Source organism: Novosphingobium fuchskuhlense, assembly GCF_001519075.1.
Classification (GTDB): domain Bacteria; phylum Pseudomonadota; class Alphaproteobacteria; order Sphingomonadales; family Sphingomonadaceae; genus Novosphingobium; species Novosphingobium fuchskuhlense.
Map to the genome: position 1 here is coordinate 1,675,117 of NZ_KQ954244.1, position 43,344 is coordinate 1,718,460.

General features: G+C 65.6%; 30 protein-coding genes and 2 tRNA genes. 15 read left to right on the forward strand and 17 right to left on the reverse strand.

Annotated elements, in window-relative coordinates:
- Positions 1 to 845, reverse strand: an 845-nt coding sequence (locus AQZ52_RS07880) for a PhzF family phenazine biosynthesis protein (protein ID WP_082697623.1), incomplete at its 3' end; no start/stop codon positions are given.
- Between the two features lie 116 nt (positions 846 to 961).
- Positions 962 to 2,095 (reverse strand): carbohydrate porin, encoded by a 1,134-nt coding sequence (locus AQZ52_RS07885; protein WP_067908159.1) that lies wholly within the window; start codon positions 2,093 to 2,095, stop codon positions 962 to 964.
- Positions 2,096 to 2,643: 548 nt separating this feature from the next.
- Between AQZ52_RS07885 and katG the strand changes: the two genes are divergently transcribed.
- The gene (gene katG / locus AQZ52_RS07890) at positions 2,644 to 4,878 is read left to right on the forward strand and encodes a catalase/peroxidase HPI (RefSeq protein ID WP_067909677.1); all 2,235 of its coding nucleotides are present in this window, start codon (positions 2,644 to 2,646) and stop codon (positions 4,876 to 4,878) included.
- A gap of 54 nt (positions 4,879 to 4,932) precedes the next feature.
- Here the strand turns inward: katG and acs are convergent, their stop codons facing one another.
- The 3 genes from acs to AQZ52_RS07905 all read right to left on the reverse strand — a co-directional run bounded on the left by acs (position 4,933) and on the right by AQZ52_RS07905 (position 8,994).
- Complete coding sequence (acs, locus tag AQZ52_RS07895; RefSeq protein ID WP_067908162.1) at positions 4,933 to 6,873, reverse strand: acetate--CoA ligase; 1,941 nt, start codon at positions 6,871 to 6,873, stop codon at positions 4,933 to 4,935.
- Positions 6,874 to 7,012: 139 nt separating this feature from the next.
- A complete protein-coding gene (locus AQZ52_RS07900) occupies positions 7,013 to 8,296 on the reverse strand; it encodes an aminotransferase class III-fold pyridoxal phosphate-dependent enzyme (RefSeq protein ID WP_067908165.1) in 1,284 nt (427 codons plus the stop codon).
- Between the two features lie 20 nt (positions 8,297 to 8,316).
- On the reverse strand, positions 8,317 to 8,994 hold the full coding sequence (locus AQZ52_RS07905) for a TetR/AcrR family transcriptional regulator (protein ID WP_067908169.1): 678 nt from the start codon (positions 8,992 to 8,994) through the stop codon (positions 8,317 to 8,319).
- 199 nt (positions 8,995 to 9,193) lie between these two features.
- Here AQZ52_RS07905 and AQZ52_RS07910 point away from each other — a divergent pair, with 199 nt between their 5' ends.
- Complete coding sequence (locus AQZ52_RS07910; RefSeq protein ID WP_240481480.1) at positions 9,194 to 11,425, forward strand: TonB-dependent receptor; 2,232 nt, start codon at positions 9,194 to 9,196, stop codon at positions 11,423 to 11,425.
- Between the two features lie 36 nt (positions 11,426 to 11,461).
- Positions 11,462 to 13,201: a flavin-containing monooxygenase gene (locus AQZ52_RS07915; RefSeq protein WP_067908172.1), complete on the forward strand. Its 1,740-nt coding sequence runs from the start codon at positions 11,462 to 11,464 to the stop codon at positions 13,199 to 13,201.
- On the opposite strand, the gene AQZ52_RS07920 is transcribed toward AQZ52_RS07915, so the two are convergent.
- Positions 13,186 to 14,361 (reverse strand): hypothetical protein, encoded by a 1,176-nt coding sequence (locus tag AQZ52_RS07920; protein ID WP_067908175.1) that lies wholly within the window; start codon positions 14,359 to 14,361, stop codon positions 13,186 to 13,188. The two genes, AQZ52_RS07915 and AQZ52_RS07920, sit on opposite strands and share 16 nt — an antisense overlap.
- 402 nt (positions 14,362 to 14,763) lie before the next feature.
- Here AQZ52_RS07920 and AQZ52_RS07925 point away from each other — a divergent pair, with 402 nt between their 5' ends.
- Complete coding sequence (locus AQZ52_RS07925; RefSeq protein ID WP_067908178.1) at positions 14,764 to 16,161, forward strand: sigma-54-dependent transcriptional regulator; 1,398 nt, start codon at positions 14,764 to 14,766, stop codon at positions 16,159 to 16,161.
- 163 nt (positions 16,162 to 16,324) lie between these two features.
- Positions 16,325 to 17,074 carry a hypothetical protein gene (locus AQZ52_RS07930; protein WP_067908181.1) on the forward strand — a complete coding sequence of 250 codons (750 nt, stop codon included), beginning with the start codon at positions 16,325 to 16,327 and terminating at the stop codon, positions 17,072 to 17,074.
- A 181-nt stretch (positions 17,075 to 17,255) separates the two neighbouring features.
- Here the strand turns inward: AQZ52_RS07930 and AQZ52_RS07935 are convergent, their stop codons facing one another.
- Positions 17,256 to 18,389, reverse strand: a complete 1,134-nt coding sequence (locus tag AQZ52_RS07935; RefSeq protein WP_067908184.1) for a M48 family metalloprotease — start codon at positions 18,387 to 18,389, stop codon at positions 17,256 to 17,258.
- A 112-nt stretch (positions 18,390 to 18,501) separates the two neighbouring features.
- Positions 18,502 to 18,831, reverse strand: coding sequence for a hypothetical protein (locus AQZ52_RS18740; RefSeq protein ID WP_169793724.1), 330 nt, complete (start codon positions 18,829 to 18,831; stop codon positions 18,502 to 18,504).
- 86 nt (positions 18,832 to 18,917) lie between these two features.
- On the opposite strand from AQZ52_RS18740, the gene AQZ52_RS07940 reads away from it, so the two are divergent.
- Together AQZ52_RS07940 and AQZ52_RS07945 are read left to right on the forward strand one after the other, a co-directional pair.
- Positions 18,918 to 19,625 (forward strand): hypothetical protein, encoded by a 708-nt coding sequence (locus AQZ52_RS07940; RefSeq protein WP_067908187.1) that lies wholly within the window; start codon positions 18,918 to 18,920, stop codon positions 19,623 to 19,625.
- Positions 19,626 to 19,880: 255 nt separating this feature from the next.
- Positions 19,881 to 21,686 carry a calcium-binding protein gene (locus tag AQZ52_RS07945; RefSeq protein WP_067908190.1) on the forward strand — a complete coding sequence of 602 codons (1,806 nt, stop codon included), beginning with the start codon at positions 19,881 to 19,883 and terminating at the stop codon, positions 21,684 to 21,686.
- A gap of 422 nt (positions 21,687 to 22,108) precedes the next feature.
- Here the strand turns inward: AQZ52_RS07945 and AQZ52_RS07950 are convergent.
- A tRNA-Pro gene (locus tag AQZ52_RS07950) sits at positions 22,109 to 22,185 on the reverse strand.
- Positions 22,186 to 22,620: 435 nt separating this feature from the next.
- Here AQZ52_RS07950 and astD point away from each other — a divergent pair.
- Positions 22,621 to 24,024, forward strand: coding sequence for a succinylglutamate-semialdehyde dehydrogenase (astD, locus tag AQZ52_RS07960; protein WP_067908196.1), 1,404 nt, complete (start codon positions 22,621 to 22,623; stop codon positions 24,022 to 24,024).
- A gap of 55 nt (positions 24,025 to 24,079) precedes the next feature.
- Here the strand turns inward: astD and AQZ52_RS07965 are convergent.
- The 3 genes from AQZ52_RS07965 to AQZ52_RS07975 all read right to left on the reverse strand — a co-directional run bounded on the left by AQZ52_RS07965 (position 24,080) and on the right by AQZ52_RS07975 (position 26,993).
- Positions 24,080 to 24,155: transfer RNA gene (locus AQZ52_RS07965), tRNA-Ile, on the reverse strand.
- A 48-nt stretch (positions 24,156 to 24,203) separates the two neighbouring features.
- Positions 24,204 to 25,205: a polysaccharide deacetylase family protein gene (locus tag AQZ52_RS07970; protein WP_067908200.1), complete on the reverse strand. Its 1,002-nt coding sequence runs from the start codon at positions 25,203 to 25,205 to the stop codon at positions 24,204 to 24,206.
- Between the two features lie 18 nt (positions 25,206 to 25,223).
- Entirely contained in the window at positions 25,224 to 26,993 is a 1,770-nt protein-coding gene (locus tag AQZ52_RS07975; protein ID WP_067908202.1) for a sensor histidine kinase, read from the reverse strand.
- Positions 26,994 to 27,283: 290 nt separating this feature from the next.
- Between AQZ52_RS07975 and AQZ52_RS07980 the strand changes: the two genes are divergently transcribed.
- The 5 genes from AQZ52_RS07980 to AQZ52_RS19210 all read left to right on the forward strand — a co-directional run bounded on the left by AQZ52_RS07980 (position 27,284) and on the right by AQZ52_RS19210 (position 36,657).
- Positions 27,284 to 27,751: an Lrp/AsnC family transcriptional regulator gene (locus tag AQZ52_RS07980; RefSeq protein WP_054122293.1), complete on the forward strand. Its 468-nt coding sequence runs from the start codon at positions 27,284 to 27,286 to the stop codon at positions 27,749 to 27,751.
- A gap of 46 nt (positions 27,752 to 27,797) precedes the next feature.
- Positions 27,798 to 28,310, forward strand: coding sequence for an ECF-type sigma factor (locus AQZ52_RS07985; protein ID WP_067908205.1), 513 nt, complete (start codon positions 27,798 to 27,800; stop codon positions 28,308 to 28,310).
- Positions 28,307 to 30,595, forward strand: a complete 2,289-nt coding sequence (locus tag AQZ52_RS07990) for a serine/threonine protein kinase (protein WP_067908208.1) — start codon at positions 28,307 to 28,309, stop codon at positions 30,593 to 30,595. Before AQZ52_RS07985 ends, AQZ52_RS07990 begins: the two co-directional genes overlap by 4 nt.
- A 97-nt stretch (positions 30,596 to 30,692) precedes the next feature.
- A complete protein-coding gene (locus AQZ52_RS07995) occupies positions 30,693 to 32,330 on the forward strand; it encodes a calcium-binding protein (RefSeq protein ID WP_067908211.1) in 1,638 nt (545 codons plus the stop codon).
- Positions 32,331 to 32,553: 223 nt separating this feature from the next.
- Complete coding sequence (locus AQZ52_RS19210; protein ID WP_067908214.1) at positions 32,554 to 36,657, forward strand: beta strand repeat-containing protein; 4,104 nt, start codon at positions 32,554 to 32,556, stop codon at positions 36,655 to 36,657.
- Positions 36,658 to 36,720: 63 nt separating this feature from the next.
- On the opposite strand, the gene AQZ52_RS08005 is transcribed toward AQZ52_RS19210, so the two are convergent.
- Both AQZ52_RS08005 and AQZ52_RS08010 read right to left on the reverse strand, forming a co-directional pair.
- Complete coding sequence (locus AQZ52_RS08005) at positions 36,721 to 37,752, reverse strand: aromatic ring-hydroxylating dioxygenase subunit alpha (RefSeq protein WP_067908216.1); 1,032 nt, start codon at positions 37,750 to 37,752, stop codon at positions 36,721 to 36,723.
- 2 nt (positions 37,753 to 37,754) lie between these two features.
- Entirely contained in the window at positions 37,755 to 38,045 is a 291-nt protein-coding gene (locus AQZ52_RS08010) for a chorismate mutase (protein WP_067908219.1), read from the reverse strand.
- 102 nt (positions 38,046 to 38,147) lie between these two features.
- Between AQZ52_RS08010 and AQZ52_RS08015 the strand changes: the two genes are divergently transcribed.
- Entirely contained in the window at positions 38,148 to 39,161 is a 1,014-nt protein-coding gene (locus tag AQZ52_RS08015; protein WP_067908222.1) for a polyprenyl synthetase family protein, read from the forward strand.
- 12 nt (positions 39,162 to 39,173) lie between these two features.
- Here AQZ52_RS08015 and AQZ52_RS08020 read toward each other — a convergent pair whose 3' ends face one another.
- From AQZ52_RS08020 to AQZ52_RS18450, 3 genes are all read right to left on the reverse strand, one after another.
- Positions 39,174 to 39,557: a hypothetical protein gene (locus AQZ52_RS08020; RefSeq protein ID WP_067908225.1), complete on the reverse strand. Its 384-nt coding sequence runs from the start codon at positions 39,555 to 39,557 to the stop codon at positions 39,174 to 39,176.
- 19 nt (positions 39,558 to 39,576) lie between these two features.
- The gene (locus tag AQZ52_RS08025) at positions 39,577 to 40,593 is read right to left on the reverse strand and encodes an aldo/keto reductase (protein ID WP_067908228.1); all 1,017 of its coding nucleotides are present in this window, start codon (positions 40,591 to 40,593) and stop codon (positions 39,577 to 39,579) included.
- 92 nt (positions 40,594 to 40,685) lie between these two features.
- Positions 40,686 to 40,826 (reverse strand): hypothetical protein, encoded by a 141-nt coding sequence (locus AQZ52_RS18450; RefSeq protein WP_156424813.1) that lies wholly within the window; start codon positions 40,824 to 40,826, stop codon positions 40,686 to 40,688.
- A 70-nt stretch (positions 40,827 to 40,896) separates the two neighbouring features.
- Here AQZ52_RS18450 and hrpB point away from each other — a divergent pair.
- On the forward strand, positions 40,897 to 43,344 hold a 2,448-nt coding region (gene hrpB / locus AQZ52_RS08030), incomplete at its 3' end, for an ATP-dependent helicase HrpB (RefSeq protein ID WP_067909683.1).

Here is a 43,344-nt window from a genome sequence, read left to right on the forward strand (position 1 = left end):
GCCTCACCCGTCGTGCCCTCAAACAGCGTCGCGGTCTTGCCGCCAACCCAGATCGGGCCGCCCGCTGCGTGCTCGATGCGGATGCGGCCCGAACGGCCGAGCCGGGTGCCTTGCGTGGCGGTGTAGGGCGCATTGACCTGGCCTGTCCGCAGCATCCATTCAGCGACCGACGCATTGAGGCTGCCAGTGACGGGATCCTCGATCAGCCCGCCATAGGGATCACTGAATATCGCGCGCACTTCGTAGGCGAAGGGGCTGCTTTCGGGGTGCAGTCCGACAAGGCCGATATCGATGCGCGAGGCATGGGACCGCGCCGGTTCGACGGCTATGACCGCCGCCGCATCCTTGAGCTGGATTCCAAGCCAGCCGGGGCCGTTGTCGATCCATTCGGCGGCAACGACATCAATTGCCGCGATGCCGAGCACACCGCAGGCCTCGGCCAGCTTGTCCGCCTCGACCGGCCCGGCGCGGAGCAGCGGGGGTGCGGCAAAGGCGAGGCCCTCGGCGCTGCGACGGACGTCGATCAGGCCTGCCCCGCATTCCTGCACAACCTTGCCGGCATGGCGCGGGGTGCCGCCCGGGGTGAGCCAGGCGTGGGCCGAGCCGAGCGTGGGGTGGCCGGCGAAGGGCAGTTCCCGGTCGAGCGTGAAGATGCGCACGCGGTAATCTGCGTCCTCGTTCGTTGGCGGCAGCAGGAACGCGGTTTCGGAAAGATTGAGCCAGCGCGTGATCGCCTGAAGCTCGTCGGTCGCGCGGTCGGCTTCGAGCGCGATCACGGCCAGCGGATTGCCGGAAAACGGGGTCTCACCGAAGACGTCGACAAGCTGAAAGGGATAATGTGGCATGACTTCACGAACTCCGCGCCGGGCATGGCGCAACGGTGACAATCACGGCGCGGACGGTATTGGCAAGAATGAAAAGCCTTTGGCGCAGGAATGAGGAAGGCTTTCCATGCGGCGGATCAGCTATCCGGAATGGCGAAGCTGAAGCGCAGGCCGGCGACGAGTGTGTCGGGCGCGCCGGGGGCCCAGCCGGGATGGATCACGTATTGCAGATCGGGCTGGATATTGAGCCACGATGCGACCGGGCGCTGCGCCGTGAGTTCGAGCACGGTTTCCGCGCGATGGGCACGGTCGGGGGCTGCCAGCACCGTGCGCCCCGCGTGTCCGAGGCGGGCATGGGCGGCGGCAAGCCCTAGTCTCCATTCCCCAAGCGTGGCGACGGCGCCGCCGCCAAGATAGGCGGCAATGGGGTTGGCGCGCGCATCGGCCCCGCCGATGCGGACCCAGGCACTGACCTTCCGCGTCACCGCGCCTTCGAGCATGGCGTAGACCCCGCGCGAGAGGGCGGGCGGCCGGGCGGGATCGAGCGCGTCGAAGCGCGTGGTATAGTGCCAGCCGCCCAACTGGAGCAGCCAGGTGCCGACCGGCACGCGCGCTTCGGCGATGAGCAGCGCGCCGGTCGTGCCCGGAAAGCGCAGCGCGGCCTTGCGCGGATCATGCCGTGCGCCGGCGAGCGCATCGAACACGCCGAGCCCCAGCGCCTTGCGCCCGTGCTGGACGCGCACCACGAGCGCGGCGGCGGTCATCGGGAAGATCGAGGGGCCGGCGAGGCCGCTCTGCGAGATGTCGGGACCGATACCGAAGGCGCTGTTCACGAACAGGGCGCCGGTGTTCTGGATATCGAATTCGGCATTGAGATCGATCAGCCCGGCCTTGGCCGAGACAAGGGCGGACGGTTTCCACTGCGCCCAGGCTTCGTAGACATGGGGCAAGGTATCGGCTTCGAGGCTGCTGATTGTCTGGTACACGCCGATGCGGCGGCCAGAGAAATCGGGCCCATGCACGGCAATGAGATCGAGATGCGCGGCAAGCGAATCGAGCCCGGCGGCGGGACCCTTGAAATCGACCCAGGCATCGGCGCGGCCGACGAGGTCGGTGCCGCGGTCGGGGCTCCCATCCAGCGCCGAGAGGACGTCGGCCGTGTAGGTTCCGCCGAAGTCGAGTGCGGATTGTGCAGCGGCCGTGCCGGGTGCGGCAAGGCCGACCAGAGTGAGGGAGAGCGCGGCAAGGGCAAGGCGGAACGGGCGGTGCATCGAGTCACTATCTGGGGCAAGGCCGGATAACATCACGCTTCGCCGCTATCAGGGAAAAAGCGCAGCAATGTTGCAGCACTCAGACAGGGATTGCCGCCGCAGCCATGCGAGGAGGGGCTGCGGCTTCCGCAAAGCCGATTTCACGTGCTGCGCGATTTCATGATGACAGCGCCGCGCCGATACGATAAATCACTCCAACAATACAAAGTGTTCACCCGGCGCGGCCTTGGGAGAGGATGCGTAAAATTGCACCGCGCCGGGTGTCCAGCCTTGTGTCTTTTCAACAAGATTGATTTGTCTCGGTGCGGCCCATCTGCCACGCCTCACCTGCGCCTGCGTGCGGATGATCGAAAAGACCGATTATTGTAAGCGGACAAATCAACTGGTTTGATCAGGCTGCTTCGTGCCAAGCCCCGAATGCCGCTGGTTTCCCCTTGAAGCCCGGACACACGATCAACAACCCGAGCGGCATTTCGCCGGGCCTTTCGCGTCACGTTTGCGCGAAAGTGTGCCTGCGCGCATATGCCGCGACCTATGAGGAAACGCCCATGCGTGCTTCGCTTTCCACCCTTGCCATGGCCCTGCTCGCGGCGCTGCCGATGGCCGCCAACGCTGCCGATGCCGCCACGTCCGCGCCGGCTGCCGCCGCGCCCGAGAAGCCGACCACCAACAAGGATTGGTGGCCCGACCAGCTTGATCTGACGCCGCTACGCCAGAACGAGAACACCGCAGCGAGCCCCTATGGTGCCGATTTCGATTACTCCAAGGCCTTCCTCAGCGTCGACCTGAAGGCGGTGAAGGCGGATATCGCCAAGGTGCTGACGACCTCGCAGCCGTGGTGGCCGGCGGACTATGGCAATTACGGCCCGTTCTTCATCCGCATGGCCTGGCACAGCACCGGCACTTATCGGACGATCGACGGGCGCGGCGGCGGCGCGGGCGGCGAGCAGCGCTTCGAGCCGCTGAACTCGTGGCCGGACAACGCCAATCTCGACAAGGCACGGCGGCTGCTCTGGCCGATCAAGCAGAAGTATGGCCGGGGGCTCTCGTGGGGCGACCTCATGGTCCTCACCGGCAATGTCGCGCTGGAGCAAATGGGCTTCAAGACGCTGGGCTTCGGCGGCGGCCGGGCCGACACCTGGCAGCCGGACGCGGTCTATTGGGGCACCGAGAAGAAGTGGCTGGAAGCCAACAGTGACCGCTGGAATGAAAAGCGGCAGCTCAAGGGCCCGCTTGCCGCGGTGCAGATGGGGCTGATCTATGTGAACCCGGAAGGGCCCAATGCGAGTGGCGACCCGATTGCGGCGGCGCATGATATCCGCCAGTCGTTCGGCCGCATGGCGATGAACGACGAGGAAATCGTCGCGCTGATCGCGGGCGGGCACACCTTCGGCAAGGCACACGGCGCGCATCCGGCAACCTGCGTCGGCGCGGCGCCGGCGGGTGCGGGGATCGAGGCGCAGGGCACTGGCTGGAAGAACAGCTGCGGCACCGGCATGGGCAAGGACACGGTGACGAGCGGCCTCGAAGGCGCGTGGTCCGCCAGCCCGGTCCAGTGGACGACGCAGTACCTCGACAACCTCTTCGCGTTCGACTGGGTCAAGGTGAAGAGCCCGGCGGGGGCGACACAGTGGCAGCCGGTGAACGCGGCGGACGTGCAGATCGTGCCCGACGCGCATGAGGCGGGCAAGACCCATGCGCCGATCATGTTCACCACCGATATCGCGATCAAGCAGGACCCGGCGTTTCGCGCGATCGCGCTGCGCTTCAAGGACAAGCCCGAGCTTTATGCGGATGCTTTCGCCCGTGCATGGTTCAAGCTGACCCACCGCGACATGGGCCCGAAGACGCACTACATCGGCGCGGACGTGCCGGCGCAGACTTTCAGCTGGCAGGATCCGCTGCCGGTGGAAAGCCACCCGCTGATCGGCGCGGCGGAGATCGCCACGCTGAAGACCAAGGTCATGGCGGCCGGCATCGCTCCGGCGGCGCTGGTGCGCACGGCCTGGGCATCGGCCTCCACCTTCCGCAATTCGGACCTGCGCGGCGGTGCCAATGGCGCGCGCATCCGGCTCGCGCCGCAGAAGGACTGGGCGGTCAACGATCCGGCGGAATTGGGCAAGGTGTTGGCCGCGCTTGAAAAGCTGCGCGCCGATTACAACCGCACCGCGCCCGGTGGCCGCACGGTGAGCATGGCGGACCTGATCGTGCTCGGGGGCAATGCTGCGGTCGAGCAGGCGGCGGCCAAGGGCGGCGTTTCGCTCGAACTGCCGTTCACCCCGGGCCGGGTTGATGCCAGCGCCGAGCAGACCGATCCGGCGGCGTTCGCGCCGATGGAGCCCAAGTCCGACGGCTTCCGCAACTTCCAGGCAGCCGATGCCTGGCAATCGCCGGCCGAGGCGTTGGTCGACAAGGCGAGCCTGCTGGGGCTGACTGTGCCTGAAATGACCGTGCTGGTGGGCGGCCTGCGCGTGCTCGATGCCAATGCGGGCGGATCGAAGGCGGGTGAATTCACGGGCCGTCCGGGCACGCTCTCGAACGACTTCTTCGTGAACCTGCTCGGCATGGACACGGTGTGGAGCAAGGCGGGCGCAGCCTATGAAGGGCGCGACCGGGCCAGCGGCGCTGTGAAGTGGACCGCGACTCCGGTGGACCTCATCTTCGGTTCCAACTCGGAACTGCGCGCGGTTGCCGAAGCCTATGCCAGCGACGATGCCCGCGAGCAGTTCGTGCGCGATTTCGCCAAGGCCTGGACCAAGGTGATGAACGCCGACCGTTCGTAAAGCGTTGAAGCAGAAGAGGGCCGGGACGCTTGAGCGTCCCGGCCCTTTTTCGTGTCAGGCGTTCGGGCGGTTCGCCAGCAGGTTGTCCACCACGCTGGGATCGGCGAGCGTCGAGGTATCCCCGAGGTTGCTCACATCGTTCTCGCCGATCTTGCGCAGGATGCGGCGCATGATCTTGCCCGAGCGGGTCTTGGGCAGGCCCGGCGCGAACTGGATGACGTCGGGCGTCGCGATAGGGCCGATCTCGTGGCGGACCCACTGGATCAGCTCCTTGCGCAGGGCTTCATCGGGCTCGACATCGGCGTTGGTCGTGACGAACGCGTAGATGCCCTGGCCCTTGATTGCGTGCGGCATCCCGACGACCGCGGCTTCCGCCACCTTGGCGTGGGCGACAAGCGCGCTTTCGATTTCGGCGGTTCCCATGCGGTGACCGCTGACGTTGATCACGTCGTCGATGCGGCCGGTGATCCAGTAGTAGCCGTCCTCGTCGCGGCGGCAGCCGTCGCCAGTGAAGTAATGGCCGGGGAAGGTGGTGAAATAGGTCTGGAAGAAGCGCTCGTGATCGCCCCAGACGGTGCGCATCTGGCCGGGCCAGCTCTGTTCGATGACAAGGCAGCCATCCGCTGCGCCTTCGAGCAGCTGTCCCTCACCGGTGAGAAGCGCGGGCTTGACACCGAACATGGGCCGCGTGGCCGAGCCGGGCTTGAGCGCGGTCGCGCCGGGGAGCGGGGTGATCATCGCGCCGCCGGTTTCGGTCTGCCACCAGGTATCGACGATCGGGCAGCGGCCTTCGCCGACGACCTTGTGATACCATTCCCAGGCCTCGGGATTGATCGGCTCGCCGACCGAACCCAGGAGGCGCAGCGACTGGCGCGAGGTCTTCTTCACCCACTCGTCGCCCTCGCGCATCAGGGCGCGAAGTGCGGTGGGGGCCCCGTAGAAGATCTCGACGCCGAACTTGTCGACCACTTGCCAGAAGCGGCTGGGATCGGGGAAGTTGGGTACGCCCTCGAACATCACGGTGGTCGCGCCGTTGAGGAGCGGGCCGTACACAACATAGCTGTGGCCGGTGACCCAGCCCACGTCTGCCGCGCACCAGTAGATCTGGCCGGGGCGGTAGTCGAAGACGTACTCGTGCGTCATCGAGGCCCAGACGGAATAGCCGCCGGTGGTGTGGAGCACGCCCTTGGGCTTGCCGGTGGAGCCGGAAGTATAGAGGATGAACAGCGCATCTTCGGCGCTCATTTCCTCCGGCGGGCAATCGGCGGACTGCGCGGCCACGGCGCTGGCCCAGTCGACGTCGCGGCCTGGAACGTGGGGCACATCGGCACCAGTGTGCTTCAGCACAATCACGGTATCGACGCCGGGGCACTGGCTGAGGGCTTCATCGACATTGGCTTTCAGCGGCACGCGCTTGCCGCCGCGCAGGCCTTCGTCCGCCGTGATGACGAGGCGGCTGTCGCAATCGCTGATGCGGCCGGCGAGGGCATCGGGCGAGAAGCCGGCAAAGACGATCGAATGGATCGCGCCGATGCGCGCGCAGGCTAGCATGGCGACAGCGGCTTCGGGCACCATCGGCAAATAGATGGTGACACGTGAGCCGCGCTCCACGCCGCGCGCCGTGAGCAGGTTGGCGAACCGGCAGACGCTTTCGTGCAATTCGCGGTAGGTGATGCGGCGGTCGGGCGTGTCCGGGCTGTCGGGCTCCCACAGGATGGCGAACTGATCGCCGCGTTCTGCAAGGTGACGGTCGAGGCAATTGGCGGCGAGGTTGAGCGTGCCATCCTCGAACCAGCGGATGCCGAAATCGGCCTCGTGGAAGCTGGTGGTGCTGACCTTGGTGAAGGGCTTGATCCAGTCGAGCCGCTTGGCTTCCTCGCGCCAGAAGGTGTCCGGATCGGCGAGCGATTGCGCGTACATCGCCTTATAACGGGCGTCGTCGATCAGCGCGCCTTTGGCCCAGCTTTCGGGGACCGGATAGGTGGTCTGGCTCATGGCGGCATCCTCTCGGCTAGCGTTGGATTTTGGCCGCTATAAGACGGATTGAGCAGGCTTTGCCAAGCCTTGAATTTGCCTCTCCGACCCGCCTCTCGGCGGGCCACCTCCCCGAGGCGCGCTCGGGGAGGAGCTCGGCTCAGTGCGCGCCGGCCAGAGCGGTGAGGAACATCAGGACGACCGGGTGCGGCTCGATGCTGGCGAGCTGGCTCTTCACGGCGGCGAAGGCATCATCGGCGGCGATGAGCGCGAACTGGATATCGGCCTCGGTCATCGCGGCGCAGAAGAACATGTTGTGCCAGGGGTGCACGTAGACCCCGCGCTTCAGCATGGCCTCGCCCCAGGCGAAGCCGACGCGGTAGTCGGGATCATTGTCGAACAGGATTTGCGGCATCTGGACGGGGCCGGTCTGGCGCAGGGCAAAGCCGTGCTTGGCGGCGAGGGCATCGAGGCCTTCGCGCCACATGGTGCCGAGGCGGATCGAGTTTTCGAGGTAGTCGCTCTCGCGCAGGATCCTCAGCGTCTCGACCCCGGCGGCCATCGGCACGGCGGCGAACCAGAATGAGCCGGTGACGTAGATATGGCTCGCGCCCTCGCGGCAGCGGTCGTTGCCGAGGAGGGCGGAGATCGGATGGCCGTTGGCGAAGGACTTGCCCCAGCAGCTCATGTCAGGGCGGACGCCGACGAGCTCCCAGCTGCAATCGCGGATGAGGCGGAAGCCCGCGCGCACATCATCGACGATGAGCATGGCGCCGGTTTCATCGCAGAGTTCGCGGGCGCGCCGGGCATAGGCGGGATCGGGGAGCGCCTGATCGATGAAGGCATCGTGCTTGAAGGGCGAGGCGAAGATGGCGGCAAGATCATCGCCAGCTTCGGCGACAGCGGTCTCGAGGCTGGCGACATCGTTGTACTGGTACTTGGAAATGAACGCGCGCTCTTCGGGCACGATGCCGGCGGGCATCGGCGTGCACCACGGCGCGGCGCCGTGATAGGCACCGTCTGCCACGAGAATGCGGCGCTTGCCGGTCTGCGCGCGGGCGGTGGTCATCGCCATGGTGGTGGCATCGGTGCCGTTCTTGCAGAACATCGCCCAATCGGCGTGGCTGACCATGCCGACGAGGGCTTCGGCAAGGTCCACGAAGTGCGCGCTGGGGCCGGTCAGCGTATCGCCCTTGGCGAGCTGCGCGACGGCGATGTCGTTCACGCGCCGATCGTTGTAGCCGAGGAGGTTCGGGCCATAGGCGCACATGAAATCGAGATAGCGGTTGCCATCCACGTCCCAGATATAGGCGCCTTCGCCCCGCTCGAAGAACTGGGGGTAGCTGGCGGGGAGCAGCGTGGTTGCCTCATGGCCGTACATGCCGCCAGGCACGACTTTCAGGGCGCGGGCACGCAGGGCTTGGTCGGCGGCGTTGGTGGTCATCGGGCTCTCCCTTTTCGCGGTCAGGCGGCTTGTTCGGTGGGGCTGCGCAGGGGCAGGACTTCGGGCAGGAACGTGCGGGCATAGGCCTCGCGCGCGAGGCGGGCCTGTTCGTCATAGGCGATGGTGATCGTGCCGTACCGGTGGACCGAGAGGGTCCAGATCGCATCATTGATCACGAGCAGTTCGGTGAAGCGTTCAACCAGATCGGCGCTGGGGGCGATGGCGAACAGCTGGCAGAATTCGGCCATGCTGCGCTCGGCCAGCACGCTGTCGTTTTCCAGATCGCGAGCGCGGATGGAGGCAGAGAGCCCCGAGCCGAGCAGGAGGCGGCGGGCGGCGCCATGCGCGTTGTAGTGATCGCGGCCATGGCCATAGCGTGCGGCGAAGAAGGCCTGCCACGTGGTTACGTTGGCGGGCAGCGGCTTGCCCAGCAAGTCGACGAACTCCCGCACGTAGCGTTCGGCGAGCGCGACGAAGACCTGCCCTGCATCCGGGAAGAAGTGGTAGATCGAAGGTGGCGTGAGGCCGGCTTCCTCGGCGAGGGTGTAGATGCTGATCTGCGCCGGTTCTAGCGTTTCGAGCAGGCGGTCGGCGGAATCGAGGATCGCCTCGAAACGCTGCTGACTGCGCTTCTGGCGCGGGCGGCGGATCGCATCGGCGGAGCCGGGCGCCGCTGGCCGGGGTAGGATCGTGACCATGATGCGCAGGCTAGCACGCCTTCGCCGCTGTTCAACCCATTTCAGATAAAAATCCGAATTTATGTCAGATTCAGCTTGACGCCCCCGGGGCTGGCGCGGCAGCTTCCCCCTCATGGGGATCATGGCTCTGCGCAGAGGCTGCGGAGCCGCAGCGGGGGGAATGACCATGCGGACAGCCAACTGGAATCGGTGTCTCGGTATGCTTCTGGCCGGAAGCGCGCTTGGCTTGGCCGCGCCCGCGCTGGCGGAGGAAGCGGCTCCCGCGAAGAGCGACGGCATTGCCGAGATCGTGGTGACCGCGCAGCGCCGCGCGCAGAATGTGCAGGACGTGCCGATCGCCATCGCGGCGATCAGCGGCGATGCGCTGAGCGAGACCGGAATCCGCGATCCGCGCGACCTGACCTTGCTGGTGCCCAGCCTTTCGATGCAGGCGGGGACGGCCGCTTCGACCACATCGCTGTTCATCCGCGGCGTGGGCATCGGCGATTTCAATTCGAACACCACGGGCGCGGTCGGCGTCTATGTCGATGACGTGTTCCTTGGCGCGAACGCGGGCAAGCTGTTCAACGTGTTCGATTCCGATGGCATCGAAGTGCTCAAGGGGCCGCAGGGGACGCTCTATGGCCGCAACACCACGGCGGGTGCGATCCGCTTTTCAAGCCGCAAGCCGACCGACGAGCTGAGCGGCGATTTTTCCGCGCTCTATGGCCGGTTCAACGAAGTGCAGCTGGAAGGCGGCATCGGCGGGCCGATTGCCAAGGACCTCCTCAAGGTGCGCGTCTCGGGCTTCTACAACCGGCGCGACGGGACGACCTTGAACCGCGTGACGGGCCACAAGGTCAACAACATCAACCTCTGGGCGCTGCGGGGGATTGCCGATTTCACGCCTGCGCCCAACGTGCTGCTGCGGCTTTCGGTGCACGGTGGCAACAACACCGGCGGCGCGCGGCAATTCCAGCACCGCGGGCAGGGCGTCGATTTCTTCGGCAACCCGGCCAAGCTGCCCGATGGAACTCCGACCGACGCCTTCGGCTATGCCGACACCGACAACAACGCCTATGCCGGAGACTACAACGTCGAGGGCAAGGAGCGCATCGGCGTGTTCGGCACCTCGCTGCTCGGGCAGGTCGACTTCAGCGGAGTGCAGCTGACCTCGATCACTGCCTACGAGCAGGTCAACCGCGCGACGCTGGAGGACACCGACGCCAGCCCGGCGGACTTCGTGGTCGCGTATTATCAGGACCGCCCGCGCCAGTGGAGCCAGGAGCTGCGGCTGCAATCGACCGGCGAGCGCAAGCTCAACTGGATCGTCGGCGGGTACTATTTCCATGATACGCTGGCGACCGACAGCAGCTTCGATCTGCTGCGCAGCCTGCGCGATCCGAACGATCTGGCCGGCACCTTCGATCCGGTCAATTCGCTTGGCCTGCTGCGCTATCCCTATACGCAGCGGACGCGGAGCTTCGCGCTGTTTGGCCAGGCGGACTACAAGCTGACTGACAAGCTGACGTTCACTGCCGGCCTGCGCTGGTCGAACGACCGCATCGGCATGGATTACCACAGCCTGTTCGACATCGTGGGCGGGATAGCGCCGGTGAAGGCCTATTCGGACCAGACGCTGCCACTGCTCGATTTCAAGGACACCAAGACTTTCAAGGACCTCTCCTGGCGCGCCGCGCTCAACTACAAGAGCGGGGATACGCTGGTCTACGCCTCGTTCTCCAAGGGCTACAACAGCGGCGGGTTTGCGGGCGGCGCCTCGACCGATCCGCTGCAGTTGAAGCCGTTCAATTCGGAGAAGCTCTATGCCTACGAAGTGGGGCTGAAGAGCGAGTTCCTCGACCGCAAGGTGCGCTTCAATACCTCGGCGTTCTACTACGACTACCGCGATCTGCAGGTCTTCGTGTTCGACCTGACCGGGCCGATCCCGGTGCAGCGCAAGTTGAATGCGGGCAATGCCGCCATCTATGGCCTCGAGGCGGAACTGACCGTGCGGCCGACGCGCAGCCTCGACCTGTTTGGCGCGGCGACCTTCATGCACAGCGAATACAAGAAGTTCGCGGCACTGGGCGGCGTGAGCTACAACGGCAACCGTCTGGTCAACGCGCCCAAGTTCGCGTTCTCGGGCGGCATCAACTGGACGGTGCCGCTGGCGAACGGCGCGGCGATCAAGGCCCGTGTGGACGGAACCTACGTGTCCTCGATCGCGCTGTTCCCGGACAATGCCGCGTCGACCGAAGTGAAGGGCAACGGGCGGATCAACGCGCGGCTGGCCTGGCAGGCGCCCTCGAAGATCTGGGAGGCGGCGCTGTGGGTGAAGAACCTCAACTCGGCGCGGGTGATCTCCTCAATTGCGCCAGTGATCACGCAGGACCAGATCAACTACAACGATCCCCGTACCTTCGGGGTCCAATTGGTCGCGCATTTCTGAGCGGCGCGGCGAGGCAAGAAAAGGCAGCAATTCCTGATGCTTGATGTACATGGCTGGCTCGAGAAGTTCGGCGCGGCACTGAATTGCGGAGATGGCGCGGCCGCAGCGGCGCTATTTCTGCCCGAGGGGCTGTGGCGCGATTATCTGGCGCTCGGCTGGACGCTGGCAACGCACGAGGGAACGGACGCGATTGCCGCCTTCGCCGCTGCGCGCGCACAGGATTCCGGCATCGGCCATTTTGCCAGCGAGGCACCGGCAGGCGCGAGCGAAGGCTTCATCACCTTCGAGACCGCGCTGGGTCGGGGCGAGGGCTATGTCCGCCTGATGGGCGAGCAGTGCTTCACGCTGCTCACCGCGCTGAAGGAGCTCAAGGGCTTCGAGGAACCGCTGCGCGGCCGGCGCAAGTCAGGCGTGGTCGACGAGACCGGCGAGAAGAGCTGGGAGGACGTGCGCCACGACGATGTCGAACAGTGGAGCGAGAGCAATCCGCCCTATGTGCTGGTGATCGGCGCGGGGCAGGGCGGCCTCGCGCTCGGCGCACGGCTCAAGATGCTGGGCGTGCCGTGCCTGCTCGTCGACAAGTATCCGCGCGTCGGCGACCAGTGGCGCTCGCGCTACAAGTCGCTGCTGCTGCACGATCCGGTGTGGTACGATCACATGCCCTACGTGCCGTTCCCCGATCACTGGCCGGTCTATACGCCCAAGCAGAAGATGGGCGACTGGCTGGAATACTATGCCGGGATCATGGAACTGGGCGTGTGGACCAGCACCGAATGCAAGGCCGTCTCCCGCGATGCGGCGAGCGGCAAGTGGCGGGTGGAGATGGTGCGCGACGGGAAGCCTGTGACGCTGAGCCCGGAGCACGTGGTGATGGCGGTGGGCAATGCCGGCTTCCCGGTTACCCCGACGTTTCCCGGGCAGGAGACGTTCAAGGGCCACCAGTGCCATTCGAGCGCGCATCCCGGCGGCGAGGGGTTGGCCGGTCAGAAGGTGGTCGTTGTCGGCGCGAACAATTCGGCGCATGACATCTGCGCCGATCTCGTCAGCCACGGCGCCGAGCCGACCATGATCCAGCGCTCTTCCACCCTGATCGTGCGGCAGTCGAACATGGAAACGCTGCTGGCGGGAGCCTATTCGCAGCAGGCGTTCGATTCCGGGCTCACCACCGACAAGGCCGACCTGCTCGGCGCATCGGTGCCGATGCGCCTGGCCGAGAAGGTCAACAAGGCGACCTGGGATGCGCTTCGGGTTTCCGAAGCGCCGTTCTACCAGCGGCTCACCGACGCCGGCTTTCAGGTCGATTTCGGGCCGGACGGCACGGGCATCGCGATGAAGTTCCAGCGCACGTCTTCGGGCTACTACGTCGATGTCGGCGCATCCGAAATGGTGGCGGACGGGCGCATCAAGGTGCGCTCGGGCGTTTCCATCGAGCGGATCGTCGAGGATGGGCTGATCCTTTCGGACGGCAGCCATGTCGCGGCCGACCGCATCATCTACGCCACCGGCTTCGGCGACATGAAGCAGTGGGTGGCTCGCCTGATCAATCCCGAAGTGGCCGAGCGCATCGGCAAGACCTGGGGCTATGGCTCGGGCTTCCCCGGCGACGAGGGGCCGTGGGAAGGCGAAATGAAGAACCTGTGGAAGCCGACGGCGGAACCGGGGCTGTGGTTCATGGCGGGCAATCTCGCGATGGCGCGCGGCTATTCGCAGTACCTCGGTCTGCAACTGAAGGCACGCTATGAGGGGCTGGCGGTCGAGCCTTACACACCGGGCTGAAGCGGAGGGCGCGCAGCGAGCGCCGCGCCGATCAGGACGAGGCCGAGGATCACCGCGGCCGAGCAGGCGATCAGCACGGTATCGATGCCGGCAAGGCCGATCAGCCACCCGGCTACCGTGGGCAGGGTGGCCGCGCCCATGAGCTGGGCCGAGGCGGCGAAGGGCAGGCTGCGGCGCGTCGGGTCCGCTTCCAGCAGGAAGCCGGTGAGCGCGGGTGTGAGCACCATCCACACGAAGCCGTAGCCGACGACGAGGCTCCAGCCCGCGAGGCCCTCTGCCCCGCGCAGCAGCAGGAGGGCGACGATGGCGATCAGCGCCACGCCGGTGGCGCCAGCCCGCGCGCCGGCGTGGCCGCGTTCGCCAATGGTGATCGCGACCAGCGCGCCGGCCATCTGCCCGACCATCGAGGCGGTCAGCATCGGCGCGATCCGTTCGGGCGCGATCCCGCGCGCTTCGAGCCACAGGCCCATGTAGGCCCAGATCCCGACCACCGCGCCCACCAGCAGCGCCGAGGCGGCAAGCCCGATCCAGCCCGAGAGAGGCATGGCGCCCTTGCCCGTGCCGGGTTCGTGATCCACGGCCGGAACAAGACCAGCCGGGACGAGCGGCAGCGCCAGCACGCCAAGCGCGGCAATCACGGCGAGCGCGGTTTGAACGTCGCTGGCCGAGCCGGGGGTAGCCGCGCTCGCAAACCATTGCAGGATCGCGTACTGGCTCGCCGCCTGAAGAAACAGGAATGCGGCAGCGGCGGCGTTGAGGCCCTTGCTGCGCGCGATGGCGCCTGCCGCAACGCCCACCAGCAGGCCGCCGCCCGCGCCAGAGACGGCGCGCGCCAGAAACAGCGGCATGGCGGCAGGCATGAGGTTGGCGGCAATCGTGATGAACAGTCCGGCGAAGGCAACCGCGCGGGCGGGCACGCGCCCGAGCAGAGCGATGCCGCCTGCGCTGCCCAAGGCAATCGCGGCAATCTCGATCGCCGCAAGCAGGCCAAGACTGGGCTCGCCGATCCGGCCTTCATGGACATAGCCGCCATAGAGCAGCGGCTGGACCCCCAGCACGAGCAGGCCCGTCGCGCCGATCAGCAGCGATGCGCCGAGGGAAATCCGCGAGGGTGGCAGCATTGCAGGCGCGGAGCCGACTGGTTCCTGCAGCGCCGCCATGCTATGCTCCCTCTGATCCGATAATTATCGGATTCATCGGGCAGCGGAGGGGCCAAGTCAAGCGGGCCGCAGCCGCCATGCCCGGACGGCCGGACATCGCCAGACGGGCTGCTTTTGCCCCCTCGCAGGCACGAAGGGCGGGTAGGGGACTGCTCGTGCCTCAAGGCCACTGGCCAGGCACAAGGCAGACGGATTGACTGCCTTGCCTGGCTCGACGGCGCCCCCATGCGGTTCGGCGGTGCGGGGCAGTTCCGCCGCCTGAAGCAGTGTGTATCGCTTTACCTTAATCGAAATCTTTGATAGAAAAATCTCTTAAGCCGGATAATAACGCGGTCGCGTAATCGGCCAACCTCGACGCAGGCAAAAGCTGTCGTTGGGACGTCTGGCGACGGACTTTTTAAAATGGGCACAGAAGAAGCACCTAGGCGCGTTCTGGTCATTGAACGTTTCGCGAAAATTTCTTTCGCATACTCCGAGAAATTGAAGGAGGGGGGGTATAGTCCGATCGTGGTTGAGACGGCGGCTGAAGCACAGAAAGTCCTCGCCTCAACAGACGGCATCGTAGCAATCTTGCTCGATCTGCATTTGCCGGATGCCGAGGGGATCGAACTGCTAAAGGCGCACCCCGAGATCCTGGCGCTCTTTCCGGTCATAATCGCCACCTCCGACAAAACGACTTCAAGGGCCATTGAGGCGATGCGCCTCGGCGCTTTCGAGTATCTGGTCAAACCAGCGGCCCGCACCCGGCTGATTGCAGCGATCGACAGCGCCACAACAAGCCGGAGTGGCTTCGCCAATCTCACGATCGACAAGCGTTCTCCGATCGTTTTTGCTGGCTCGCGCTTTGTCGGTGGTTCTCCGCAGATGCAGGCGATCTATCGGCAGATTTCACTTGTCGCCAACAGTCGCGCGACCGTGCTCATTACCGGTGAGACGGGGACGGGTAAGGAAATTTGCGCCGAAACGCTGCATCAGCAAAGCAGCCGCGCCTCACGGCCATTCGTCGTCATAAATTGCGGCGCGATTCCGGAAAACCTGATCGAATCCGAGCTCTTCGGCCATTTGAAGGGCTCGTTTACGGGCGCGGTTGATCATCGCGACGGCGCGGCACAGGCCGCGCACGGTGGTACGCTGTTTCTCGACGAGATCTGTGAGATGCCGTTGCACCTCCAGGTCAAGCTACTTCGCTTTCTCCAGAGCGGCACGGTCAAGCGGATCGGCTCGAACCGTATGGAAACGGTCGATGTGCGGGTCATCTGCGCGACCAATCGCAATCCCGCGACAGAAGTCGCGGAAGGACGGCTACGCGAAGATCTCTATTATCGTATTGCAGTCGTTCCCATCGAGATGCCGCCACTGCGCTTGCGCTCGGGCGATATACCGGAACTGGCTGGTGTGTTGCTGAGACGCTTCGCGCGGGAGGCAGGTAAGACGTTCCATCCCCTGACTCCCGCCCATGTCGCCTTACTCGAAGCTGAGGATTGGCCAGGCAACGTGCGCGAACTGGAAAACCTCATCTGGCGCGCCACCTTGCTTAATGAAGGGCCAGATTTGCCACTTGCCGCGTTCGCCCCCGACAGCGGTAGCGGCATGGTCTTGCAAAATGACGATACGGGGCGGGCAGCAGGCCCTCACCCTGAGAAGGAAGCTCTTGCTGGGCTGGACGGTATGTCATTTGCCGAGATCGAGCGGCTGGTGATCGAGCGTGCGATTGCCACCCACAGCGGCCACGTGCCGCTTGCGGCGCAGAGCCTGGGCCTCAGTGCGTCCACCCTCTACCGAAAACTCAAAGAGTGGTGATCCCCCGACAATGGATGGCATTTTGCGACTTCACTCTCATTTTGAGAGGCAGGGCATTATAAGTACATGTACGTGATTTGAAATAATACTGAAATTTCAACATTACATTCGGACTGGCCTGAAACATGCAGGGTAGCTTTCCCATCAACGGGAGACGTCGCCTGTGACCTGCACCAACCATTCCAATGCGCCGCTCACGACCGATCGGCTGCTCCAGAAGCAGTTCGAACCCTGCAACTATCCGGCTCTGGTAACCTATTTTGGTGACCGGCGTATCCAATCACTGGTGGAATGGATGGAATGCCTGATCCCCGGCAACACGTCCGCCCGCATCTTCGACAGCTACATCGTGCCTTTCGCCAGCCTTCCGCTGAAGTATTTTATCGTTTGCGGGAATGACACGACGCGGATGATCAAGCTGCTCCGCCACTACCCCCACCTCGTCGGCCGGAAGATATGCATTGCGATGATGGCGCAGAGCACGCCTGCGGATCGTGCGCGTCTTATGAAATCGGGCTATGACGATGTGTTCCAATCCTCCATGCCCATGATCGAAGCGCGGTGCCGCCTCGATGCGCATCTGCGCCGCAGCGAAGCGGCGCAGGTTGGAGCTCTCCACCGGCGTTCGCCTCGCGCCACCGAAGTCGATCAAGGGCTGCTCGGGCCATTAGTGGAGACGCGGCTGTCAGAGCGGGAACTGCTCGTACTCCGCTTGCTGGCGCAGCGTATCGGCATTGCGACTCCGATCGTTTCCTTGCAGCGCGAGATCCGCAGCAAGTATGGCCATGCCAGCATCCCTTCTTTGCGTGCGGTCGTCAGCCATATTCGCAAGAAGCTGCGCGTCGGCTTCACAATCAACGCGAGTGTGGATGGAGGATATGTGTTGCGTCAGCAAGCCAGCGAAGCGCACTGAGCGGCCGTCGGTTTGCTACTAGAGCAGAGGTCCCCAAGCGCGCCGGATCTGGGCGATCGCCCATTCCGGCGCGCCCACTTGTGCCAAGATCGCGCATGACCACTCGGCCGTTCGCCTTCCCATTCCGCGCAAATTAGCTGACAGCATCGGGACAGTCAGGCCCATGTGCGGGGAGGCGGCCTCACTCCCCGCTCGCGGTGCGGGGAAGGAGACCCACCACAACGCCGACTTGCTGTTCGGTGCCGGATGGCAGCCGGATCGAGACATGACCGGCATAGTCGACGTCGAAGCGTGCAACATCGGTCTGAAGGGTCCACGCGAAGTTCGCGTCACTGGGCTCCCCCTTGCTCCCGACGGGCCGGCGATGCCCGTCATAGGCATCGATACGCCCGCTTTGCGTGATATAGTAATCTTCGGGATCGCCGTAGAGGATAATCCGCGCTACAAGTGCAAGAGCCTGCGGCCCCGCCATCTCTCTTCCGGATTGATAGCGGACCTGACGCATCGGCACGAGGCCGTTGGTCTGCTGTACATTGGTCATTTCGGCACTGACCATCGCTTCTGCGTTTTGCCAGCCGTGCATGATCGCCGCGACGCGATCCTTGCGACCTGGATGGGTCGGCGTGGCCTGCTCAGGCAGAATCCGGGCTGCAGCCGATGTGGTTTGAGCAAGACTGGCACCGAGGCGCGCCAGCACAAAACCGGAAAACTCGTCAGCCTCGAGCTCGTCGCGCCATGGCTCGGTGGATTGGCGCAAGGTATGGCCTGCGAGGTGATGGCCGACCTCGTGCGCCAGGATGCTCATTGCACCCCAGTCCTGACAAATATGATCCGCGACCTGCGCCATGAAGCCCGGGTCGAACAGGATGACGCGTCGTCCGTTGATGATTTCGGCGGCCGCCGGCATAGAGGTATTCACGATCAGCTCGAAGTTCATTTCGAGCCCGCTGATGCGCTCGACACGCTCGACCTGTGTCTTCGCTTCCGCGATATCTGCGGCTTGCGATGCACTCGTTCGTCCTAGGTAACCGAGGCCGCCCATGCTTTGAACGCGGCCTTCGCCGGGCCAGTAATCTTGTAAGCGGGCCTGCGACCATTCCTTGCTGACTGCACATTGCCCTTTGTCGCTTTGTTGCCCAGCCGTTTCGGCGGACATCTGCTGCAGTTGGTATTCCTGGTCTGGATTGGAACGTGCCGAGGCCGGTGCCAGCGCTCCGCACATCAACAAGAGCGTGATGGCAGTGCGCGGACCGTTTGTCCGCTGAAGCCCCCCAAAGCTGAATGCTTCTTTGCTGGAAATGCTCGAACGCTTCATGGCTCCATCTCCCAATGCTAGCGAAAACCACTACGCATGAATTGGGCCATATCAGTTATAGTATTGAAATTGCTTTCTTAAAAAGTTTGCGCAGGGTCGATCCGAGGCGTACTCATCGCAAAACCGGAAAATCATGTTGCAACATGCAAGTTGGATGGGCTCTGAGTTTGCTCCGGCAGTATCCTGGACGTGCGGCACTGCAGCCTCCACCAACCCGGATTTTTACGCGAATGTCAGCGGCAGATTTTTGCGTAAATCGCCGAGGCACTTTGGGATCGGTGCCGGAATGGCCGCGTGCGATCATGGCAGAATCAAGTTGAAGCAAGCTCTTGCAGCCATAACGCTTTTGTTGCTGACGGCAGCTGATCCATTTCAGCACGCTGAAAGCCCTAAAAGCCTGTTTTCTAAGCATTTTGGCAGATTGCGGAGTGTCTGCTGCCATGCAAGCCTGCGATTGCTCCAAGGCGTTCTTTGTAACTGGACCCGGCTTGGCGCGCATAGCGCACGCAAGAACGGAATGGATTGCCGATGGCTGGGGCATTCGAAGCTGTAAAGACGGGGCTAGATGTTGCGTCGAAACTGCTGGGCATCGGCGAGTTTTTCGGAATCGATCAAGCGCTCGGTTTTAAAGGCGACAATGGACTGCAGGAAATTAATGGAAAATTAAGTGACATACTTAATATTTTCAAGGATATTTTGAGCGTTTCAGAGCAAACGAAGGCTGATGTCATCCTCGGCCAGCTGTCCACATATAAAACGCAAATGGCTGATAGTCTTCAGTATATGCTGAGTTATCAGACTCAAATCAATACGACCGGTGTGGTTGATACCCATGCGCTAAATCTCGCATTGGATGATTCGCAAAGCGCGCTCAATGGGATCATATCCTATATCGCAAGCGTCCCAGCATCGCCTGTTGTGTTGGCACCGGTGCTATTTGCCGCCCTTGCCGTGCGCGAACAGGTCATCTGGGAGCTTGGCGACGGAGCATTTTCGGCAGACTATAAGCAGCAGCTCGATAACGCCCATCAGGCTCTTCTAGACCTGAGATCGCATATGGTTGATGCGTATCTGGGTGATATAAATATAACCATAGATAGCAAATCAAACACATATTTTGTACTATTTGATTATAATTTATCTATAGTAAGCGCAAATTATCCAAGTTATGTTCAAAAATTAAAATTTTCTTTGCAGAATATTGGGGTGGTTGAGTCCATTGCTGAGCAATTCTAAAAAACAAAAAATTTTTCCGACTTTCTAAAATATTGGAAATCTTCTGATCCTGTTTCTTCACCACCTCTTAAGGATATTGATGCGAAAACCTCGCTGAGATTACAAACAGAGGATTCTGCGAATAAAGTTATTTTTGCGCACTTTCAAAGCGATGCAGATAAACTGAAGGCTTGGCCGGATTATGACGCCACAATTGCGAAACTGGAAGGTCTGACTTCTGGCGATCACCAAACCGGAGACCACGGTGGCGCCCCCTTGGATGACGCGCTGCAAGCGCGCAGCGATAGCAACTACACGGTTCTCGAGGGCCTGCGCGGCGACGACACATTGACCGGCGCGGACCGTACAGACCTCTTGCGTGGCGGTGATGGCAACGACACCGTGATGGGCAAAGCGGGCGACGACATCCTCATCGGTGGCGCAGGCGATGATGTCCTTCTGGGTGGTTTGGGCAATGACCGCCTGGATGGCGGAGACGGCATCGACACGGCCAGCTTTGCCGATCTTGGGCGCGAGGGTATCGCGCCGGGCGTCACGGTTTCGCTGGATATTCGCGGCGCGCAGAACACGCAGCAGGGAACCGACGTGCTGCTGAATATCGAGAATGTTTCGGGCAGCCCGTTCAATGACACGCTGACAGGCTCGATTGGTGCCAATGTGGTTTCGGGCGGCGGCGCCGACGATACGCTGAGAGGATTGGCAGGCAATGATACGCTTGACGGTGGCTCAGGCACGAACACGCTGGATGGCGGCGCGGGTGACGATACCTATGTCCTCCATGCCGGCTCCAGTGACACAATTACCGAAGCTGCGGACGGCGGCGTTGACACGGTCAAGGCCGACTTCAGCTATGCGTTGGGCATTGGTCTGGAGAACCTGATCCTGCTCCTGGCAGGCAACCTGAATGGTACGGGGAATGAGCTCGGCAACGTCATGACCGGGAACGCAGGTAGCAATACGCTGCTGGGCATGGCGGGCAACGATACTTTGTACGGGGGCGACGGCAACGATACGCTGGACGGGGGAACCGGCGCTGACACGATGACGGGCGGCGCAGGCGACGACACATACAAGGTCGATAACGCTGCCGACAGGATCGTCGAGCTCGCGTCCGGAGGTACCGATGCCGTCCTTGCCACGATTTCCTGCAAGCTCGGCAATTTTGTCGAGGTCCTGACTTTGCCCGGAACCGACAATCTGAAAGGCACTGGCAACACGCTAGACAACACCATCTACGGGAACGCGGGCAACAATGCTTTGGTCGGCAATGCTGGTGACGACAGCTTGTATGGCGGCGACGGCAAGGACACTCTGAATGGGGGTGACGGCGCTGACACACTGATTGGCGGTGTTGGCAATGACTCGCTGACCGGAGGTGCGGGGCCTGATCTGCTGACTGGCGGCGAGGGTGCCGACAAGATGACGGGCGGGGCCGGCAACGATGTCTATCTGGTGGACAATGCCCATGACAGGACGATCGAGAGCGCCGACGGCGGCACAGACACAGTGCAGGCCTCGATCAGCTGGACGCTGGCGGCGCAGGTCGAGAAGCTGACCCTGATTGGCGGAAACCTGAATGGTAGCGGCAATGCCAGCGACAACACGATCACAGGCACATCGGGAAACAACGCGTTGAAGGGCCATGCTGGCGACGACATCATTTTTGGCAATGATGGAACCGACAAGCTCTTTGGCGGTGACGGAAAAGACACCCTGACCGGCGGCACCGGCAAGGATATCTTCGCATTTGACACTGCGGCCAGTGTTGCGAACGCAGACAACATCACCGACTTCAGCCGCGCCGAGGGCGACAGGATCCAGCTGAGCAAGGCTGTCTTTGCCGGCTTCTCTCACCTGGGTTCACTGACAGCTGATGAGTACTACGCTGCTGCCGGTGCGAAGACCGCCCATGATGCCTCGGATCGAATGATCTTCAACACCACGACCGGCGACCTCTACTACGACGCCGATGGTTCGGGCGCGAAGGCGGCAGCTGTTCTCGTCGCGCATCTGACAGGCCATCCCGCGCTTGCGTACGGAGACATCCAGATCATCGCATAACCGCCTCGGGGCAAGCGCTGCCACCCTGGCACAGTGCTTGCCCCTATGGCTGCAGGGAGGAGCCACGCGAAAATCCGCTCAGCCCTCGAAAAGACACTCTTGCTCACCGCCTGGGTTTCGCGACCGCGCGTTTCGGCGGTTCATCGGTATGTCCCTTGGATGCCGGGCAGCGCGCCCCTTGCGCCGCAGCAGAATGGACATGCCGGACCGCTTGCCCCGGGCCAGCCGGAAAGGGTGGTCGTTCTGCTTGATGAGGTTGCCCGGCACATGGGAATGGCCGGAACACCGGACTTGGCCGAACCGATGTGATGACGTCGTAGGCCTCTCGGCCGGAAGACGGAGTCGTGGCTGCTATGTGATTGCCGGAGCAATTTTCCGGCTCAGATTTGGCCAGGAAAAGCGCCCTGCGGCACTGAAAAAATTGGTCGGGGAGACAAGATTCGAACTTGCGACCCTCTGCTCCCAAAGCAGATGCGCTACCAGGCTGCGCTACTCCCCGACGCGATCTGCCCTAGAGCATTGCGCGGCCCTGCGGCAAGGCGCAATCGCGATCGCAAGACGCTGCGGGCCGGGTGGGGCTTGGTAAACCGGACAGGGTCTGTCATGCTCGTGCGCGCTCCGCCGGCCCTGGACGGCGGACCGGAATGGAGCTTGCCGAGGCATGTCGGGTTTTTTCAAACGGCTGCGGTGCCTGTTCGGAAGGCATTCCCCGGCGCGCCGCCTCGTGCAGTATGAGGGGCATCTCAAGGTCGGTCCCTGCCGCCACTGCGGGCGGCCGCTGGAGAAGGGCGCCGAGGGCAAGTGGGTGCCGCGCATCCGGCCGCATGCAGGCCCGGCACGCACCGCTGGCGATTGACCTTGGCGCGGGCTGCGGCCAATTGACGGCCGGGCCACATCGCCCGCCCCCATCCCCCGTGAGGCTAGAGGAGCGACCATGACGAGCTGGACTTCCACCGATCCCATGACGGGCGATGTTGTGTGGCAGGGCGAGGATGCTGACGTCGATGCGGCGGTGGCCGCCGCACGGGCAGCCCAAGGAACCTGGGCGCTGCGTCCGCTGGCCGAGCGTATCGCGATTGCCGAACGTTATGCCGAGGTGGTCAAGGCCCATGCCGAGGACTTTGCCGCGCTGATCGCGCGCGAGACGGGCAAGCCGCTGTGGGAAGCGCGGACCGAAGTCGGCACGGTGGCCGCCAAGGTGGCGATCTCGATCACGGCGCAGGCCGAACGCGCGGGCGAGCGGCATGGCGAGGCGGCCGGCGTTCCGCAAGCGCTGCGCCACAAGCCGCATGGCGTGCTGGCGGTGCTGGGCCCCTACAATTTCCCCGCGCACCTGCCCAACGGCCATATCGTGCCGGCGCTGCTGGCCGGCAATGCGGTGGTGTTCAAGCCGTCCGAACTGACCCCGGCTTCGGGCGCGTTCATGGCGGGGCTGTGGCAGGAAGCCGGGCTGCCCGAGGGCGTACTGGTGGTGGCGCAGGGCCGCGCCGATACCGGCCGTGCACTGGCCGCGCATCCGGAGCTGGACGGGCTGCTGTTCACCGGTTCCTCCAACACCGGCCTCGCGCTGCACCAGGCCTTTGCCGCGCGGCCGGACCGCATCCTTGCGATCGAGACGGGCGGCAACAACCCGCTGATTGCCTGGGACATTGCCGAGGCCGACGTGGAAGCGGCGGCGTCGCTCGTGGTGCAATCGGCGTTTCTGTCTGCCGGCCAGCGGTGCACTTGTGCGCGGCGGCTGCTTGTGGGGCCTGATGGCGATGCGCTGATCCATGCCGTTGCCGCCATGGCGGACCGGATCGTTGCGGGCGGACCCTTCGACGAGCCCGCGCCGTTCATGGGCCCGGTTGTGGACATGAACGCGGCGGCGCGCGTCGAAGCGGCTTGGGCGGCGCTGGTCGCCATGGGCGGAAACGTGCTCCGCCCGCTTCAGCGCCTGCGCGAGGGCACACCGCTGCTGTCGCCCGCCATCGTCGATGTGACCGGCCTTGCCGTGCCCGACGAGGAAATCTTCGGCCCCGTGCTGCAGGTGATCCGTGTGGCCGATTTCGAGGCGGCGATGGCTGCGGCCAACGCCACCCGCTTCGGCCTTGCCGCGAGCCTCATCGGCGGGGATGAGGCGCTCTACCGCCGCTTCTGGGCCGCCAGCCGCGCCGGCGTGGTTAACTGGAACCGCCCGACCAATGGTGCGGCGTCCTCGGCGCCGTTCGGCGGGGTGGGGATTTCGGGCAACCACCGCCCGAGCGCCTACTACGCGGCGGATTACTGCGCATGGCCGGTGGCAAGCCTGGAGAGCCCGGCCATCGCCGCCGCGGCGCTTACGGGGCTCAGGGGCTAGGGCCCAAATCCGGGCGATGCGGGGGTCGCGAGAATATCTCAAGCGAACTTGAGGTTGGTGGGCCCGGCAGGATTCGAACCCGCGACCTAGCCGTTATGAGCGGCCAGCTCTAACCGCTGAGCTACAGGCCCACCTTGCGCGCGGAGTTAGTGCCAGCGCGCCGCCTTGGCAAGCGCTCCTCAGATTTGCGCGGCGGCGATGATGTCGGCGACCCCGGCTGGACGGACACCCCGCTTGCCGAGGTAGGCAAAGACCGCGCGCCACCAGTCGTAGAGCTGGTCGAGACCGTCCTCGTCGCGCACATAGGGGGTAAGGCCCGGGCGCAGCGAAGGGCTGTGGAACGAGAAAACGAGCACGGGCAGGCCATCATCGAGCGCGATGTCGATGCCCTTGATCGCTTCCTCGATACTCACGCCTTCAGGGGTGAGCGGTATGCGTTCGAGCAGCGACATCCGCGCGAGCAGGCCGCGCAGCTTAGGCATCCGCCAGAGCGAGGGATAGAGCAGCGGGCCCTGCTGGCGCAACATGCCCCAGAACACCGTGGTGAGCGGCAGTTCCATCAGGCCGCCGGGCTGGTCCACCCACCACGGCACAACCGGATGCTCGCGGAAGTTGGGGCCGCCGGTCGAGCTGTAGTCAAACCGCGCGCGGACGGATGTGTCGATGGCCAGCCCGGCGCGCGCGAGAATCTCTGCGCTGGCAGGGCCGATGCCATAGCGCCCGGCGCGGTAGATCAGCGGAGCCTTGCCGAAGGCGCGCTCGATCGTATCGCGCAGGGTATTGAACTTGGCCGCTTCCAGCTCGGGCGGGAGATTGCCGGCATAGCTGTTGAAGACGGTGACGTCCTCATCGTGCGGCGGGCTGACCCAGGGGTGGAGCTGGACGCCGATCTCGCCACGCCCGGCGGCAACCGCATCGCCCAGCGCCTCTACCGCGGCAGGATCGGTCGCGATCGGATAGTCGATGAGGTAGATCGGCTTGACGCCGAGCCCCTCACAGAACTGCTGGAAGCGGGCGAGCCGCGGCACGTGGCTGAGGCCATGTCCGGTGCGGCCGAGCGGCTGCGTCCAGTCGAACTCTTCCTCGGTATCGACGGTGACGATGAACCGCTGGCCGAAACCGGCGGCAAAACGCACGTGGCTACCGGCACCAGGGACATCGAGAATATTCGGCTGAGCCACGCGCGTGCAACGTCCCCCTTAGCCGCCCTGTCCGGCCGCTACGCCCCTTTGGCTAGGTGGATGCCGCGTGGCGGTCAAGAGCGGCAAGGTGACGTCGAGACGTGCCCCTTCGCGCTGGAACAGGCCACCGGCTGCCCGCACTTCTGCCGCGCAGAGCCGCAGGGCAAAGGCGCTGCCGAGCATGCCCCCCGGACCGGCAAAACTGTCGGCCGACAGGGGCGCGGTCTCGCCCGGCTCGGCAAGCGCAGCCGGTAGCGGCAAGGTGAGGCGCACGCCAAGCCCCAGCGGGCCGGTGCCGACGCGCAGCGACAACGCGATCCGCTCGCCCGGCGCGGCCGCGCTGGCGACAAGCGACAGCAGGCGCCAAAGCGTCCGCTCGAGCTCCTCGCCGGGCACGGCGACCGGCAGCGGGCCATCGGGCAGATCATGCGCAAGCACAGCCTCGCGCGGGGCGAGCAAGGGCTCCAGCTGGTTGATCAACCGGGTGAGGAGCGCAGTGATGTCGCTCGCCGTCTCGGCAGGGACGGGCTGCGCTGCGGCGGCGGTTTCCAGCATCGCCAGCCGCTCGACATCCTCAAAGCCGGCCAGCATGCGTGCGGCATCGGAGGCGATCCCTGCGGCAAGGCTGCGGTATTGGTGCGGGGTGGGGCCAAGCATCTGCTGCTGGATCAGCTCGGCAAAGCCCTGGATCGCATTGATCGGCGTGCGCAGTTCATGGAGCATCTGGCGCAGGCGGTCGGTGCTGCGGGCAGCGGTATCGTCGTTTGCGGCGGGGGCTTCGCTGGCGGGGCGTGCGGGCGGTCGGCGCAGGCGGGCATGCCAGCCCTGGAAGTGGCCGGTTTCGGCGGCGAAGCCAGGCACCGCGTCGATCCGCCAGACGCCCGCGGCGACCCCCGGGCCTTCGAGTTCGATACGCCCGCCGATCACTGGCAGGCGCGCGCGTGCCGCACCGAGCGTTGCAGGATCGCACGCGACCGGCGCATCGGGATCGCCGGCAAAGGGCCGCAGCCCGACGAACATCGCTGCCACCGCGCCATCGGCGGCGACAACCGTGCCTTCGGCATCGATGGTGAGATCGATGGCCGTGATCGCGGGAGGTGTTGGCAGCGGCTCGTCGGCAAAGGGCAGGCGGGTCTGCCCGGTGCCGAGGGGGCGGGCCCCGTTGCCCGGGGTGCCCGGTGCCGTGTCGCGCGCGCGGCGGAACGCCTCGATCCGGGCGATGATCGCGCTGATTCCATCCCCAGCAGGCACCGGTTCGGGCCGCGTGGCCGGTTCGTCCGGCTGGAGCAGCGTGCCGGTCTGCGGCAACGGGACGAGCTCGCCTGCGGCCGGCGCGACCTCTTCGAAGCCCGGCGGCAGCGGCAGCGCGAAATCGGTGATGCCGAACCGGGCAAGCAGGGCCTCTACGTCCGGACCCAGATCCCGGCGGTGGCGCAGGAAGCCGCGCGCCTGCACGGGAAGATCGGGAATGAGCTGCAACCACTGGCGCTCGCTCAGGCGCGCGGAGGTTATCGCGGCGAGTGCCACTTTGGGACCAGCCTCGGCAAAATGCTCGAGCAGGATTGGTGAACGCAGGGCTGATGCGGCAATAAGGGATGCACTCGCGCCCTCGCCCAGCATCGCCACCAGCGAATCGAGGCGCGCGAGTGCGGCGACATGGGCCGTGGTCCAGCGTTCGGCGGGGGTGCGGCCAAGAAGGTCCAGCAACTGGCGCATTTGCGTGGCGACCGCACTCGGTCCGGCCGCGACGGTGCGCAGCACGGTTTCAAGGCGATCGTCGACAATCATGCGGTCTTCCGAGAATGGGTGACGCACAGCTGCGCCCCCGGTGTTGGTTAGCGGGACACTAACAAAATGCAGGGAAGCGGGAAGGGGTCTGTTGATTGCGTTGCATTGTGGGACGATTACGATATTAAACAACAAAATTATCGTTCGCAGCCGCACAAGGTGTGGAAAGTTACCAAGATCGGCCCGATCGGCCCCTGCATGTCGCCCAGTCTGCTGGCATGGCGCGGGGCTGCGTTAACCAATCTTGGCGAAACCGTCCATCCGAGCGCACGCAGGATAAGAACAGAACCATGGCAACACTCGACGGGATCGACCGGCGGCTCCTCGCCGAACTGCAGGATGAAGGGCGCGTGACAAACGTCGAGCTGGCCCAGCGCGTCGGCCTCACCGCGCCGCCCTGCCTGCGCCGGGTGCGCGCGCTGGAGGAGGCCGGGGTCATCCGCGGCTATCATGCCGAACTCGACCCTTCGAAACTCGGCTTCGCGATTACCGTGTTCGCGCTCGTCAGCCTTAAGAGCCAGGCCGAGGAATCGCTGCGGCAGTTCGAGGAGCACATGCGAACCCTGCCCGAAGTGCGCGAGTGCCACATGCTCAACGGCGAGATCGACTTCATCCTGAAGATCGTCAGCCGCGATTTGCAGAGCTTCCAGGAATTCCTGACCAGCAAGCTGACGCCGGCGCCCAATGTGGCGAGCGTGAAGACCTCGCTGACGATCCGCACCGCCAAGCAGCTCCCCGGCGTGCCGCTGGACGATTGAGCGCGGGCGGGCAGGCAGCATACAGGCAGATGGCGGGGCGGCGAGCGTGAGCGGTATCCCCGAGGAACTGCTCGACGCCTGCTATGCCGACATGCGGCGGATGGCCCGGCGGATTCTCGTCGGGGATGGCGCCGGTGCGGTGATCCAGCCGACCGAACTGGCCAACGAGGCGGCGATCCGGCTGCTTCGCTCCAATCTGGGCGAGCTGAGCGGGCAGGGGCATCTGCTTGCCTATGCCGCGCGCACCATGCGGCAGGTGCTGATCGACGAGGCGCGCAAGCAGGCGGCGAGGAAGCGGCAGGCCGCGGACATGATGACCGTGTTTCCGGACGATCCGGCGCGGGGGCTGGTTCCGATCGAGGACCTTGATCGCGCTTTGGCGGAGCTGGCCGGCCATTCGGCAGACTACGCCCGGATCGTGGAGCTGCGCTTTATGCTGGGGCTTACCGTGGCCGAAACGGTGGCGGCAACCGGGCTATCGCACCGTACCGTGCTGCGGCGCTGGAATGCGGCGCGGCTGTGGCTGCTGGAGCGGCTCGATCGGCCCGAACCGGCGTGAGCGGGGAAGCAGGCTCCGATCAGGACATCGAGCGGCGCGTGCTGGCACTGATGGAGCGCCTGCTGGCATGGCCCGGCCATGCACGTTTTCGCGCCAGGCTGCTGAAGAACGAAAGCCCGGCGGTGCTGGCGCGGATCGCCGCGCTGGAGCGCGCGGCAGCGGCGAAGGGTTCGATGCCGACCGAACTGCCCGCGGGCTTGGAGGAAGACCCGCTGCCGCCGCCCGAACGGTTCGGCCCCTTCGCGATCACCCGGCGGATCGGCGTGGGCGGGATGGGCGAGGTCTGGGAAGCGCAGCGCGACGACGGGCTGTTTGAACAGCGTGTGGCGATCAAGCTGATCCAGCCGCGCCTGCAGGTGCGCGCGGGCGAGGCCTTTGCCGCCGAGCGGCGGATCCTCGCGCGGCTGGAGCATCCCGGCATTGCGCGCCTGATCGACGGCGGCATGACCGCCGACGGGCGGCCCTGCCTGGTGATGGAATATGTCGATGGTCTTTCCATCGACGAGGCGGGCAAGGGGCTGCCCCTGGCAGAGCGCCTGCGCCGGTTTGGCGAAGCGGCCCGGGCTGTGCACTACGCGCATACGCGGCTGGTGGCGCATGGCGATCTCAAACCGTCCAACATCCTCGTCGACACGGATGGGCGGGTGCGGTTGCTCGATTTCGGCATCGCGCGGCTTCTTGGCGACGAGGCGGATGCCCTGCTGCTTTCGGGTGCGGTGACAAGTGCCTTTGCGAGCCCCGCACGGCTGGCGGGCGCACTGCCATCGGTGGCGGACGATGTCTTCGCACTGGGGCGGCTGCTGGAAAGGATCGCAGGGGACGACGGTGATGCGGAACTGGGCGCGATCAGGGCCCGGGCCTGCGCACCTGAGGAGGCGGCGCGCTATGCCGGGGTGCCCGAACTGCTCGCCGATCTGGAGCGCCGCGAGGGGCATTTCCCGCTCGTGGCCAGACCGCCGGACCTGAGCTATCGAGCGCGCCTGTTCGTGCGGCGACGGTGGAAGGCGCTGGCGGGGGCAGCGGCGCTGGTGGCGCTTGCCGGCGCGGCCGGGGCAGGCCTGCTGGTGGCCGAGCGGGAGAAGATCGAGGCAGGTGCCCGCTTCGAGGACGCGCGCGGGACCGCACGCTATCTGCTCTACACGCTCTATGACCAACTCGAGCGGCAACCGGGCTCGCTGGAATTGCGGCGCGAGGTGGCCGAAACCGCGCAGCGCACGCTCGACCGGCTGGCCGGCAGCAAGTGGGCAGGGCGGGCGGTGCGGGTCGAGGCGGCCGAGGGCCTGCTGCGGCTGGCGCAGGTGCAGGGGAGCCCGCTGGGGCCCAATCTTGGTCAACCGGACAAGGCTCGGGCCAATATCGATACGGCGCTGCGGTTGCTCGAAGGGGCTGGTGCGCCGCGCCGTCTGGTTGCGCAGGCGCAGCTGGACAGTGCATGGCTGGCAGAGCTGGTCGAGGAAGATACTCCGCGTGCGAAGCGGGACCTTGCGGCCTCTTACAAGGCGACCGGACCCGGTGCTGCCGAGACCGATCTGCAACGGGCAGGGCAATATGTGCTCAAGGCGATCATCGACCAGTGGGACCAGCGCTACCGTTTCGCGATTGCCGATGCCAATCAGGCAGAGGCCGCTCTGGCGGAAGATACGGCCCTCCCCGCGCTGATCCTGCGTTCGCGGGCGGCCGAGGCGCGCGGGGACGTGATCTGGTATGGCGGTGACAACAAGGGGGCGGTGCCTGCCTATCGGCAAGCGGTGACCGTGCTCGAAGATGCGGTGCGGCGCTATCCGCGGAGCATCCACGCGCTGCGTCGGCTGGGCCACGCGCGCTGGGCGCTGGCTTCCGCGCTGGCAGACAGCGGAGACGTGCCGCAGGGGCTGCACCAGATCGAACAATCGTGCGCGGAATTGAAGCGCGTCGTCGCGTTCGATCCGGCCGATGACGATGCGCGCCGGCACCTCCATATCAGCGAAAACGCGCGCGGGGGCATCTTGGTGCAGGCCGGTCAGGTGGGCGAGGGTCTGGCGCTGCTGGCGGCGACGGCGGCAGAACGCAAGGCACTGTGGCAGGCGCATCCGGAGGAAGCGCGACGGATGCGCGATTATGCGGTGGAAGTGAAGCCGCTTGCCGATCTGCAGGTCAAGGCCGGCCGGGTGCGCGAGGCCTGCGCGAGCTACGCCGAGGCGCGGCGGGTGTTCGAGGCGATGGACCGGGGGGGGCGCCTGACTGCGCAGGACCGCAGCAATCAGCTTGGCAATATCCTGAAATCGCAGGAGAAGTACTGCCGCTAGTCCGGATCGGACTGTTTTTGTCTACCCAGGCTGGCCGATCAGCAGACCGTTTCACGCATTCCTTGTCAGGAAATAGGCTGCGCAAAGGACTGCGATCATGGGCACGTACAACCTGACCGAAGGCGACGACACTCTCGGGATCGATCCGTTCCGCTACCCATCGGATGATCCGGGACCCTATGTGGTCAATGGCCTCGGCGGCAATGACACCATCAATGGCGGCTTTCAGGGCGATACGCTGAACGGTGGCGACGGCAACGACTCGCTGGCAGGACTCCAAGGCGCGAACCTTGTTCATGGCAACAATGGTGACGACTATATCCAGATCTACAACGAAAGCGGCCCGGGGCCGGACTATGCGAACTATGATCTGCTGGCGGACAACGTGTTCGGCGATGCCGGGAATGACACGATCCAGTTCATCCTTGGCGGTGCTTCGGTAGCCCACCGCGCCGATGGCGGAGCGGGGCTCGATACTCTCGCGATCAGCTTCGAGGCGCGGGTAAACTTTGCCACCCAACAGGAATACATCTATAACCGCACCATTGACTTGCGCGGGTTGTGGAGCGGCGGCACGGGCAAGGTTGATACCGGCATCGTGCGCGGCTTCGAGCATCTGAGCGGCATTTCCGGCGGCAGCGGCGACGACACGATCATCGTGGGCAACTATGTCGCGCCGATCAATCCGGCGACGGGCTCTCCCTTTGACGGGCCGTCGATCTATGGCCAGGCCGGGAACGACACGATCTCGGGCGGAGCATCGGCCGATTTCATCAACGGCGGCTATGGCAACGACACGGTCTATGGCAACGATGGTGATGACTATCTGAGCGAGGGCTATGGCGGTCCCGGCGGGGGGAACGATCTGATCCGTGGGGGCAACGGTGACGATATCATCATCGGCGGTGGGGGCGATGACCGGCTCTACGGCGATGCTGGCAACGACGATATTCAGGACGGCGAAGGCAGGAACCTGATCTCGGGCGGGGTCGGCAACGATCACCTTACCGGTGGGGCTGACGCGGACCGCATCTACGGCGGAGAAGGCAACGACACGCTCAACGGTGCCGATGGCAACAACGTGCTGTCTGGCGATGCGGGGGACGACAGCCTGTTCGGCGGCGCGAATGTCGATGTGATGAACGGCGGCATCGGGGATGACTTCCTCTTCGGCGCAGCGGGCAACGACCGGCTGATCGGCGGCGCGGGGGCCGACACCCTGCAGGGCGGCAACGGGGCCGACACGCTCTATGGCGGTGCGGGCAACGATACGCTGGATGAAAGCGTGCAGGACGATGCCGCGAACGACAAACTCTACGGCGAGGCGGGCAACGACATCCTGCGCGGCGGCGGCGGGGCAGACCGGCTCGACGGCGGAACAGGCACCGATACGCTGAGCGGCGGCGCGGGGCGCGATTTCTTCACCTTCACCACCGCGCCCGACGGCGACATGATCACGGATTTCACCCGTACCGAGGGCGACAAGATCCTGCTTTCCAAGGCGGTCTACACCGGCTTTGCCGCAAAGGGCGTGCTGGCAGCGGACGCTTTCTACGCGGCGGCTGGCGCGGACAGCGCCCATGATGCCAGCGACCGCATCGTCTACAACACCACCACCGGCGCCTTGTGGTATGACGCGGACGGCACCGGCGAAGCGGCGGCACAGCTGATCGCGACGCTGGGCGATGGCAGCCATCCCAAGCTGGCCTACGTGGATATCCTGATCATCGCGTAAGGCACTTTGCGGGCTCCGTCGTCACCTGCCGCGCAGCTGAAAAGGCCTGTGCGGCCGGGCAGAACGGCGTGGTTGTCTGTCCTTCGGCAGCGCCGGAGGCGGGAGAGAAATTTAACGTTCTTGGGTTACTTCGCCACGTAACGGATGGATTGTGACCTGCCGTGCTGCCGTGCGCCTGTCTGCTGCGCGGGGCAGTGCTGCACGGTACGTGCGGGGACCCGGAATGGTAGAAATCGTCAAGGCCGGCAGCGAATTCCTGGTCAACAGCCAGGTGACCGGCTTTCAGGACCAGCCCTCGATCACCGGGCTTGCAAGCGGCGGCTTCGTCGCGACCTGGGTGGATTATTCAGCGGCCAGCGGGCTGGGCGTGGCCAAGGCGCAGCTCTACAGCGCGGCGGGCGCCAAGGTGGGCGGCGAATTCGCGGTCGCGGCAGGTGCGGGCACCGACCAGTCGTTCCCGACCGTGGCGAGCCTTGCCAGCGGCGGCTTCGTGGTGACCTGGACCGAAGCAGGCGTGCAGTCCGACTACAAGATCAAGGCGCAGGTCTATGATGCGGCGGGCGCGGTGGCGGCGCCTGCGTTCCTCGTCAACTCGCAGACCTGGACGCAGCAGGGCGGCAACAATCTGCCCGGCAATCACAATCCTACGATCACGGGCCTTGCCGGGGGCGGCTTCGTGGTGACCTGGCAGGACTATGCCGGCACCGCTGGCGATGCGAGCGGCGCGGGTGTGCTGGCGCAGGTCTACAACGCGGCGGGTGCGGCGCAGGGCAGCGCGGTGCGGGTCAACACCCAGACCACGGGCGACCAGACGCAGCCGAGCGTGACGAGCCTTGTCGGCGGCGGCTTCGTGGTGACGTGGATGGATGGCAACGCCAACAGCACCGCGATGAAAGCGCAGCTGTTCAGCGCGGCGGGCGCCAAGGTGGGCGGCGAGATCCTGGTCGATGCCGAGGCGCAGAGCGATCAGGCCCTGCCGGTGGTGACGGGCCTCGCGGGCGGCGGCTTCGCGGTGGCGTGGCAGGATTCCAGCCCGGCGCCAGGCGAGCCCGATACGCTGATCCGCGCCGCGATATTCAGCGCGGCCGGCGCGAAAGTGGGCACTTCGTTGCTGGTGAGCGACACGGCTGCCGGCGAACGCGATTTCCCCTCGATCACCAGCTTGCCCGATGGCGGGTTCGTGGTGACCTGGCAGCATTTCGTCAGCCCGACCGACAGCGACATCAAGGCGCAGATCTTCGACGTCAGCGGCAGCAAGGTCGGCACCGAAATGCTGATCAACACGGTCACCGCCGGCTATCAGGAACACCCGGTGATCAGCGGCATCGGCGGCGGCTTCGTCATCGCGTGGGGCGATGGCAGCGGGCTTGGCGGCGATGCCGATGGCACGAGCATCAAGGCGCAGGTCTACACCGTCAGCAGCTACAACGTGATGACCGGCACCGAAGGTGTCGACACGCTGACCGGCACGGGCCGCGACGACCACATCATCGGCCTTGGCGGGAACGATACGCTGACCGGCCTTGGCGGCAACGATCTGCTCGACGGCGGGGCGGGTGCCGACACGATGGCGGGCGGCCTCGGTGACGACATCTATGTGGTCGACAATGCCGGCGACGTGGTGACCGAACAGGCGGGGCAAGGCACCGATACGGTGCAGACCACGCTCGCGAGCTATACGCTGGGTGCCAACGTCGAGAATCTCACCTTCACCGACAATGCTGCGCATACGGGCACCGGCAACGCGCTGAACAACGTGCTGACCGGCGGCGGCGGGGCGGACAACCTGAATGGCGGCGCCGGTGCGGACCGCATGGTCGGCGGCGCGGGGAACGACACCTACACGGTCGACAACGCGGGCGATGTGGTGGTGGAGAACGGGGGCGAGGGGACGGACACCGTGTCCGCCTCGATCACCTGGACACTGGGCGCGAATGTCGAGAATCTGACGCTTTCTGGCAGCGCCGCGATCAATGGCATCGGCAACGCCGATGCCAACGTGATCACCGGCAACGCGGCGGCCAACGTGCTGGCCGGCCTTGGCGGCAACGACACGCTGAACGGCGGTGCGGGTGCGGACACCATGGCCGGCGGGTTGGGCGATGACAGCTACGTGGTCGACAATGCCGGCGACGTGACGACCGAAGCGGCGGGCGAGGGCACCGATCTCGTGACGGCCTCGATCACGTGGACGCTGGGTGCCAACCTCGAGAACCTGACGCTTTCCGGCAGCACGGCCATCAACGGCACCGGCAACGGCAGCGCCAACGTGATCACCGGCAACGCTGCGGCCAACGTGCTGACCGGCCTTGGCGGCAACGACACGCTGAACGGCGGTGCGGGCAACGACACGATGGTCGGCGGGCTGGGCGACGACAGCTACGTCGTCGACAGCACGGGCGATGTGGTGACCGAACTCGCCGGCGAGGGCACCGATCTGGTGACGTCCGCGATCACCTGGACGCTGGGCGCGAATGTCGAGAACCTGACGCTTTCAGGCAGCGCCGCGATCAATGGCACCGGCAATGGTGATGCCAATGTGATCACCGGCAACGCGGCCGCGAACACGCTGACCGGGCTTGGCGGCAACGACACGCTGAACGGCGGTGCCGGTACCGACATCCTGATCGGCGGGTTGGGCGATGACACCTATGTCGTCGACAACATCGGCGACGTGGTGACCGAAGCGGCGGGCCAGGGCACGGACACGGTCCAGACGGCGCTTTCAAGCTACACGCTGGCGGCCAATGTCGAAAACCTGATCTTCACCAACGGCTCGAACCACACGGGCGTGGGCAATGCACTCGCCAACGTGATCACCGGCAATGCCGGCAACGACACGCTGGATGGCGGTGCAGGGGCCGACACGCTGCTGGGGGGCATCGGCAACGACAGCTATGTGATCGACAACGCGGGCGATGCGGTGAACGAACTGGCCGGGCAGGGCACCGACCTCGTCACTGCCTCGGTCAGCTATACGCTTTCGGCCAATGTCGAGAACCTCACGCTTTCGGGCAGCGGCGCGATCAGCGGCACCGGCAATGCCGATGCCAACGTGATCACCGGCAATTCCGGCGGAAACACGCTGACCGGGCTTGGCGGCAACGATACGCTCGTCGGCGGCACCGGGGCCGATACGCTGATCGGCGGGCAGGGCAACGACACCTATGTCGTGGACAACAGCGGCGATGTGGTGACCGAACTGGCGGGCGAGGGCACCGATCTGGTGCAGACGACGCTGGCGACCTACGCGCTGACGGCCAATGTCGAAAACCTGACCTTCACCAACGCGTCGGCCCACACCGGCACCGGCAATGCGCTGGCCAACACGATCATCGGCAATGCGGGCAACGATACGCTGAACGGCGGGGCGGGAGCGGATACCCTGATCGGCGGCGCGGGCAACGACAGCTACGTGGTCGACGTGGCCGGCGACGTGGTGACCGAGCAGGCGGCGCAGGGCACCGATCTTGTCACCGCGTCGCTCACCTGGACGCTGGGGGCCAATCTCGAGAACCTCACGCTTTCGGGCACGGCGGCCATCAACGGCACCGGCAACGGCGATGCCAATGTGCTGACCGGCAACGCTGCGGTCAACGTGCTCACCGGCCTTGCCGGCAACGACACGCTGAACGGCGGGGCGGGCAACGATACCCTGATCGGCGGGCTGGGTGACGACATCTACGTTGTCGATGCGGCGGGCGACGTGGTGACCGAAGCCGCGGGCGAGGGCATCGATACCGTCCAGACAACGCTGGCATCCTACACGCTGGGTGCGAACGTCGAGAACCTCACGTTCACCAATTCGGCCGTCCACACCGGCATCGGCAACGCGCTGGCCAACGTGATCACCGGCAACAGCGCCAGCAACACGCTTTCCGGGCTCGACGGGGACGACACCCTCATCGGCGGGCTGGGCAACGATACCCTGCAGGGCGGCGCTGGCAGCGACCGCCTCGTCGGCGGTGCGGGCAAGGACATCCTGAACGGCGGCGCGGGCGCGGATACCTTCGTGTTCGACACCGCGCCGAACAGCGCGAGCAATCTCGATACCGTGCAGGATTTCGCCTCGGGCAGCGACGTGCTCTCGTTTAGCCGCGCGATCTACACCGGGTTTGCTGCGGCAGGGGCGATGGGCGCGGATGCGTTCTGGTCCGGAGCGGGGGTGAACGCCGCGCACGATGTGACCGACCGGTTCATCTACAACACCACGACCGGGGTGCTGTGGTATGATGCCGATGGCACCGGATCGGCTGCGGCGGTGCAGGTGGCGGTGCTGACCGGCACACCGGCGCTGGCGTTCAGCGATTTTCTGATCACGGCCTGAGCGCGCCGCCCCGGCCGGCCCCCCGTTGCTGCGTGCGCGGGTGCAGGCGGGCGGGACTGCGCCTCAGCCTTCCGCCGCGATCATCCGGGCGAGCGCCGCGCGGAAGCGGAACGAGGCGAGGTCGTTCTTGAGGTCGACTGTCGGCGTGGGGCTGGTGTCGAGGCCGATCTGCACCGCGTTGAGGATCACGCGGTCCTCTTCGAAGGCATGCTGCACATCGGCGGTGAACGCGGCCGAAACCGCCGCGTCATCGGGCGCGAAGTCTCTGAGCTGGAACCAGAAATAGCGCGTTTCCCGTGCGTTGACGGGCGTGAGGAAATTGAAGCTGTCCATGCAGAAAGCAGCGGGGTGGAGCGGCCTTCCGTGGCCGCCGGTGCCGGTCGGCACGAACACCGCCTTGATCACCGCATGTGAAGGATAGCGCACCTCGTAATGCTGGTGCCGGTCCGCTCGCCCGGCGAATTTCAGGAACTTGGCATAGAACGGCGCGGGCTCGGTATCGAGCAGCCAGCGCGCGGCGGTGACGCCGTCCGGCGCCGAGACTGTCTCGATCGGTACGGCCGCGCACGAGGCATCGCCGAACGAGCCGGGGTGGACCCAGGTGACGTGCGTGGGATCGAGCAGATTGTCGACCACATGGAGGTAGTGGCAGGCGACGTGCATGACGGGGCCGCGATTGTAGCCCCAATCGGGCGAGCCCCATTGCGGGATGTCGAGGATCAGCGCGGGGTCTGCCGCGGCGGGGTCGCCCAGCCAGATCCAAACGAGGCCGTAGCGCTCGGCGAGCGGATAGGCCCGCACGCAGGTCTGCGGCGGCGCGGCCTGCGTCGGCGCGGCAATGCAGGTGCCGGTCCTGTCGAAGGTGAGACCGTGATACCCGCAGACGATCGTATCGCCATCGCGCCGGCCCAGCGAGAGCGGCAGCTTGCGGTGCGGACAGGCATCCTCGAGCGCGATCGCGCTGCCGTCCTCGGCGCGGGTAAGGACCACACGCGTCCCCAGGATCTCGAGCGGGGTCAGCGCCGACGTGATCGCATCGGCCCAGTCGGCGACGTACCAGGCGTTCCTGAGGTAGCCCTGCGCGCCAAGCTCCACGATCAGGCCCGCGCTTCCGCCGCCTGTTCGTGGTGGCGGATCACTTCCTGGATGATGAAGCGCAGGAACTTCTCGCTGAACTCGGGATCGAGCTTGGCATCGACGGCAAGCGCGCGCAGGCGGGCGATCTGGCGCTCCTCGCGGCCGGGATCACTGGCGGGCAACTGGTGCGCCGCCTTGTAGGCGCCGACGGCCTGCGTGATGCGGAATCGTTCGGCGAGGATGTGGATCATCGCCGCGTCGATATTGTCGATGGATTGGCGATAGCCTGCCAGCACCGGATCCTCGCTCATCCCACATCTCCGTCCATTCACCCCGCGCGAAGGCGCGTGCGGAACCCCATGACACAACTTGCATCTTGCCAAGCGCGGGCAGGCACGCCAAGCGGACGGGCGATGACAGCTACCATCCACCCGATCCCCCGCCGCGCCGAGCCGTCGCTGCAGCCGCTCATGGCGCTCGTGGCCGATGGCATGAACAGTGTCAACGAAGTGATCCTCGGCCGGATGCAATCGCGTATCCCGCTGATCCCGGCGCTGGCGGGTCACCTCATTGCGGGCGGCGGCAAGCGCATGCGCCCGATGCTGACCCTCGCGAGCGCCTCGCTGCTGGGCTATGGCGGCAGCCGGCACTACAAGCTGGCGGCAACGGTGGAGTTCATCCACACCGCGACTCTGCTGCACGACGACGTGGTCGACGGCTCCGACATGCGGCGCGGCAAGAAGGCCGCCAACATCATCTACGGCAACCCGGCGACGGTGCTGGTGGGCGATTTCCTGTTCAGCCGCAGCTTCGAGCTGATGGTCGAGGACGGCAGCCTCAAGGTGCTGAAGATCCTCTCGAACGCCTCGGCCGTGATCGCGGAGGGCGAGGTCGACCAGCTGGTCGCGCAGCGGCAGGTCGATACGAGCGAGGAACGCTACCTCGCGATCATCAACGCCAAGACCGCGGCGCTGTTTGCCGCCGCCTGCCGGATCGCCGCCGTGGTGGCGGAGCGCAGCGAGGCGGATGAACTCGCGCTCGATTCGTATGGCCGCAACCTCGGCATCGCCTTCCAGCTGGCGGATGACGCCATCGACTATGATTCGGACGCCTCTGAAATGGGCAAGGATCAGGGCGACGACTTCCGCGAGGGCAAGATGACCCTGCCGGTGATCCTCGCCTATGCGCGCGGCTCGGCCGAGGAGCGCACGTTCTGGCAGGAAGCGATTGCGGGTGATCGCAACAGCGACGCCGACCTCGCGCACGCCATTTCCCTCATCCGCAAGCACGAGGCCGTGAACGCCACCCGCGAACGCGCGCGCCATTACGCCCAGCGCGCGATCGACGCCATCGCCGCCTTCCCGGCGAGCGCGGCCAAGGCAGCCTTGACCGAAGCGGCGGAATTTGCGGTGGCGCGGCGTTATTGAGTGGCTAGGGACTTATCCCGTTCCGGTCCAGCCGATGTAGCAGTCGCTATCGATCAGAGCTTCAAGTGTGCGGTGGCTGTTGCCTCTGAACACCACACGAGCACCATCTGGTTTACCACGCTCAACGCTTTCGACCGTGTCGGAGGCGAAGTCCTCCTGCTCGAATCTCCGCGACCGACTGAGCATCTCGCGTTTTTGCTCGCGTGCCATGGCGATGGCCTTATCGTCTGAGATAACAGCACAATCCTGCCGCCGTGCAGAATCTTTCTCCTCGATAATCATGCCTGCGAAGAGAGCGACTTCAGCAATGACAATCGCTGTTGTTGCATAGCCGACCCAATGCAGACGTTTCAGCCACTTCGGCGTAGGGACTCCTTCGGGAGGCGTATTGTCCATGTTTCTCGCGTCCCGGTTCTCACCCCATCGGGTACATGATCTCGCGGCTCACCGCGTTGACCGCCTTCATAGCTTCGTCAGACAGCACCACGTCCGCCGCCGCGAAGATCGGCGCGCATTGTTCCTCGGTGGTCACGCCGACGATGGTCGAGGCGACGAAATCGTGCTGCTTCGACCAGGCGACCGCGAAGGTGACGGGATCGAGGCCGTGTTCGCGGGCGATGGCGGCGAAGCGTTCGGCGGATTCGATGGACTTGTCGTTGACGAAGCGGCGCGCCATGCTGGCCTGGCGGCCGCCCATTTCAAGGTACTTCGAGAAGCGCGCGCCATCGGGCCGGGCGCCGCCGCTGTATTTGCAGGCGAGCACGCCACCGCCGATGGGCGAGTAGGGAATGAGGCTCACGCCTTCCTTGCGGCAGACCTGCGCCAGCTCATCCTCGAAGCGGCGGTTGTTGAGGCTGAAGTTGTTCTGGATCGTCTGGTATCGCGCGGCGCCGACGGTTTTCGCGGCCTCGATCGACTTCATCAGGCCCCACGAGGTCTCGTTGGAGCAGCCGAGGATGCGCACCTTGCCCGCGCGGACGAGCTCGTCGAGCGTCTCCATCGTTTCTTCATAGGGCGTGTCGTGATCGGGCCAGTGGGTCTGGTAGAGGTCGATGTAATCGGTGCCGAGCTTCTGGAGGCTTTCCTCGACCGCCTTGATGATATTGTGCCGATCGAGCGCGGTCATGCCATTGCGCTTCGGGCTCTTGAACCAGACGTGGCTGGGGCCGGAGACCTTGGTGGCGAGGATGATCGCATCGCGCGGCTTGGTTTTCAGCCACTTGCCGACGATTTCCTCGGTGCGGCCGACCCACTTCACATCGGGCGGGACGGGATAGCCTTCCGCCGTATCGAAGAAGTTGATGCCGGCATCGTAGCTCATGTCGAGGATGCGCAGGGAGGTGGCTTCGTCGGCCTGGCTGCCGAAGGTCATCGTGCCCATGCAGATATCGGAAACGACGATGGCGGAGGTGCCGAGGCGGCGGTGCTGCATGAGGTGAAATCTCCCGGAAGGTTTGGAGCGCAAGGTGGCGCGGCCATGCGGGCCGGTCAAGGCGCAGGCGTGCTAGCGAAAGTGCGAAGGCGCTAGCCGGGGCGCTTGCCGATGAGCCACCACAGCGCGCTGGCGGCCAGCAGCGCGGCGGCGGCGATCAGGACCGCGATCACCGTGCCGCCGGCGAGAATGCTCGTGAGGAGCGCGACGAGAATTTCGATGCTGGTCCTCATGCCCCTGTTCTCATGGGCGCCGCCCTAGCATGGATTGCAGGGGGCGAAGAGGGTGCTTAGGGCAAAAGGTGTGAGCGAGCTTCCGATCCATGCCGTGCTGCCCGATCTGCTGGGTGCCTTGCGCACCGGGCCTTCGGCCGTGCTGATCGCGCCGCCGGGGGCGGGCAAGACGACGGCGGTGGCGCCCGCGCTGTTGGCCGAGCCTTGGTGCACCGGGCAAGTCATCGTGCTTTCGCCCCGGCGCGTGGCGGCGCGCGCGGCGGCGGAGCGCATGGCGGAATTGCTGGGCGAGGCTGCGGGCGAGACGGTCGGCTATGTCACCCGGCTTGATGCGAAGCGGGGGCCGCGCACGCGGATCGTGGTGATGACCGAGGCGATCTTCGTCTCCGCGCTGCTTGCCGATCCGGAGCTGGGCGGCATTTCGGCGGTGCTGTTCGACGAGGCGCACGAGCGCTCCCTGGGGAGCGATCTGGCGCTGGCGCTGGCCATCGAGGCGCAGGGCGTGCTGCGCGATGACCTGCGGCTGGTGGTGATGTCTGCCACGCTCGACGGCGCGCGGTTTGCGCGGCTCATGGGCGATTGCCCGGTGGTGGAGAGCGAGGGGAAGGCGCACCCCTTGGCGATCCGCTGGCTGGGTTCGCGCCCCGATTTGAAGCCGGAGCAGGCGGCGGCGAGCGCGGTGGTGCAGGCCTGGGGCGAAGAGGAGGGCGACATCCTCGCCTTCCTGCCCGGTGTCGCGCAGATCGAGCGCTGTGCGGACTTGCTGGCGGAGCGGCTGCCGAACGCGCTGGTCCTGCCGCTGCACGGGCAGGTGGAACCGGCGGGGCAGCGCGCGGCGATCCGGCGCGACCGGCAAGGGCGGCGGCGCGTGGTGCTGGCGACGAGCATTGCCGAAACCTCGCTGACCCTCGACGGCGTACGGATCGTGGTCGATGCAGGGCTTTCGCGGAGGTCGGAGTTCGACAAGGCGGCGGGTGTTTCGCGGCTGGTGACAGTGCGCGCGAGCCAGGCCTCTGCCGCGCAGCGCGCGGGCCGCGCGGCGCGGCAGGGGCCGGGCGTGGCCTACCGCTTGTGGGAAGAAGCGGCCCATGCGGGGCGCGAGGCGTTCGATCCGCCGGAAATCCTGACCAGTGATCTGACCCAGCTGGCGCTGACCCTGGCACAGTGGGGCGCGGGCGATCCGGCAGACATGGCGTGGATCGATCCGCCGCCGGCGCCTGCCATGGCCGCAGCGCGCGGTGCCTTGACGGCGCTAGGCGCGCTGGATGCGCAAGGCCGGATCACCACGCACGGGCAGGCGATGGCCGCGCTGCCGATGGAGCCGGCGCTGGCGCATATGCTGCTGTTCGCCGCCGCGAGAGGGCAGGAAAGGGATGCCGCGCAGCTGGCCTTGCTGCTGCAGGAGCGCGGCCTTGGCGGGCGGGGCGAGGATCTTGCAGCGCGGCTGGAGCGCTGGAGCCGCGAGCGGGGCGGGCGCGCCGAGGCCTCGCGCAAATTGGCGGAGCGCTGGGCCAAGGCGGCGGATCGCGCGGCGCGGGAGCTGGGCGCGGAGCGGGCGCAGGAGGTTCCGCTGGGCGTGCTGCTGGCCGAGGCGTTTCCGGACCGGATCGCCCGGGCGCGTGGGGCCAGCGGTGAGGAGTGGCTGGCGTCGGGCGGGCGCGGCTACCGGCTCGATCCGGCAAGTTCGCTGGTACGCGCGCCCTGGCTGGTGATCGGCGATGCGCAGGGCGAGGCCAAGGGCGCGCGGATCACGGCGGCGCTGGCGCTGGAGGAAGCGGACGTCACCCGCCATCTCGCGCACCGGATCGAGGCGCGCCTTGCGCTGAACTGGAACACCGCCGAGGGGCGCGTCGAAGCGCGGCTGGAGCGGCGGCTGGGCGCGGTGGTGCTGGCGCGGGTGCCCGATCCTTCACCGCCGCGGGAGGCGGTGGAGGCGTTGCTGATCGAGCGGCTGCGCGCCGAGGGACTGGGGCTCCTGCCGCTGGGGGACAAGGCCTTGGCGCTGATCGAGCGGGCGCGCTACGCCGGGCTGTCGGCACTGTCCGAGGAGGCCTTGCTTGCGCAGGCGGAGGAATGGCTGGGGCCGCTGCTGGCGGGGCGGCGCGATTTCGGGATCGGGGCTGGCAAGCTGCACGAGGCGCTGCTGGGGCGGCTCGACTGGAACGCGCGGAGCACGCTCGACCGGTTGGCGCCGGCCGAGTTCACCTCGCCCGCCGGGACGAGCCACGCGATTGACTATGCGCATGAGGGCGGGCCAGCGGTGGAACTGCGCGTCCAGGCGCTGTTCGGATTGGACCGGCATCCGATGGTGGGCGATCCGCCCCGGCCGCTGCTGCTTTCGCTCACTTCGCCGGGGCAGAAGCCGATCCAGACGACAGCCGATCTGCCAGGTTTCTGGCGCGGTTCGTGGCGCGATGTGGTGAAGGACATGAAGGGCCGCTATCCCCGGCACCGCTGGCCCGAGACGCCGTGGGAGGAGGAGGCGAGCCTGCGCACGAAGAACGCATTTCAGGCGGGG

Excerpts from the sequence above, each read along its gene's own strand:
- AQZ52_RS07885 (WP_067908159.1), bottom strand. The coding sequence starts at position 2,095 with ATGCACCGCCCGTTCCGCCTTGCCCTTGCCGCGCTCTCCCTCACTCTG.
- katG (WP_067909677.1), top strand. The coding sequence starts at position 2,644 with ATGCGTGCTTCGCTTTCCACCCTTGCCATGGCCCTGCTCGCGGCGCTG.
- acs (WP_067908162.1), bottom strand. The coding sequence starts at position 6,873 with ATGAGCCAGACCACCTATCCGGTCCCCGAAAGCTGGGCCAAAGGCGCG.
- AQZ52_RS07900 (WP_067908165.1), bottom strand. The coding sequence starts at position 8,296 with ATGACCACCAACGCCGCCGACCAAGCCCTGCGTGCCCGCGCCCTGAAA.
- AQZ52_RS07905 (WP_067908169.1), bottom strand. The coding sequence starts at position 8,994 with ATGGTCACGATCCTACCCCGGCCAGCGGCGCCCGGCTCCGCCGATGCG.
- AQZ52_RS07910 (WP_240481480.1), top strand. The coding sequence starts at position 9,194 with ATGCTTCTGGCCGGAAGCGCGCTTGGCTTGGCCGCGCCCGCGCTGGCG.
- AQZ52_RS07915 (WP_067908172.1), top strand. The coding sequence starts at position 11,462 with ATGCTTGATGTACATGGCTGGCTCGAGAAGTTCGGCGCGGCACTGAAT.
- AQZ52_RS07920 (WP_067908175.1), bottom strand. The coding sequence starts at position 14,361 with ATGGCGGCGCTGCAGGAACCAGTCGGCTCCGCGCCTGCAATGCTGCCA.
- AQZ52_RS07925 (WP_067908178.1), top strand. The coding sequence starts at position 14,764 with ATGGGCACAGAAGAAGCACCTAGGCGCGTTCTGGTCATTGAACGTTTC.
- AQZ52_RS07935 (WP_067908184.1), bottom strand. The coding sequence starts at position 18,389 with ATGAAGCGTTCGAGCATTTCCAGCAAAGAAGCATTCAGCTTTGGGGGG.
- AQZ52_RS18740 (WP_169793724.1), bottom strand. The coding sequence starts at position 18,831 with ATGGCAGCAGACACTCCGCAATCTGCCAAAATGCTTAGAAAACAGGCT.
- AQZ52_RS07940 (WP_067908187.1), top strand. The coding sequence starts at position 18,918 with ATGGCTGGGGCATTCGAAGCTGTAAAGACGGGGCTAGATGTTGCGTCG.
- astD (WP_067908196.1), top strand. The coding sequence starts at position 22,621 with ATGACGAGCTGGACTTCCACCGATCCCATGACGGGCGATGTTGTGTGG.
- AQZ52_RS07975 (WP_067908202.1), bottom strand. The coding sequence starts at position 26,993 with ATGATTGTCGACGATCGCCTTGAAACCGTGCTGCGCACCGTCGCGGCC.
- AQZ52_RS07980 (WP_054122293.1), top strand. The coding sequence starts at position 27,284 with ATGGCAACACTCGACGGGATCGACCGGCGGCTCCTCGCCGAACTGCAG.
- AQZ52_RS07995 (WP_067908211.1), top strand. The coding sequence starts at position 30,693 with ATGGGCACGTACAACCTGACCGAAGGCGACGACACTCTCGGGATCGAT.
- AQZ52_RS19210 (WP_067908214.1), top strand. The coding sequence starts at position 32,554 with ATGGTAGAAATCGTCAAGGCCGGCAGCGAATTCCTGGTCAACAGCCAG.
- AQZ52_RS08010 (WP_067908219.1), bottom strand. The coding sequence starts at position 38,045 with ATGAGCGAGGATCCGGTGCTGGCAGGCTATCGCCAATCCATCGACAAT.
- AQZ52_RS08015 (WP_067908222.1), top strand. The coding sequence starts at position 38,148 with ATGACAGCTACCATCCACCCGATCCCCCGCCGCGCCGAGCCGTCGCTG.
- AQZ52_RS08020 (WP_067908225.1), bottom strand. The coding sequence starts at position 39,557 with ATGGACAATACGCCTCCCGAAGGAGTCCCTACGCCGAAGTGGCTGAAA.
- AQZ52_RS08025 (WP_067908228.1), bottom strand. The coding sequence starts at position 40,593 with ATGCAGCACCGCCGCCTCGGCACCTCCGCCATCGTCGTTTCCGATATC.
- AQZ52_RS18450 (WP_156424813.1), bottom strand. The coding sequence starts at position 40,826 with ATGAGGACCAGCATCGAAATTCTCGTCGCGCTCCTCACGAGCATTCTC.